The organism is Pseudomonas pisciculturae, assembly GCF_015461805.1.
Classification (GTDB): Bacteria; Pseudomonadota; Gammaproteobacteria; order Pseudomonadales; family Pseudomonadaceae; genus Aquipseudomonas; species Aquipseudomonas pisciculturae.
In genome coordinates this window covers 57,017-112,862 of record NZ_JACVZE010000001.1, presented here as the reverse complement: position 1 = coordinate 112,862, position 55,846 = coordinate 57,017, and the positions used below count along the sequence as shown (strand labels likewise).

Annotated in this window: 55 protein-coding genes and 5 tRNA genes (1 of these 60 only partly in view); 30 read left to right on the top strand and 30 right to left on the bottom strand. The window is 60.0% G+C overall.

Annotation, left to right across the window (positions count from 1 at the left end; genetic code table 11):
• Window positions 1-299, top strand: the 3' portion of a protein-coding gene (locus tag ICY20_RS00580; RefSeq protein WP_159958978.1) for an NAD(P)/FAD-dependent oxidoreductase. The gene continues 1,000 nt to the left of window position 1, outside the view; the window shows 299 of its 1,299 coding nt (coding positions 1,001-1,299); its start codon lies beyond the left edge, outside the window; it ends in the stop codon at window positions 297-299.
• A 207-nt stretch (window positions 300-506) separates the two neighbouring features.
• Here ICY20_RS00580 and ICY20_RS00575 read toward each other — a convergent pair.
• The 7 genes from ICY20_RS00575 to rluD all read right to left on the bottom strand — a co-directional run bounded on the left by ICY20_RS00575 (window position 507) and on the right by rluD (window position 5,602).
• Window positions 507-583 (bottom strand) — tRNA-Pro (locus tag ICY20_RS00575).
• Window positions 584-677: 94 nt separating this feature from the next.
• Window positions 678-753: transfer RNA gene (locus tag ICY20_RS00570), tRNA-Lys, on the bottom strand.
• Between the two features lie 5 nt (window positions 754-758).
• Window positions 759-835, bottom strand: a tRNA-Pro gene (locus tag ICY20_RS00565).
• Between the two features lie 9 nt (window positions 836-844).
• Window positions 845-920 (bottom strand) — tRNA-Asn (locus tag ICY20_RS00560).
• A 302-nt stretch (window positions 921-1,222) separates the two neighbouring features.
• Complete coding sequence (gene clpB, locus ICY20_RS00555) at window positions 1,223-3,787, bottom strand: ATP-dependent chaperone ClpB (protein ID WP_194936729.1); 2,565 nt, start codon at window positions 3,785-3,787, stop codon at window positions 1,223-1,225.
• Between the two features lie 130 nt (window positions 3,788-3,917).
• Window positions 3,918-4,643 carry a peptidoglycan editing factor PgeF gene (gene pgeF / locus ICY20_RS00550; RefSeq protein ID WP_159958974.1) on the bottom strand — a complete coding sequence of 242 codons (726 nt, stop codon included), beginning with the start codon at window positions 4,641-4,643 and terminating at the stop codon, window positions 3,918-3,920.
• Window positions 4,640-5,602: a 23S rRNA pseudouridine(1911/1915/1917) synthase RluD gene (gene rluD, locus ICY20_RS00545; RefSeq protein ID WP_017737920.1), complete on the bottom strand. Its 963-nt coding sequence runs from the start codon at window positions 5,600-5,602 to the stop codon at window positions 4,640-4,642. Before rluD ends, pgeF begins: the two co-directional genes overlap by 4 nt.
• Window positions 5,603-5,751: 149 nt before the next feature.
• On the opposite strand from rluD, the gene ICY20_RS00540 reads away from it, so the two are divergent.
• Window positions 5,752-6,777 (top strand): outer membrane protein assembly factor BamD, encoded by a 1,026-nt coding sequence (locus ICY20_RS00540; protein ID WP_194936728.1) that lies wholly within the window; start codon window positions 5,752-5,754, stop codon window positions 6,775-6,777.
• Between the two features lie 128 nt (window positions 6,778-6,905).
• Window positions 6,906-7,139: a PP0621 family protein gene (locus ICY20_RS00535; RefSeq protein ID WP_159958970.1), complete on the top strand. Its 234-nt coding sequence runs from the start codon at window positions 6,906-6,908 to the stop codon at window positions 7,137-7,139.
• Here the strand turns inward: ICY20_RS00535 and thiO are convergent.
• From thiO to pilV, 5 genes are all read right to left on the bottom strand, one after another.
• The gene (thiO, locus tag ICY20_RS00530; protein WP_159958968.1) at window positions 7,126-8,235 is read right to left on the bottom strand and encodes a glycine oxidase ThiO; all 1,110 of its coding nucleotides are present in this window, start codon (window positions 8,233-8,235) and stop codon (window positions 7,126-7,128) included. The genes ICY20_RS00535 and thiO overlap by 14 nt on opposite strands.
• 62 nt (window positions 8,236-8,297) lie before the next feature.
• Window positions 8,298-8,699, bottom strand: coding sequence for a type IV pilin protein (locus tag ICY20_RS00525; protein ID WP_194936727.1), 402 nt, complete (start codon window positions 8,697-8,699; stop codon window positions 8,298-8,300).
• Window positions 8,700-8,710: 11 nt separating this feature from the next.
• Window positions 8,711-9,241: a pilus assembly PilX family protein gene (locus tag ICY20_RS00520; RefSeq protein WP_228758248.1), complete on the bottom strand. Its 531-nt coding sequence runs from the start codon at window positions 9,239-9,241 to the stop codon at window positions 8,711-8,713.
• Window positions 9,242-9,248: 7 nt separating this feature from the next.
• Window positions 9,249-9,953, bottom strand: coding sequence for a PilW family protein (locus ICY20_RS00515; RefSeq protein ID WP_159958964.1), 705 nt, complete (start codon window positions 9,951-9,953; stop codon window positions 9,249-9,251).
• Window positions 9,950-10,423 (bottom strand): type IV pilus modification protein PilV, encoded by a 474-nt coding sequence (pilV, locus tag ICY20_RS00510; RefSeq protein WP_194936726.1) that lies wholly within the window; start codon window positions 10,421-10,423, stop codon window positions 9,950-9,952. Before pilV ends, ICY20_RS00515 begins: the two co-directional genes overlap by 4 nt.
• A gap of 195 nt (window positions 10,424-10,618) precedes the next feature.
• Here pilV and ICY20_RS00505 point away from each other — a divergent pair, with 195 nt between their 5' ends.
• The gene (locus ICY20_RS00505) at window positions 10,619-11,200 is read left to right on the top strand and encodes a GspH/FimT family pseudopilin (protein ID WP_194936725.1); all 582 of its coding nucleotides are present in this window, start codon (window positions 10,619-10,621) and stop codon (window positions 11,198-11,200) included.
• On the opposite strand, the gene ispH is transcribed toward ICY20_RS00505, so the two are convergent.
• The 6 genes from ispH to murJ form a co-directional block, all read right to left on the bottom strand.
• On the bottom strand, window positions 11,154-12,101 hold the full coding sequence (gene ispH / locus ICY20_RS00500; RefSeq protein ID WP_159958958.1) for a 4-hydroxy-3-methylbut-2-enyl diphosphate reductase: 948 nt from the start codon (window positions 12,099-12,101) through the stop codon (window positions 11,154-11,156). The genes ICY20_RS00505 and ispH overlap by 47 nt on opposite strands.
• Before the next feature lie 179 nt (window positions 12,102-12,280).
• Window positions 12,281-12,718 (bottom strand): FKBP-type peptidyl-prolyl cis-trans isomerase, encoded by a 438-nt coding sequence (locus tag ICY20_RS00495; protein WP_194937087.1) that lies wholly within the window; start codon window positions 12,716-12,718, stop codon window positions 12,281-12,283.
• A gap of 7 nt (window positions 12,719-12,725) precedes the next feature.
• The gene (gene lspA / locus ICY20_RS00490; RefSeq protein WP_159958954.1) at window positions 12,726-13,235 is read right to left on the bottom strand and encodes a signal peptidase II; all 510 of its coding nucleotides are present in this window, start codon (window positions 13,233-13,235) and stop codon (window positions 12,726-12,728) included.
• Complete coding sequence (gene ileS, locus ICY20_RS00485; RefSeq protein WP_194936724.1) at window positions 13,228-16,059, bottom strand: isoleucine--tRNA ligase; 2,832 nt, start codon at window positions 16,057-16,059, stop codon at window positions 13,228-13,230. The genes lspA and ileS overlap by 8 nt, the downstream gene beginning before the upstream one ends.
• A gap of 14 nt (window positions 16,060-16,073) precedes the next feature.
• Entirely contained in the window at window positions 16,074-17,012 is a 939-nt protein-coding gene (gene ribF / locus ICY20_RS00480) for a bifunctional riboflavin kinase/FAD synthetase (protein ID WP_194936723.1), read from the bottom strand.
• A gap of 119 nt (window positions 17,013-17,131) precedes the next feature.
• A complete protein-coding gene (murJ, locus tag ICY20_RS00475; RefSeq protein WP_159958948.1) occupies window positions 17,132-18,670 on the bottom strand; it encodes a murein biosynthesis integral membrane protein MurJ in 1,539 nt (512 codons plus the stop codon).
• 253 nt (window positions 18,671-18,923) lie between these two features.
• Here murJ and rpsT point away from each other — a divergent pair, with 253 nt between their 5' ends.
• On the top strand, window positions 18,924-19,202 hold the full coding sequence (gene rpsT / locus ICY20_RS00470) for a 30S ribosomal protein S20 (protein ID WP_016976313.1): 279 nt from the start codon (window positions 18,924-18,926) through the stop codon (window positions 19,200-19,202).
• Between the two features lie 312 nt (window positions 19,203-19,514).
• On the opposite strand, the gene ICY20_RS00465 is transcribed toward rpsT, so the two are convergent.
• Window positions 19,515-20,000: an FKBP-type peptidyl-prolyl cis-trans isomerase gene (locus tag ICY20_RS00465; protein WP_032886172.1), complete on the bottom strand. Its 486-nt coding sequence runs from the start codon at window positions 19,998-20,000 to the stop codon at window positions 19,515-19,517.
• On the opposite strand from ICY20_RS00465, the gene ICY20_RS00460 reads away from it, so the two are divergent.
• The 3 genes from ICY20_RS00460 (at window position 19,969) to ICY20_RS00450 (ending at window position 23,368) form a co-directional block, all read left to right on the top strand.
• Window positions 19,969-20,289 carry a DUF3565 domain-containing protein gene (locus tag ICY20_RS00460; protein ID WP_407692609.1) on the top strand — a complete coding sequence of 107 codons (321 nt, stop codon included), beginning with the start codon at window positions 19,969-19,971 and terminating at the stop codon, window positions 20,287-20,289. The genes ICY20_RS00465 and ICY20_RS00460 overlap by 32 nt on opposite strands.
• A gap of 79 nt (window positions 20,290-20,368) precedes the next feature.
• Complete coding sequence (gene pta, locus ICY20_RS00455) at window positions 20,369-22,468, top strand: phosphate acetyltransferase (protein ID WP_159958946.1); 2,100 nt, start codon at window positions 20,369-20,371, stop codon at window positions 22,466-22,468.
• Window positions 22,469-23,368, top strand: coding sequence for an acyltransferase (locus ICY20_RS00450; protein WP_194936722.1), 900 nt, complete (start codon window positions 22,469-22,471; stop codon window positions 23,366-23,368). It begins immediately after the preceding gene.
• 173 nt (window positions 23,369-23,541) lie between these two features.
• On the opposite strand, the gene cysN is transcribed toward ICY20_RS00450, so the two are convergent.
• From cysN to ICY20_RS00435, 3 genes are all read right to left on the bottom strand, one after another.
• A complete protein-coding gene (cysN, locus tag ICY20_RS00445; RefSeq protein ID WP_159958942.1) occupies window positions 23,542-25,440 on the bottom strand; it encodes a sulfate adenylyltransferase subunit CysN in 1,899 nt (632 codons plus the stop codon).
• 9 nt (window positions 25,441-25,449) lie between these two features.
• Window positions 25,450-26,367, bottom strand: coding sequence for a sulfate adenylyltransferase subunit CysD (cysD, locus tag ICY20_RS00440; protein ID WP_012722132.1), 918 nt, complete (start codon window positions 26,365-26,367; stop codon window positions 25,450-25,452).
• 244 nt (window positions 26,368-26,611) lie between these two features.
• Window positions 26,612-27,370, bottom strand: a complete 759-nt coding sequence (locus ICY20_RS00435; protein ID WP_159958940.1) for a Nif3-like dinuclear metal center hexameric protein — start codon at window positions 27,368-27,370, stop codon at window positions 26,612-26,614.
• Window positions 27,371-27,471: 101 nt separating this feature from the next.
• Between ICY20_RS00435 and algW the strand changes: the two genes are divergently transcribed.
• Both algW and ICY20_RS00425 read left to right on the top strand, forming a co-directional pair.
• A complete protein-coding gene (algW, locus tag ICY20_RS00430; protein WP_194936721.1) occupies window positions 27,472-28,626 on the top strand; it encodes a Do family serine endopeptidase AlgW in 1,155 nt (384 codons plus the stop codon).
• A 111-nt stretch (window positions 28,627-28,737) separates the two neighbouring features.
• The gene (locus ICY20_RS00425) at window positions 28,738-30,828 is read left to right on the top strand and encodes a TonB-dependent siderophore receptor (RefSeq protein ID WP_324187943.1); all 2,091 of its coding nucleotides are present in this window, start codon (window positions 28,738-28,740) and stop codon (window positions 30,826-30,828) included.
• A 123-nt stretch (window positions 30,829-30,951) separates the two neighbouring features.
• On the opposite strand, the gene hemH is transcribed toward ICY20_RS00425, so the two are convergent.
• Together hemH and ICY20_RS00415 are read right to left on the bottom strand one after the other, a co-directional pair.
• A complete protein-coding gene (hemH, locus tag ICY20_RS00420; protein ID WP_159958925.1) occupies window positions 30,952-31,977 on the bottom strand; it encodes a ferrochelatase in 1,026 nt (341 codons plus the stop codon).
• Window positions 31,978-31,991: 14 nt separating this feature from the next.
• Entirely contained in the window at window positions 31,992-32,891 is a 900-nt protein-coding gene (locus ICY20_RS00415; protein WP_159958923.1) for a TIGR01777 family oxidoreductase, read from the bottom strand.
• 211 nt (window positions 32,892-33,102) lie between these two features.
• Between ICY20_RS00415 and ICY20_RS00410 the strand changes: the two genes are divergently transcribed.
• From ICY20_RS00410 to ICY20_RS00355, 12 genes are all read left to right on the top strand, one after another.
• On the top strand, window positions 33,103-34,089 hold the full coding sequence (locus ICY20_RS00410) for an NAD(P)/FAD-dependent oxidoreductase (RefSeq protein ID WP_194936720.1): 987 nt from the start codon (window positions 33,103-33,105) through the stop codon (window positions 34,087-34,089).
• On the top strand, window positions 34,086-34,301 hold the full coding sequence (locus ICY20_RS00405; protein ID WP_194936719.1) for a TIGR02450 family Trp-rich protein: 216 nt from the start codon (window positions 34,086-34,088) through the stop codon (window positions 34,299-34,301). The genes ICY20_RS00410 and ICY20_RS00405 overlap by 4 nt, the downstream gene beginning before the upstream one ends.
• Window positions 34,302-34,412: 111 nt before the next feature.
• Window positions 34,413-35,372: a YbgA family protein gene (locus tag ICY20_RS00400; RefSeq protein WP_194936718.1), complete on the top strand. Its 960-nt coding sequence runs from the start codon at window positions 34,413-34,415 to the stop codon at window positions 35,370-35,372.
• Between the two features lie 3 nt (window positions 35,373-35,375).
• Window positions 35,376-36,305, top strand: a complete 930-nt coding sequence (locus tag ICY20_RS00395; RefSeq protein WP_159958915.1) for a MerR family transcriptional regulator — start codon at window positions 35,376-35,378, stop codon at window positions 36,303-36,305.
• The gene (gene phrB / locus ICY20_RS00390; protein WP_159958913.1) at window positions 36,306-37,751 is read left to right on the top strand and encodes a deoxyribodipyrimidine photo-lyase; all 1,446 of its coding nucleotides are present in this window, start codon (window positions 36,306-36,308) and stop codon (window positions 37,749-37,751) included.
• Entirely contained in the window at window positions 37,744-38,166 is a 423-nt protein-coding gene (locus ICY20_RS00385; protein WP_159958911.1) for a nuclear transport factor 2 family protein, read from the top strand. The genes phrB and ICY20_RS00385 overlap by 8 nt, the downstream gene beginning before the upstream one ends.
• On the top strand, window positions 38,163-38,945 hold the full coding sequence (locus ICY20_RS00380; protein WP_194936717.1) for an SDR family NAD(P)-dependent oxidoreductase: 783 nt from the start codon (window positions 38,163-38,165) through the stop codon (window positions 38,943-38,945). The genes ICY20_RS00385 and ICY20_RS00380 overlap by 4 nt, the downstream gene beginning before the upstream one ends.
• The gene (locus ICY20_RS00375) at window positions 38,942-40,189 is read left to right on the top strand and encodes an NAD(P)/FAD-dependent oxidoreductase (protein WP_194936716.1); all 1,248 of its coding nucleotides are present in this window, start codon (window positions 38,942-38,944) and stop codon (window positions 40,187-40,189) included. The genes ICY20_RS00380 and ICY20_RS00375 overlap by 4 nt, the downstream gene beginning before the upstream one ends.
• On the top strand, window positions 40,186-40,995 hold the full coding sequence (locus tag ICY20_RS00370; protein WP_194936715.1) for a DUF1365 domain-containing protein: 810 nt from the start codon (window positions 40,186-40,188) through the stop codon (window positions 40,993-40,995). Before ICY20_RS00375 ends, ICY20_RS00370 begins: the two co-directional genes overlap by 4 nt.
• Window positions 40,982-42,253 (top strand): SAM-dependent methyltransferase, encoded by a 1,272-nt coding sequence (locus ICY20_RS00365; protein WP_159958903.1) that lies wholly within the window; start codon window positions 40,982-40,984, stop codon window positions 42,251-42,253. Before ICY20_RS00370 ends, ICY20_RS00365 begins: the two co-directional genes overlap by 14 nt.
• The gene (locus tag ICY20_RS00360) at window positions 42,246-42,737 is read left to right on the top strand and encodes a DUF2878 domain-containing protein (protein ID WP_159958901.1); all 492 of its coding nucleotides are present in this window, start codon (window positions 42,246-42,248) and stop codon (window positions 42,735-42,737) included. Before ICY20_RS00365 ends, ICY20_RS00360 begins: the two co-directional genes overlap by 8 nt.
• A 54-nt stretch (window positions 42,738-42,791) precedes the next feature.
• A complete protein-coding gene (locus tag ICY20_RS00355) occupies window positions 42,792-43,097 on the top strand; it encodes a YkgJ family cysteine cluster protein (protein WP_071491045.1) in 306 nt (101 codons plus the stop codon).
• Window positions 43,098-43,220: 123 nt separating this feature from the next.
• Here the strand turns inward: ICY20_RS00355 and ICY20_RS00350 are convergent, their stop codons facing one another.
• The 6 genes from ICY20_RS00350 to hemA all read right to left on the bottom strand — a co-directional run bounded on the left by ICY20_RS00350 (window position 43,221) and on the right by hemA (window position 48,587).
• The gene (locus tag ICY20_RS00350; RefSeq protein WP_159958899.1) at window positions 43,221-43,739 is read right to left on the bottom strand and encodes an acyloxyacyl hydrolase; all 519 of its coding nucleotides are present in this window, start codon (window positions 43,737-43,739) and stop codon (window positions 43,221-43,223) included.
• Between the two features lie 112 nt (window positions 43,740-43,851).
• Entirely contained in the window at window positions 43,852-44,646 is a 795-nt protein-coding gene (gene murI, locus ICY20_RS00345; RefSeq protein WP_159958897.1) for a glutamate racemase, read from the bottom strand.
• Entirely contained in the window at window positions 44,639-45,394 is a 756-nt protein-coding gene (gene moeB, locus ICY20_RS00340) for a molybdopterin-synthase adenylyltransferase MoeB (RefSeq protein ID WP_159958895.1), read from the bottom strand. The genes murI and moeB overlap by 8 nt, the downstream gene beginning before the upstream one ends.
• On the bottom strand, window positions 45,388-46,218 hold the full coding sequence (gene prmC, locus ICY20_RS00335) for a peptide chain release factor N(5)-glutamine methyltransferase (protein ID WP_159958893.1): 831 nt from the start codon (window positions 46,216-46,218) through the stop codon (window positions 45,388-45,390). Before prmC ends, moeB begins: the two co-directional genes overlap by 7 nt.
• Window positions 46,219-47,301 (bottom strand): peptide chain release factor 1, encoded by a 1,083-nt coding sequence (gene prfA / locus ICY20_RS00330; RefSeq protein ID WP_159958891.1) that lies wholly within the window; start codon window positions 47,299-47,301, stop codon window positions 46,219-46,221.
• A complete protein-coding gene (gene hemA / locus ICY20_RS00325) occupies window positions 47,298-48,587 on the bottom strand; it encodes a glutamyl-tRNA reductase (RefSeq protein WP_159958889.1) in 1,290 nt (429 codons plus the stop codon). The genes prfA and hemA overlap by 4 nt, the downstream gene beginning before the upstream one ends.
• 182 nt (window positions 48,588-48,769) lie before the next feature.
• On the opposite strand from hemA, the gene ICY20_RS00320 reads away from it, so the two are divergent.
• The 8 genes from ICY20_RS00320 to ychF all read left to right on the top strand — a co-directional run bounded on the left by ICY20_RS00320 (window position 48,770) and on the right by ychF (window position 55,680).
• Window positions 48,770-50,494 carry a tetratricopeptide repeat protein gene (locus tag ICY20_RS00320; protein WP_159958887.1) on the top strand — a complete coding sequence of 575 codons (1,725 nt, stop codon included), beginning with the start codon at window positions 48,770-48,772 and terminating at the stop codon, window positions 50,492-50,494.
• Between the two features lie 4 nt (window positions 50,495-50,498).
• On the top strand, window positions 50,499-51,116 hold the full coding sequence (gene lolB, locus ICY20_RS00315) for a lipoprotein insertase outer membrane protein LolB (protein WP_159958885.1): 618 nt from the start codon (window positions 50,499-50,501) through the stop codon (window positions 51,114-51,116).
• A 49-nt stretch (window positions 51,117-51,165) separates the two neighbouring features.
• Window positions 51,166-51,969, top strand: a complete 804-nt coding sequence (gene ispE / locus ICY20_RS00310) for a 4-(cytidine 5'-diphospho)-2-C-methyl-D-erythritol kinase (protein ID WP_200846388.1) — start codon at window positions 51,166-51,168, stop codon at window positions 51,967-51,969.
• Window positions 51,970-52,006: 37 nt separating this feature from the next.
• A tRNA-Gln gene (locus ICY20_RS00305) sits at window positions 52,007-52,081 on the top strand.
• A gap of 45 nt (window positions 52,082-52,126) precedes the next feature.
• Window positions 52,127-53,068 carry a ribose-phosphate pyrophosphokinase gene (locus ICY20_RS00300; protein ID WP_003208392.1) on the top strand — a complete coding sequence of 314 codons (942 nt, stop codon included), beginning with the start codon at window positions 52,127-52,129 and terminating at the stop codon, window positions 53,066-53,068.
• A 138-nt stretch (window positions 53,069-53,206) separates the two neighbouring features.
• The gene (locus tag ICY20_RS00295) at window positions 53,207-53,806 is read left to right on the top strand and encodes a 50S ribosomal protein L25/general stress protein Ctc (protein WP_159958881.1); all 600 of its coding nucleotides are present in this window, start codon (window positions 53,207-53,209) and stop codon (window positions 53,804-53,806) included.
• 167 nt (window positions 53,807-53,973) lie between these two features.
• Complete coding sequence (pth, locus tag ICY20_RS00290; protein WP_159958879.1) at window positions 53,974-54,558, top strand: aminoacyl-tRNA hydrolase; 585 nt, start codon at window positions 53,974-53,976, stop codon at window positions 54,556-54,558.
• A 21-nt stretch (window positions 54,559-54,579) separates the two neighbouring features.
• Window positions 54,580-55,680, top strand: a complete 1,101-nt coding sequence (gene ychF / locus ICY20_RS00285) for a redox-regulated ATPase YchF (protein ID WP_017529916.1) — start codon at window positions 54,580-54,582, stop codon at window positions 55,678-55,680.
• Window positions 55,681-55,846 lie beyond the last annotated feature (166 nt).

Genomic DNA, 55,846 nt, shown 5'->3' with positions numbered 1-55,846 from the left:
ACCAGCAGGCATCGTTGCTGGCCAAGTCGCTGAAATTGCGTATCGAAGGCAAGGACCTACCGAGCTACAAGTACACCGACTATGGCTCGCTGATTTCGCTGTCGCGTTTTTCTGCTGTGGGTAACTTGATGGGTAACCTCACCGGTAGCGTGATGCTGGAGGGTTGGTTGGCGCGGATGTTTTATGTGTCGTTGTACCGGATGCACCAGATGGCGCTGTATGGCTTCTTCCGCACGGCGATGTTGATGCTGGGGAGCAAGATTGGGCGTGGGACTGAGCCGCGTCTCAAGCTGCACTAACAACGGGGCCCAAGTCGGGCTCGGTCAATGTGGGAGGGGCGGTGCGACGATTCGACTTGCCCCCGATTGCGGTAGATCAGTCACTGATTTGTTGACTGACACACTGCCATCGGGGGCAAGCCCCCTCCCACATTTGTCCTGCGGTGCTTTTCAGATTTTCACAGACAAAAAAAATCCCCGTATCTTTCGATACGAGGATTTTTAATATGGTCGGGGTAAGGGGATTCGAACTCCTGACATCCTGCTCCCAAAGCAGGCGCGCTACCGGACTGCGCTATACCCCGGTAAAAAAAAGGCGACCTTTCAGTCGCCTTCTTCGATCAGCGCTTTTGGCCTCTGATCTTAAGATTCGATTCCAGCGTTAACTGGTCTCAAAAATGGTGGGTCGTGTGGGATTCGAACCTACGACCAATTGGTTAAAAGCCAACTGCTCTACCAACTGAGCTAACGACCCAAATATGGTCGGGGTAGGGGGATTCGAACTCCCGACATCCTGCTCCCAAAGCAGGCGCGCTACCGGACTGCGCTATACCCCGGCTTGAAATTGGCTCCGTGACCAGGACTCGAACCTGGGACCCAATGATTAACAGTCATTTGCTCTACCGACTGAGCTATCACGGAACTACATATTTCAAAGTACAACTTCTACTGCGGTGTAACCTTCTCTTCGAGTCTTCCGTATCGCTACGTTGTCATGTCTGAGGCGCGCTATTCTACAATCTTAAAAACCCCTGTCAACCCTTTAAATTGCTTTTAAGACAATGATTTGCGCTTGTTTCTGATTTCTTCTTGGGGAGAAGAAACCCGTGGGCTGACGTTGTTGCGGGGCGCACTTTACTAGCCTTTTCCTTACAGTTCAACGCCCTATCGAAAAAAAAGGCCCCGCGATGCGGGGCCCTCTTTTATTACGCCAGTTGCAGGTCTCAGTGGAAGACGATTTCGTCGTTTTCCACGGTCGCCTCGACGCTGGTGCCTGGCATAAAGCTGCCCGACAGGATCAACTGCGCCAGCGGGTTCTCGATCCAGCGCTGGATCGCACGTTTCAGAGGCCGTGCGCCATACACCGGGTCGTAACCGACCGCGATCAGCTTGTCCAACGCCTCGCCGCTCAACACCAGGTTAAGCTCACGCTCAGCCAGACGGCTACGCAGGCGACCCAACTGGATCTCGGTGATGCCCGCGATCTGATCCCGCGCCAGAGGCTCGAAAATCACCACTTCGTCGACCCGGTTGATAAATTCCGGGCGGAAGTGGCTGGTCAGCGCATCCATGACAGCAGCACGCTGGCCTTCGCGGTCCCCAACCAGTTCCTGGATCTGCGCCGAGCCCAGGTTGGAGGTCATCACGATCACCGTATTGCGAAAGTCCACGGTACGCCCATGACTGTCCGTCAGACGGCCATCTTCCAGCACTTGCAGCAAGATGTTGAACACATCCGGGTGCGCCTTCTCGACCTCATCCAGCAGGATCACCGAGTAAGGCTTACGCCGCACGGCTTCGGTCAGGTAACCGCCTTCTTCGTAGCCTACATAGCCTGGTGGTGCGCCAATCAGACGAGCCACCGAGTGTTTCTCCATGAACTCGGACATATCGATCCGCACCATGGCCTCTTCAGTATCAAAGAGGAACTCGGCCAAGGCCTTGCACAGCTCGGTCTTACCTACGCCGGTCGGGCCGAGGAACATGAACGAGCCGCTTGGGCGATTAGGGTCGGACAACCCGGCCCGCGAACGCCGCACTGCGTTGGACACAGCCACCACGGCCTCTTCCTGGCCGATCACGCGTTGGTGCAACAGGCTTTCCATCTTCAGCAGCTTGTCGCGTTCACCTTCGAGCATTTTCGACACCGGAATGCCGGTCCACTTCGAGACGACTTCGGCAATTTCTTCCTCGGTCACCTTGCTGCGCAGCAACTGGTTTTCGCTTTTACCGTGCTGGTCGACCATTTGCAGGCTGCGCTCCAGGTCGGGGATCACTCCGTACTGCAACTCGGCCATGCGGTTCAGGTCGCCTTTACGGCGCGCGGCTTCCAGCTCCTGGCGCGACTGCTCGATTTTTTGCTGGATCTGCGCAGAGCCCTGCACTTCGGCTTTTTCCGAGGTCCAGATTTCTTCCAGGTCCGAATACTCGCGTTCGAGACGGACGATTTCTTCCTGAAGTTTTTCCAGGCGTTTCTTCGCCGCGTCGTCTTCTTCTTTCTTCAGGGCCTGGGACTCAACTTTCAGTTGAATCAAACGCCGATCCAGACGGTCGAGCACTTCCGGCTTGGAGTCGATCTCCATGCGGATGCGGCTGGCCGCTTCGTCGATCAAGTCGATGGCCTTGTCGGGCAACTGACGATCGGTGATATAGCGATGGCTCAATTTGGCCGCCGCAATGATCGCGCCGTCAGTAATCGCCACCTTATGGTGGACTTCATAACGCTCTTTCAGGCCACGCAGGATCGCGATGGTGTCCTCTTCGCTCGGCTCTTCCACCAGTACTTTCTGGAAACGACGCTCAAGCGCCGCGTCCTTTTCAATGTACTGGCGATATTCGTTGAGCGTAGTGGCACCAACGCAGTGCAACTCACCCCGCGCCAAGGCTGGCTTGAGCATGTTGCCCGCATCCATCGAGCCTTCGCCTTTACCGGCGCCGACCATGGTGTGCAGTTCGTCGATAAACAGAATGATTTGCCCTTCCTGCTTCGACAGCTCATTAAGCAGGGATTTCAGACGCTCTTCGAACTCACCACGGAACTTGGCACCGGCGATCAACGCCCCCATGTCCAGGGACAGCAAACGCTTGCCTTTGAGGCCGTCCGGCACTTCACCATTGATGATGCGCTGAGCCAACCCTTCGGCAATCGCGGTTTTACCCACGCCAGGCTCACCGATCAGCACCGGGTTGTTCTTGGTGCGACGTTGCAACACCTGGATGGTGCGACGAATTTCATCGTCACGGCCGATCACGGGGTCGAGCTTGCCGTCTTCGGCGCGCTTGGTCAGGTCGACGGTGTATTTATCCAGGGCTTGGCGCGACTCCTCATGGTTGGGGTCGTTTACCGCGTCGCCGCCACGCAGGTTGTTGATGGCGTTTTCCAGGGCTTTCTTGCTCACACCCTGGCCCAGCAACAACTTGCCGAGCTTGCTGTTTTCGTCCATGGCGGCGAGCAGCACCAGTTCGCTGGAAATGAACTGGTCGCCTTTCTGCTGGGCCAGGCGGTCTGCTTGGTTAAGCAGGCGCGCCAGGTCCTGGGACATATTCACGTCGCCGGTCGGGTTTTGGATTTTTGGCAGTTGGTCGAGCTCTTTGCTCAACTCCTTGCGCAGGCTGTTGACGTCGAAGCCCACCTGCATCAGCAAGGGCTTGATAGAACCACCTTGCTGTTCCAGAAGCGCCTGCATCAAGTGCGCAGGCTCGATGGCCGGGTGGTCGAGGCCCACCGCCAGGGATTGAGAGTCAGACAATGCCAACTGTAATTTGCTGGTTAAACGATCAATACGCATTAGTCACCTTCCTTTTGAGCAGGCCGGAGCTATAAAACATCCTGAATGAAGAAACCTGCCAGATACCCTTATAGATGGGGTGGATTCTGGAAGTTTCAAGCGTCAGACAGTTGACCCAAGTCAGGAGAGTCTAGCGTTCGAGCCAGATAAGGGAGGCAAACCGACCCGTGCGAGCACTGCGGCGGTAAGAAAAGAAGCGCGGGTCGTTCACGGTGCAGAAACCGCCACCATAAACAGCGGTGACTCCTTGCTCAGCAAGGCGCAGGCGGGCCAGCTTATAGATGTCGGCCATGAACTTGCCGGGGTTGCGGCTGGGCACGAAGGCTTCGGCGGTGATCGGCAGTTGCTGCATGAAGGCTTCACGCACTTCCGGGCCGACTTCAAAGGCTTGCGGGCCGATGGCCGGGCCGAGCCAGACCAGAACATCCGCGGGCTCGGCACCCAGACTATCCAAAGCGGCTTCCAGCACGCCACCTGCCAACCCACGCCAACCGGCGTGAGCGGCCGCTACACGCGTGCCTGCGCGGTTGCAGAACAACGCGGGCAGGCAATCGGCAGTCATTGAGGTGCAGGCAACGCCTGGGGTGCTGGTCCAACTGCCATCCGCTTCGGCGGTGCGACTGGGGTCGGCTTCGACCACAGTTACCCCGTGAACCTGACGCAGCCAGGCCGGCTGAATATTGAAGGCATCGCTAAGACGGCGACGATTTTCAAGCACAGCTTCCAGGCTGTCCTCGACATGATCGCCCAAGTTGAGGCTGTCGAACGGCGCCAGACTGACGCCGCCCGCACGGGTGGTGACGCAGGCTTTCACCTGAGCCGGCGCAGGCCAGTCAGGAATCAGCCAGTCACTCATCCGATGAACGCCTCGCGATCCTGCTTGAGCAGCGACAACAACCAGACCAAATCGTCTGGCAGAGGCGATTCCCAGCTCATGCGCTTACCGCTCGTCGGATGATCCAGTTCCAGGAAGCGTGCATGCAGCGCCTGGCGCGGGAACGACTTCAACGACTCAACCATGGTTTGGCTGGCCGCAGGCGGAATGCGGAAGCGACCACCGTAGGCCGGATCGCCGACCAACGGGAAGTTGATGTGGGCCATATGCACACGAATCTGGTGGGTACGGCCGGTTTCCAGCTTGACCCGCACATGGGTGTGGGAGCGGAAACGCTCCAGCACACGGTAGTGGCTGACGGCTTGCTTGCCGCCTTCCATCACCGCCATACGCTGGCGCTGCTGGCCGTGACGACCGATAGGCGCGTTGATCTTGCCACCCGCCACCACGACGCCGATCACGATGCACTCGTAGATACGGCTGACGCTGCGGCTCTGCAATTGTGTGACCAACTGCGTCTGCGCCTGAATGGTCTTGGCGACCACCATCAAGCCGGTGGTGTCCTTGTCCAGACGGTGCACGATGCCGCAGCGCGGGACATTGACGATGTCCGGCACGTGGTGCAGCAGGGCATTGAGCAAGGTGCCATCAGCGTGCCCGGCAGCCGGGTGAACCACCAGGCCTGCGGGTTTGTTGATCACCAGGATGTCGTCGTCTTCATAGACGATGTCCAGCTCGATGTCTTGGGCGATCCATTCTCCCTGGGCTTCCTGCTCGGCAGTCAGCTCAAGAATCGCACCGCCATGGACTATGTCTCGCGGGCGGATAACCGCTCCATCCACAGTCAGGCGGCCGTCTTTGATCCAGGCGGAAAGGCGCGAGCGCGAGTGCTCAGCGAATAATTGTGCGGCGACTTGATCGAGGCGTTGGCCGCCCAATTCGGACGGCACCTCTGCGCGAAGTTCAATTTTATCGGACATGCTCAGACTAGGCGTGGCACAGCCTTTGGTTTCGGCTGCGCGCTTGTGGTTAAATACGGCGTCTTTTGCCCCGAGGCTTTCAACGGGGCGCTCATCATAACAGGACGGCCCCGCCCAAGACAGCGGCCGTCATAGGGACGCAAGCCGCCATGCAAGTGAAACACCTGCTGCTGATCGCCATCCTCGCCATGACTGCTGCTTGCTCGTCAACAAAGGAAGTCGTCGACGAAAACCTGAGCGAAGTCGAGTTGTACCAACTGGCTCAGAAAGACTTGGACAACAATAGCTACACCAGCGCCACAGCCAAGCTGAAGGCGCTGGAGTCACGCTATCCGTTCGGGCGCTACGCCGACCAGGCCCAACTTGAGTTGATCTACGCCAACTACAAGAACGCCGAGCCGGAAGCCGCCAAGTCTGCCGCAGAGCGCTTCATCCGCCTGCACCCGCAGCACCCGAACGTCGACTACGCCTACTATATGAAGGGCCTGACCTCGTTCGACCAGGACGTTGGCCTGCTGGCGCGCTTCCTGCCGCTGGACATGACCAAGCGTGACCCGGGTGCTGCCCGCGACTCCTACAACGAGTTCGCCCAGCTGACCAGCCGCTACCCCAACAGCCGCTACGCGCCTGATGCCAAGCAGCGCATGATCTACCTGCGCAACCTGCTGGCGTCCTACGAAATCCACGTGGCTCACTACTACCTGACCCGTCAGGCCTATGTAGCCGCCGCCAACCGTGGTCGCTATGTAGTGGAAAACTTCCAGGAAACCCCATCCGTCGGTGATGGCCTGGCTGTGATGACCGAGGCTTATCAGCGTCTGCACCTGGACGACCTGGCTAACACCAGCCTGGAAACCCTCAAACTCAACTACCCGGACCACCCAAGCCTGAAAGACGGCCAGTTCGTGCCGCAGGTTGCCGAAGCCGACAACCGTTCGTGGCTGAGCAAGTACACCTTGGGCCTGATCGAGTCCCGTCCACCGCTGCCGCCGGGCGAAACCCGCGCCAACCAAGACGTGATGAAGCAGTTCCAGGACGCCAAAGAGGCCATCCCTTCGGACCTCAAGCCACACGACGAAAACGGCGACGTCATCGAAGAAGAAGAGCCGCAAGCCCTGGGCAACAACCAGGACCGCTCGTGGTTCAGCTACATGACCTTCGGTGTGTTTGACTGATTCAGTCGACGCAACGCAAAAAAGGGAGCCCTTCGAGGCTCCCTTTTTTATGGGCGAGCATTATTGCGCTGTGCGCCTGTGATGTCCTTGGCTAAACTGGCGCATTACTCGTCGAGAAACTACCCATCATGGTTCGTCTACTGTTCTGGATTGCCGTTATTGCTGCCGCGGTATGGTTCTGGCGCAAATTCAAAAGCCCAGCCGCCAAGCAGCAACGTGCCAGCGAGCCAGGCGCCGCACTGATGGTGCGCTGCGCCCACTGCGGCGTACATCTGCCACAGAATCACGCACTGAGTTCAGGCCAACAGTGGTATTGCACCCAGGCACACCTGGAGCAGGGCCCGAAGTCTATCCAGCGTTGATCCGACCTGCTGGCGCATAAGGTGCGGGGTCGATAATCGGCCTGCGCCCCAGTAACAAATCGGCAAACAACTGGCAGGATGCCGGCGCAAGCACCAGGCCATTGCGGTAATGCCCGCAGTTGAGCCACAACCCGTTGAAGCCTGGCACCGGGCCGATATACGGAATACCTTCTGGCGAACCCGGCCGCAACCCGGCCCAATGCCCTACTACTTGCGCGTCAGCGAGGGCCGGAATCAACTCTACTGCAGACGCCTTGAGGCTTTGCAGTGCCGATTCGGTCGGCGTCTTGTCGTAGCCCTCATGCTCCAGGGTGCTTCCGATCAGGATGTGACCGTCACGCCGAGGGATCGCATAACGCCCTTTGGCCAGGACCATGCTCGACAAAAAGTCCGAAGCGCACTTGTACAGGATCATCTGGCCTTTGACCGGCTCCACCGGCAATGCCAGGCCCAATGTGCCGAGCAAGTCACCACTCCACGCGCCTGCCGCCAATACGACCTGATCGCCGAAAATCGGACCGTCCGCCGTGTTCACTCCGACCACATTGCCGCCATCCAGAGCGAACCCGGTCACTTCGCACTGCTCGTGAATAGTGACGCCCGGCAATGCCAGCAGCGCAGCCTTGAGGGACTTGACCAGGCGCGGGTTGCGCACATTGGCCACGTTGGCCATGTAGATCGCCTGAGAGTACCCACCACCCAGCACCGGAACCGCATCGTGGGCCGCCGACACATCCACTTTGCTCAACGGCCGCCCTTCACGAGCAGCCCAGGCAAGCGCTTCGGCTTCGTCATCCAGGTCTAGCCAATACAGCCCCGTGGTGTGAACTTCCGGGTCGACACCGGTAGCATCAAACAGACGCTCAGCCAGCTGTGGATAAAAATCCTGGGACCAATGGGCCAATGCAGTGACTGCCGGGCTGTAGCGCCACGGATACAACGGCGAAACAATGCCACCGCCAGCCCACGACGACTCCTGCCCCAACCCCGCACGCTCCAGCAGCACAACCGCCTGCCCCTGGGACGCGAGGTTGAACGCCGTCAACAAGCCGATGACTCCGCCACCGACAATCACTACCTGCTGTTGCTTAGCCATCATTTGATCCAGCCGATAAATAGGAACAAGCGCACCCGGCGCCCAGCCATCCAGCACTCTCATCATTGCCCCCAGCACTGCACGCGCGACATTTCAGGGGCCGCGCCCGGATTGGCCCGCACACCGGTGCTGGTCAGGCTGAACTCGCCGCAAGGGTCACCCGCCATTACCGACTCAACGGCAGGCGTAGCGACCAGATAGAAACCCTGAGGGGTCAATGCTGCGGTGATTCTATAGCGATCATTGCCTGCACTGACGTCGCTTGCATCAATAAAAGTGCCGTTCCTCGTATAAAAGCGCTCCAGGTGCTGCGCTTGCTCGATCAGCAGTGCGGCAATTTCCGTGCGATACACCTTTTTCATATGGCCGGTATAACCGGGGTATGCGATCCCGGCCAACAGCGCGATGATCGCCACGGCGACCAGTAACTCGATCAGGGTAAAGCCCCTGCTGTCCATGCGCATTTCACTGCTCCTTATTGAAGTTGTCGCCACGCCACTCGCCGAAATCGCGAGCCGCCCTCCTCCTCTACCCGTGCATACAGACTTTCCAGCACCGTGCGCGACTGACCGCTGAGCCCGACCGCCGTGACTCGATACAGCGCGGCCGGGGTTTGCGCTGGCAAATGCGCCAACCCTAAAGCCGGCCCCAGGAATTGCACCCCATGGAGACCGCCTTTCAGAGCAGCCCACGCAACGCCGGAAACAGGGTTCGTACCCGCGCCCATCACTGAATACGCCTCGTCCGGTGGCGCACAAGCGCTTACGGATTGGCACATCGGCAAGGTCGCAAATGCCCGTCGCACGCTAGCCTCCCCCAACCTCAGGCCACTCTCGGCACTTTGAAACGACTGATTGCGATGCCAGAGACTACCGGCGACTTTTTGTTGAGCGATCGCGCCTTGCATGGATGAAAGGCTGATGAGCGACAACATCAGCAAAAACACCAGCCCCATCAGCAGGACCATGCCGCCCTGGCGCTTGTAACCGCCGTCGAAATGCACCATGGCCGCCCTACCCCAAACGGTTTCGCAGCGCCGCCACGACGCTGTAGGTTTGATCCTGTACGCGCCCGCTCGGGTCTTGCAGCGTCATCAGGATGCGCACGCTACGAATCAAGGACGCGTCGACCGGGTTAGCGTCGTAGCGCACCACTGAGGTCGATGTCGGCTTGGCCGCCATGCCAAAACTGATATCGAACGCCCGCACGTTATCCACCAGCACCGCCTTGGCGGGCGTTGCAGGCGTACTGAGTTTCAGCTGGCCGGCTTCGAAGGTGTAGGTGAGTTGGCGTATCGCAAAACGGATTTGCCCAGGAGCAGGTACAGGCGAGCTGCCGGCGTAAGCCTGGGCAGCCCCCGTGCAATCGGACAACACTGTCCAGTCAGGCTTGCCTGCGCCGCCGACCTCGGCAGCCACCAACGTTAATGCCTTTGAACCGCTTCCAGCGCGCCAACTGATGGGCTGATCAAAGGCCGGCGGGGCATTGTCGATAACAGTCGTGGCCAAGCAGCCAAACATGCCCGCTTGGCGGATATCCTGAATCATCTTCCCGAGGGCAAACCGAGCATCGTCCTGCAACAACATAGCGGCCTGCTGACTGGCCTGGGTAGCCCGCGAGCCGATCGCTACCTGGCTCACGCCAAGTATCAACACAAGCCCCACTGCCAGGGCCAACAGCACTTCCACCAGAGTGAAGCCGCGGGCAAAGCGCTTCATTGCGCGCCCTCCTTACGACTGGTCAAGGTAAAGGTTTCCCACGCGCCAGGTGCGTGAGCTCCCCGACTGTCATCCCAACTGATACTGACGGTCACCTCGTCGCCACTGACCACCACCGAACCTTTGGCACTCGCCCCGGCAAAACCGAGGATATTGGCATCGAAATCACGTAGGTCCAGGTCACGCACACTGGCGGCCGTGGGGCTTGCAGAGGCGCCCGCGGCCCGGCCCCAGCCGTAATCCACGGCAGAGTTGGCGCGAATTCGGTCGAGCATGTCGTAAGCGATGAAACTGGCCTGGCTGGTCATCCTTGAGCTGTCGGTGAACTTGAGCGCACTGAGCTGGATCACCGCCGCGCCCAGTAGCCCGACGGCGAGAATCAGCACCGTCACCAGCACCTCGATCAGCGTCATGCCGGCTTCAGAGCGCGTTGTAGCGCGAGGGAAAAATGTGGCGGGGTATACAAGCATTACCGTCGTCGTCCGTGTCGAAGGCCCAAAAAATATGCAGGAAAACCCTGCTACGCGGCCCAAGACTAGCGTCGGTTTTTTACCTGTGCTGCTCCAGGAACAAAGGGAAATACTTTGGACATAAAGGCCATCACTCGGCATCACGGACCGGGCGCTATACCTATGGCTGTACCCACATCCAAGGAGGAGCGCCCCATGCGGCAACGCGGTTTTACCCTGATCGAACTGCTGCTCGGGCTGATGCTGGGCAGTATCTTGGCTCACCTCGCAGTGCCTGGTTTCAAGGGGCTGCTGGAGTTACAACGCCAGCAAACTGCAGCTCAATCTGTGGCGCAGGGGTTGCGCTATGCACGCACAGAAGCCATCACGCGCAACGGGCCGGTGGTTATCCACGCGCTGGACGAAGAGTGGAGTAACGGCTGGCGGGTGATCCTGGATGTGAGTGGGCGTGGCCACCTGGATGACGACAATCCGGTGCTGCTGGAGCGCCAGGCCAGTGGGCAGGTGTCGGTCGTGGGCAATGGCCCCGTAAAGAGTCAGGTCCGTTTCAGCGGCTTGGGCGAGCCGATATTTTCAGGCGGGGGATTTCGTGCCGGCACCGTGCATGTGTGCGCCACGGATCAGGCTCAAAGCCTGTACCAAGTCGTGCTGGCGCCCAGCGGGCGCATCAGCCTGCGCAGCGACAAAGCCGAGCAGGCGTTGTGCCGGAGTGGCTCCGGCACACTGACGCTCAGAGCAGAGAGCGAACCCGCAGTTCCTTGGGCATCGAGAACGTGATGTTCTCTTCGCGGCCGGCCAGTTCGTCAGCGCCGGTTGCCCCCCAGGCGTGCAGTTGCTGGATCACACCGCGCACCAGCACTTCCGGGGCCGAGGCACCTGCTGTGATGCCGATACGCTCAACGCCATCGAACCAACTGCGCTGCATGTCTTCGGCACCGTCGATCAGGTACGCCGGCGTATCCATGCGCTCAGCCAATTCGCGCAGGCGGTTGGAGTTGGAGCTGTTAGGGCTGCCGACCACCAGGACTACGTCGCACTCATTGGCCAGTTGCTTGACCGCATCCTGGCGGTTTTGGGTGGCGTAGCAGATGTCATCCTTGCGCGGCCCGCCGATGGCGGGGAATCGGCTGCGCAGCGCGTCGATCACGCGGCTGGTGTCGTCCATGGACAACGTGGTCTGGGTCACGAATGCCAGGCGCTCGGGGTTGTGTACTTGCAGGTTGGCGACGTCGTTTTCGTCTTCCACAAGGTAGATCGCACCGCCGTTGCTGGCGTCGTACTGGCCCATGGTGCCTTCGACTTCCGGGTGACCGGCGTGGCCGATCAGGATGCACTCGCGGCCGTCACGGCTATAGCGTGCAACTTCGATATGCACTTTGGTGACCAGCGGGCAGGTGGCATCGAAGACTTTCAGGCCACGGCCTGCCGCTTCGGTACGCACGGCCTGGGATACACCGTGGGCGCTGAAGATTACGATAACGTCGTCAGGCACTTGGTCTAGCTCTTCGACGAAGATAGCGCCGCGTGCGCGCAGGTCTTCGACCACGAATTTGTTGTGGACGACTTCATGGCGCACATAAATCGGTGGCCCGAAGACTTCCAGGGCGCGGTTGACGATTTCGATCGCCCGGTCCACGCCGGCGCAGAAGCCACGGGGGTTGGCGAGTTTGATTTGCATGCTGTGCCTCGTGTCTTGCAGCTATTTGGGTCAGGTATGACGCTAACCCAACTGACAATGAAGATCAAAGGTGGGAGGGGGCTTGCCCCCGATGGCGGTGTATCAGTCAAAGATTTATCTAATGACCCACCGCTATCGGGGGCAAGCCCCCTCCCACATTTTTTAAACCGCGTCGTTAATCAGAGCGCTTTAACGTCGATGATTTCAACGTCAAAGGTCAAGGTTTTACCGGCCAACGGGTGGTTGAAGTCGATAGTCACCTGGGTGTCATCGAAGGTTTTCACCACACCAGGCAGCTCGGTATTCGCCGCATCATTGAAGATCACCAGCAAGCCTTCCGACAGGTCCATGCCTTCGAATTGCGAGCGCGGGATGATCTGCAGGTTTTGCGGGTTGGGCTGGCCGAAGGCGTTTTCCGGCAGGATCTGCAGGTTGCGCTTGTCGCCCGCCTTGAAACCGAACAGGGCCGCTTCGAAGCCTGGCAGCAGGTTGCCGTCGCCGACCTTGAAGGTGGCTGGGGCTTTGTCGAACGTGCTGTCGACCGTGTCGCCGTTCTCCAGGCGCAGTGCAAAATGCAAAGTGACTTCCGTGTTCTGGCCGATGCGTTGCTCAGCCAATACCTGATCAGTCATTGACGGTCTCTCCGGTTTTCTTGCTCTTGAACATGTCCAACGCCAGCATGATTGCACCGACGGTGATGGCGCTGTCGGCAAAGTTGAATGCCGGGAAATACCAGCGGTTCTGCCAATGCACGAGGATGAAATCGATCACATGGCCCAGGGCAATGCGATCGTACAGGTTGCCCAATGCGCCGCCCAACACTAGCGCCAAAGCGATAGCCAGCCAGGTGTCATCGCGGCCCAGGCGTTTGAGCCACACTACCAACACTGCGCTGACCACCACGGCGATCAGGGCAAACAGCCAACGCTGCCAACCGCCACTATCCGCCAGGAAACTGAAAGCGGCGCCCGTGTTGTAGGCCAAGGTCCAGCTGAAGTAATCGGGGATCACCACGATCTGCTGGAACATCTGCAGGGAGCCTTCGAAATGAGCCTTGCTGACCTGGTCAATGACCAGGACCAGCAAACTCAATACGAGCCAGCCCAGACGTCCGAAACGGCCGGCATTAGGCATAGTGGCGAACCTCGCCAGCACCGCTGATGTTGTCGACGCAACGACCGCAGATTTCCGGGTGCTCAGGGTTTACGCCGACATCTTCACGGCAGTGCCAGCAACGGGCGCACTTGGCGAAGGCCGACTTGACCACTTTGAGCTTCAGGCCCGGCACCTCGGTGGCGACCGCGTCTGCCGGAGCCTGGGCGAAAGGCGCCAGGCTCGCGGTGGAGGTGATCAGCACGAAGCGCAGTTCGTTGCTCAGCTTGGCCAGGTCGGCGGTCAGGCCTTCCTCGGCAAACAGGGTGACTTCGGCTTGCAGGTTGCCACCGACGGCCTTGGCCGCACGCTGAACTTCCAGCTCCTTGTTCACCGCAACCTTGACGGCCATTACGCCTTCCCAGTACTCGCGGCCCAGTTCGAAGTCGGCCGGCAGTTCGGTCAGGCCTTCATACCAGGTGTTGAGCATCACGGACTCGTTACGCTCGCCCGGCAGGTATTCCCACAGTTCGTCGGCGGTGAAGGCCAGGATCGGGGCGATCCAGCGCACCAGCGCTTCGGAGATGTGGAACAGCGCGGTCTGGGCCGAACGGCGGGCCTTGCTGTTGGCGCCGGTGGTGTACTGGCGGTCCTTGATGATGTCGAGGTAGAAACCACCCAACTCCTGCACGCAGAAGTTGTGGATCTTCGAGTAGACATTCCAGAAGCGGTATTCACCGTAGTTTTCCTGCAACTCGCGTTGCAGCAACAGAGTACGGTCCACGGCCCAACGGTCCAGGGCGAGCATGTCCTCGGCCGGCAGGATGTCGGTGGCCGGGTTGAAACCGGTCAGGTTCGACAGCAGGAAGCGTGCGGTATTGCGGATACGACGGTAGGCATCGGCGCTACGGGCCAGGATCTGGTCCGATACCGCGATCTCACCCGAATAGTCGGTCGACGCAACCCACAGACGCATGATGTCGGCGCCCAGGGTGTCGTTGATCTTTTTCGGCTCGATCACGTTTTTCAGCGACTTGGACATCTTGCGGCCCGTCTCATCGACGGTAAAACCGTGGGTCAGCAGTTCGCGGTACGGCGCGTGGTTGTCGATGGCGCAACCGGTCAGCAGGGACGAGTGGAACCAGCCACGGTGTTGGTCGGAGCCTTCCAGATACAGGTCAGCGCGCGGACCGGTTTCATGGCCCATCGGGTGGGAGCCACGCAGCACGTGCCAGTGGGTGGTACCCGAATCGAACCATACGTCGAGGGTGTCGCTGATCTTGTCGTACTGCGGCGCTTCATCGCCCAGCAGCTCAGCAGCGTCCAGCTTGAACCAGGCTTCGATGCCTTCCTGTTCGACGCGCAGGGCCACTTCTTCCATCAGCTCAACAGTGCGTGGGTGCAGCTCGCCGCTTTCCTTGTTCAGGAAGAACGGGATCGGCACGCCCCAGTTGCGCTGGCGGGAGATGCACCAGTCCGGGCGGTTGGCGATCATCGAGTGCAGGCGCGCCTGGCCCCAGGCCGGGACGAACTTGGTGTCTTCGATGGCTTTGATCGCGCGGTTACGCAGGGTGTCGCCCTGAGTCGGTTCTTTGTCCATGCCGATGAACCACTGCGCGGTAGCGCGGTAGATCAGCGGAGTCTTGTGGCGCCAGCAGTGCATGTAGCTGTGCTGGATGGCCGCGGTTTGCATCAGCGCACCGACTTCACGCAGCTTCTCGATGATCGGCTGGTCGGCCTTGAAGATGAACTGGCCACCGAAAAATTCCAGCGACGGCACGTAGACGCCGTTGCTTTGCACCGGATTGATGATGTCATCGTTGACCAAGCCGTACTTCTTGCAGATGACAAAGTCATCTACGCCGTAAGCAGGCGAGCAGTGAACGATACCGGTACCCGAGCCCAGTTCCACGTAGTCAGCCAGGTACACCGGCGACAGACGGTCATAGAACGGGTGACGGAAGTTGATCAGTTCCAGCGCGCTACCCGTGGTGGTCGCGATGACCGAACCCTGCAGCTCATAACGGGCCAGGCAGGCCTCAACCATCTCTTCAGCCAGCACCAGCAGGCGGTCGCCGACGTCTACCAGGGCGTAGGTGAACTCCGGGTGCACGTTCAGCGCCTGGTTGGCCGGGATGGTCCACGGGGTGGTGGTCCAGATCACGATGGCGGCAGGCTTGGCCAGCGATGCCAGGCCAAACGCCTCGGCCAGCTTGGCCTCATCGGCAATCGGGAAAGCCACGTCGATGGTCGAGGACTTTTTGTCTTCGTACTCGACTTCCGCTTCAGCCAGGGCCGAACCGCAGTCAAAGCACCAGTTCACGGGCTTGAGGCCCTTGAACACGAAACCGCCCTTGACGATCTCGGCCAAGGCGCGGATTTCACCGGCCTCGTTCTTGAAGTTCATGGTCTTGTAGGGGTTGTCCCACTCGCCCAACACGCCCAGGCGGATGAATTCGGACTTCTGCCCTTCGATCTGCTCGGTGGCGTAGGCACGGCACAGTTCGCGGGTTTTATCGGCGCCCAGGTTTTTGCCGTGGGTTACTTCGACCTTGTGCTCGATCGGCAGGCCGTGGCAGTCCCAACCCGGCACGTACGGCGCGTCGAAGCCCGACAGGGTCTTCGAGCGCAGGATCATGTCCTTGAGAATCTTGTTCAGTGCATGACCGATGTGAATCGTGCCGTTGGCATAAGGAGGGCCGTCGTGCAGGACGAATTTCGGACGATCCTTGCCAATTTCGCGCAACTTTCCGTACAGGCCAATACTGTCCCAGCGCTGCAGGATCTGCGGTTCGCGCTGTGGCAGGCCGGCCTTCATTGGGAAGGCGGTGTCCGGAAGGTTTAGCGTGGCTTTATAGTCGGTCATTTAAGGCTCTTCGGTTAGCGATGGGCGCTAGGTGCGGCTAGTGCACGGGCGGCGGCGACATCCGCATTGATCGCCGTTTTCAACGCCTCAAGCGAGGCGAAACGCTGCTCTTCACGCAGCTTCTGGTGGAAAACCACCGTCAAACGCCGGTCATACAGATCACCGGCAAAATCCAAAAGGTGAACTTCCAGGTGGGCCTTGCCATCACCTGCAACCGTGGGCCTGACGCCTATGTTGGCGACTCCTGGCCACGGCTGGCCGTCGATGTCGACACTCACCAGGTAAACCCCGGTGAGTGGCACACGACGGCGCTTGAGTTGCACGTTGGCGGTTGGCGTGCCCAATTGGCGCGCCAGCTTCTGGCCGTGCAATACCCGCCCGGCAATACGGAACGGGCGACCGAGCAACCGCTCGGCCAAGGCGAAGTCGGCAGCGGCCAGGGCGTTACGCACCTGGGTACTGCTCACGCGCAGCCCGTCCAACTCGACGGTTTGCGCGGCTTCGACGGTAAAACCCTGATTGACGCCGGCGTGTTGCAGGAAATCGAAATCGCCTACGCGGTCGCAACCAAAACGGAAGTCGTCGCCGACCTCCAGGTGCTGCACGCCCAGGCCATCCACCAGGATACGGTCGACGAACTCGGCAGCACTGAGGCTTTGCAAACGCTGGTTGAAGGCCAGGCAGAGGACGCGGTCCACACCTTCTTCGGCCAGCAGTTGCAGCTTGTCCCGCAGGCGGGCCAGGCGAGCCGGGGCCGTTTCGGGGGTAAAGTATTCCCGCGGCTGTGGCTCAAAAATCACCACACAGCTGGGCACGCCCAACTCGACCGCGCGCTCGCGCAGCCGGGCCAGGATAGCCTGGTGGCCACGGTGAACACCGTCAAAGTTGCCAATAGTGGCGACGCAGCCCCGATGCTGGGGGCGCAGGTTGTGGAGACCTCGAACCAGCTGCATAACGCGCTTCTTGCTCATAAAGTGGTCGATTATAACCACACCCGGCCCCGGACGACAGGCAACAGAACAGGCCAAATGGGTCGAATCGATAAAACAACGGTTTTATCGCGGCAAACTCTCTAGCCTATGGACTTGCGATTGAAATCCCGCAGGCGGAAGCCTTGCAGCAGCAACATCCCGAAGTACACCACCACGCCCGCCACTACCAATACACCCAGGCGCATGAAGCGCTCCAGCATATGGCCTTCATCCCAGGCGGGCATAAAGTGCATCAGGCCCAGCAATACCGCCGACATCGCCGCCACTGCCACTAATAATTTGAGGGAAAACAGGCCCCAGCCCGGCTGCGGCTGGAACATCTGCTGCTTGCGCAGTTGGTAAAACAGCAGGCCCGCATTGATGCACGCGCCCGCACTGATCGCCAGCGCCAGGCCGGCGTGGGCCAACGGGCCAATAAACACCAGGTTGAGCAGTTGCGTGACGATCAGCGTGAAGATCGCGATTTTTACCGGAGTACGGATGTTTTGCTGCGCATAGAAGCCCGGCGCCAGCACTTTGATCACGATGATGCCAAGCAAGCCGACGGAATAAGCGACCAGCGCATGCTGAGTCATCAATGCGTCATGCGCATCAAATTGGCCGTACTGGAACAGCGACACGGTCAGCGGCTCGGCCAGAATCCCCAGGGCCAGGGCGCATGGCAATACCAGCACAAAGCACAGGCGCAGGCCCCAATCGAGGATGCGCGAGTATTCCTGGCGGTCCTTGCTGGCGTAGGTACGCGCCAGGGTTGGCAGCAAAATGGTGCCCAGCGCCACGCCTAGCACGCCGGATGGCAATTCCATCAGGCGGTCGGCGTAGTACATCCACGAGACCGAGCCCGAAACCAGCAACGAGGCGAACGCCGTGTTGATAATCAGGGAAATCTGGCTCACCGACACGCCCAGGATCGCGGGCAGCATATTGCGCATCACGCGCCATACGCCGGTGTCTTTGAGGTTCAGGCGGGGCAACACGAGCATGCCGATCTTTTTCAGGTGCGGCAGTTGGTAGAGCAATTGCGCCAGGCCGCCAGCCAGCACGGCCCAACCCAGGGCCATGACGGGAGGATCGAAATACGGTGTAAGAAAAAGCGCGAAGATGATCATGCTGACGTTCAGCAGGGTCGGCACGAACGCAGGCACCGAGAAACGGTTCCACGTGTTGAGGATTGCCCCGGCCAGCGACGACAGGGAAATCAGCAATATATAAGGGAACGTCACCCGCAACAGGTCGGTGGTCAGCGCGAATTTTTCCGGCGTGTTGGCAAAACCGGGGGCCGTGGCCCAGATCACCCAGGGAGCGGCGAGCATGCCGAGGACAGTTACCAGCATCAGCACCAGGGTCAGCAGGCCCGATACGTAGGCAATGAAGGTGCGAGTCGCTTCCTCACCCTGCTGGGTCTTGTATTCGGCCAAAATCGGCACGAATGCCTGGGAAAACGCGCCTTCAGCGAAGATCCGTCGCAGCAGATTTGGCAATTTAAAGGCAATAAAGAACGCATCCGTGGCCATGCTTGCACCAAAAATGCGTGCCAACAGGGTGTCACGCACAAACCCCAAAACCCGGGAAATCATGGTGATAGAGCTGACGGCGGCCAACGATTTGAGCAGATTCATTGAAAGAGATTGCGCCTTTAGATAAACAGCAGGCGAACAAAGCGCCTACTTATGCGATACTGCGCGCCTGCAACAGCACAGAGCCAAAGCTCGCGAGTTTACAGGTCAAGCGCCGGAAATAAATCACCCGCCTCTTCAGATCGACCACTCAGCAGTTCGCATCAGCCGCCCTTGACAACCCATCAAGTCATCGGCATGATTCGCGGCCTATTTTGTTTGCTATTTCCTAAAAAGTCTTTCGAGGAGCTCGACGGTGGCCAACACACCTTCCGCCAAAAAACGTGCAAAACAGGCTGAGAAGCGTCGCAGCCACAACGCCAGCCTGCGTTCCATGGTTCGTACCTACATCAAGAATGTAGTTAAAGCCATCGACACCAAAGACGCTGAAAAAGCTCAAGCAGCTTACGTTCTGGCTGTGCCAGTTATCGACCGTATGGCCGATAAAGGCATCATCCACAAGAACAAGGCCGCTCGCCATAAGAGCCGTCTGAATGGCCACATCAAGGCTCTGAGCGTCGCTGCTGCAGCCTAAGTGGTAACAACTGGATCGCAACCCAGGTTGTGTAACAGTTAAAAAATGCCCCGTACCGAAAGGTCCGGGGCATTTTTGTTTGTGCGTCATAGCCAAGATACACAGATCAAAATGTGGGAGGGGCGGTGCGACGATTCGACTTGCCCCCGATGGCGGCAGATCAGTGAGAAATACTTTCACTGACACACCGCTATCGGGGGCAAGTCGAATCGTCGCACCGCCCCTCCCACATTTTGACCCCAGTGAATTTTCAGGCAAAAAAACGCCCCGAGCCAGTCGGGGCGTTTTGCTAGCAACCGATCAATACATCAATCAGTGCTGGTGACCGCCTTCGCCGTGAACGTGGCCGTGAGCCACTTCTTCTTGGGAAGCGTCGCGGATGGCAACGATCTTCACTTGGAAGTTCAGGCGCTGGCCAGCCAGCGGGTGGTTGCCGTCGACGGTCACGTCGTCGCCGTCCAGATCACGGATGGTCACGATCTGCATTTGGCCGTCCGGCGCGGATGCGTGGAACTGCATGCCCACTTCCAGCTCGTCAACGCCTTCGAACATGCTGCGGCTCAGGGTGCTGACCAGTTCGGCCGAGTACTCGCCGTAGGCATCTTCAGGTTCTACGGCAACGGTCAGTTCATCACCAACTGCCTTGCCTTCCAGAGCCTTTTCCAGGCCTGGGATAATGTTACCTGCGCCTTGCAGGTAGACCAGCGGCGCGCCGCCGGCGGAGCTGTCGATGACCTCACCAGCGTCGTTGGTCAGGGTATAGTCGATGGAGACAGCCTTGTTAGCGGCGATCGTCATGGGGCGAGACCTTTTGCATAAGAATGAAGAACGGACAAGTCTAAACAAGGATTTGCCCGAAAGCGAACAGAACCCGGACGGACGGGGTCGAACAAGCGACTCGACGATCACCGGTTTTCATCTGGACGACGAACAGCACTGGGTTGCCGAGCTCTCCTGCGGCCACACCCAGCATCTGCGCCACCAGCCGCCATGGCAGTCCCGCACCTGGGTGCTCGACCCCGCACAACGCCGTGAAAAAATAGGCCAGCCCTTTGCCTGCGGCTGGTGTGCGCAAGCGCTCGAATAACGCTAACCTTGGCGCCTGATTCCCGGTAGGCACTCAACCATAGAGCGCCACCGAAGCCATGCACCTCCAGAGAATTCGCATGCAGACTTTTTTTATCGCGCCCACCGATTTTGGTGTGGGTCTGACCTCCATCAGCCTCGGGCTGGTGCGCACCCTTGAGCGAGCCGGGCTGAAAGTCGGCTTCTTCAAGCCGATTGCCCAGCCACACCCAGGTGACACCGGCCCCGAACGCTCCACCGAGCTGGTGGCGCGCACCCACGGCCTCAAGCCGCCACAGCCCTTGGGCCTGGCCCACGTAGAGCGCATGCTCGGCGACGGCCAGCTCGACGAGCTGCTGGAAGAAATCATCACCCTGTATCAACAAGCCGCCGTGGGTAAGGACGTGCTGATCGTCGAAGGCATGGTGCCGACCCGCAACGCCAGCTATGCAGCCCGGGTCAACCTGCACCTGGCCAAGAGCCTGGATGCGGAAGTGATTCTGGTCTCAGCCCCGGAAAACGAAGTGCTCACTGAGCTCTCCGGCCGCGTGGAGTTGCAAGCCCAACTGTTCGGCGGCCCGAAAGACCCGAAAGTGCTCGGCGTGATCCTCAACAAAGTGCGCACCGACGAAAGCATGGATGCCTTTTCGGCACGCTTGAAAGAGCATTCGCCGCTGTTGCGCAGCGGTGATTTCCGCCTGCTGGGGTGCATTCCGTACCAACCGGAACTCAACGCCCCGCGCACCCGTGACGTCGCCGACCTGATGGGCGCGCAGATCCTCAATGCCGGCGATTACGAAACCCGGCGCATGACCAAAATCATCATCTGCGCCCGCACCATGCGCAACACCGTGGAACTGCTCAAGCCCGGCGTGCTGGTGGTGACGCCGGGCGATCGCGACGACATCATCCTCGCCGTCAGCCTGGCCGCCATCAACGGCGTGCCCCTGGCCGGCCTGTTGCTGACCAGTGACACCCTGCCCGACCCGCGCATCATGGATCTGTGCCGTGGCGCGTTCCAGGCGGGGCTGCCAGTGCTGTCGGTGAGCACCGGCTCCTACGACACCGCCAACCAGCTCAACAGCCTTAACAAAGAAATCCCCATCGACGACCGCGAGCGCGCCGAAATCATTACCGATTTTGTCGCCAGCCACCTCGACGCACGCTGGCTGCACCAACGCTGCGGCACGCCACGGGAGATGCGCCTGTCGCCGGCGGTGTTCCGCTACCAGTTGATCCAACGCGCCCAAGCGGCCAACAAGCGCATCGTCTTGCCAGAAGGCAGCGAGCCGCTGACCGTACAAGCTGCGGCCATTTGCCAGGCCCGCGGCATTGCCCGCTGCGTGTTGCTGGCAAAGCCTGAGGAAGTGGAAGCGGTCGCCCGCGCCCAGGGCATCGAATTGCCCGAAGGCCTTGAGATTCTCGACCCTGACCTGATTCGCCAACGCTACGTCGAGCCGATGGTGGCCCTGCGCAAAAGCAAAAGCCTCAACGCGCCAATGGCCGAGCAGCAACTGGAAGACACTGTGGTGATCGCCACCATGATGCTTGCGCTGGATGAAGTGGACGGCCTGGTCTCCGGCGTCATCCACTCCACCGCCAACACCATCCGCCCGGCCCTGCAGCTGATTAAAACCGCGCCGGGCTGCACGCTGGTGTCGTCGGTGTTCTTCATGCTGTTCCCCGAGCAAGTGCTGGTATACGGCGACTGCGTGATGAACCCGCACCCGAGCGCGGCGGAACTGGCGGAAATCGCTCTGCAAAGCGCCGACTCGGCCGCAGCATTCGGCATCACGCCACGAGTGGCGATGATCAGCTATTCCAGCGGCGACTCGGCCAGCGGTGAAGAAGTGGAAAAAGTCCGCGAAGCCACCCTGCTCGCCCACGAACAGCAAAGCTCGCTGCTGATCGACGGCCCACTGCAATACGACGCCGCCGCCAACGAGACCGTTGCCCGTCAACTGGCCCCCAACAGCCAGGTCGCCGGCAAGGCTACGGTATTCGTGTTCCCCGACCTCAACACCGGCAACACCACGCATAAGGCCGTGCAACGCAGCGCCGACTGCGTGAGCCTGGGGCCGATGCTCCAAGGCCTGCGCAAACCGGTCAACGACCTGCCGCGTGGCGCCCAGGTGGACGACATCGTGTACACCATCGCACTCACTGCGATCCAAGCCGCCAACCGACCGATGGATATCTAAATGCTGGCTTTTCTACCTGCCGCCGTGCGTGGCGTGATCGCATCGCTGTTGTTGGCGTTGAACACGATCCTGTTGTGTTCATTCCTGTTTATCGTGGCGTTGTTCAAGGCACTGCCGTTCGCCAAGGGTTTCAGCGAATGGCTGATGAACCACACCCATGAGGCTTGGGTAACCAACAACAAGGGCTGGATGAACCTGGTGCGCCGCACCCGTTGGCACCTGACGGGCCTGGAGGGGTTGGACTACCAACACTCGTACCTGGTGACCAGCAACCACCAAAGCTGGGTCGACATCATGGTGCTGCAATACGTGCTCAACCGCCGCATTCGCCCGCTCAAGTTCTTCCTCAAGCAGGAGCTAATCTGGGTGCCGGTGATCGGCCTGGCGTGGTGGGCGCTGGGCTTCCCGTTTATGAAGCGCTATTCCAAGGCGTACCTGGAAAAGCACCCGGAGAAGAAAGGCAAAGACCTGGAAACCACCCGCAAGACCTGTGCGAAGTTTCGCGACAACCCGGTGGGCATTTTCAACTTTGCCGAAGGCACGCGGTTTACCCCTGGCAAACATGCACAGCAGAAGTCGCCGTTCCGCTACCTACTCAAACCCAAGGCGGGTGGCATTGCGTTTGTGTTGGATGCGATGGGTGAGCAGTTGAAGTCATTGGTGAACGTGACCATCCATTATCCCGGCGGGCGCCCTGGCTATTGGGATTTGCTGTGCGGGAATGTGCAGGATGTAGTGGTGCAGTTTGAAGAGGTGCAGATCCCGGCCGAATTCATCGGCAAGAATTATGAGCAGGATGGGGAGTACCGGACGGCGTTCCAAGGTTGGATCAATAAGCTGTGGGAAGACAAGGATGCACTGCTAGACAAGCTGCACACCGAATTTCCAGACAAAAAGTGATCAAACTGTGGGAGCTGGCTTGCCTGCGATAGCGGTGGGTCAGCTACACATGTATCAACTGGCAGGCAGCTATCGCAGGCAAGCCAGCTCCCACATTGACCGAGTCCGGTCTTGAGGAAGTAAAAAAGCCCGCCACCGAGTGATCGGTGGCGGGCTTTTTTTGGCGGCGAGGGTTAGATCGCGCCGCGCTGACGCAACAGCTCCAGCACTTGCTTGACGCTCTCTTCCAGCGACAACGCCTGGGTGTCGATCACCAGATCGGCATTCAGCGGCACGTCGTACGGGAAGGATTCGCCAGGGATGTTATCCCCACCAGCCGCATACAGACCTTGCGGATCACGCTCGGCGCACACCAACGGCGACGCTTGCACGTAAACGGTCAGCAGACGGTCACCGCCGATCAACGCCTTGGCCTGTTCACGGCCTTCGGCATCCGGTGCGACAAACGCTGCCAGGGTCAGCAGGCCCGCTTCGTTGAACTGGCGCGCCACGTGGGCGGCACGACGCCAGTTCTCGGTGCGACCGGCACGGTCTTGCGGCAAGCCCTTGTTCAGGTCGTGACGCAGGTTCTGGCCGTCCAGTACGAACACCGCACGGCCCAGGTCGAACAGCTTGCGCTCAACCGCGTAGGCCAAGGTGCTCTTGCCAGCGCCCGACAGGCCGCTGAACAGCACGGTGGCCGGTTGCTGGCCGAAGCGCTGGGCACGTTCTTCGGTGGCCACATGAGCCAACTTGCCGTGCTGCGCCGAGCTGCCGTGGGTAACCGGCGGCGCGATGATCATGCCCGCAGCCACGGTGCCGTTGGTCAAGCGGTCGATGACGATGAACGCACCGGTGGTGCGGTTGCTGTCGTAACCGTCCAGGGCGATGGCGGCGTCGAGGCTGACCTTGACGCGGCCAATCTCGTTCAATTGCAGCGAACTTGCCGGGCCTTCGGCCAGGGTGTTCACGTCCACACGGTGCACGATGCTGGTGATGGAACCCGGCACGTAGCTGGTGGCGCGCTTGATGTCGTATTTCTTGCCCGGCAGCATCGGCTCTTCGGCCATCCACACCAGCATGGCGTCGAAGGCGTCGGTCACTTGCGGCACGTTGTCGGCATGCACCAACAGGTCGCCACGGGAGATGTCGATCTCGTCTTCCATGGTCAGCGTCACAGCCTGGCCTGGGCCGGCGTGCTCCAGCTCACCTTCGAAGGTGACGATGGATTTGACGCGGCTGCTCTTGCCCGACGGCAACACCACGACTTCGTCGCCCTTGTGCACGATGCCGCTGGCCAGGGTGCCGGCGAAACCACGGAAGTTCAGGTTCGGACGGTTGACGTATTGCACCGGGAAACGCAGATCGGTGTAGTTGCGGTCGTTGGCGATCTCGACGGTTTCGAGGATCTCCATCAGCGACTGGCCGGTGTACCAAGGCGAGCGCTCGCTCTTGTTCACCACGTTGTCGCCCTTGAGCGCCGACATCGGCACGAACGCCATGGTGCTCGGCTTGAACGCGATGCCTTCGGCGAACTTCAGGTAATCGGCCTTGATCGACTCGAATACGCTTTGGTCAAAGCCGTTGATGTCCATCTTGTTGACGGCAATCACGATGTGCTTGATGCCCAGCAACGAGGCGATGTAGCTGTGGCGACGGGTCTGGGTCTGCACGCCGTAGCGGGCGTCGATCAGGATGATCGCCAGGTCACAGGTGGACGCACCGGTGGCCATGTTGCGGGTGTACTGCTCATGGCCTGGGGTATCGGCGATGATGAATTTACGCTTGGCGGTAGAGAAATAGCGATAAGCGACATCGATGGTGATGCCCTGCTCACGTTCGGCCTGCAAGCCGTCGACCAGCAACGCCAGGTCGATATCGTCACCGGTAGTGCCGGATTTTTTCGAATCGCGGGTAATGGCTTCCAGATGATCTTCGTAGATCATCTTGGAGTCGTGCAGCAGGCGCCCGATCAGGGTGCTCTTGCCGTCGTCGACGTTGCCGCAGGTCAGGAAGCGCAACATCTCTTTGCGCTCGTGCTGGCCCAGGTAGGCGAGGATGTCCTCGCTGATCAAATCAGATTGATGCGACATGACAGCCCCTTAGAAATAGCCTTGACGTTTTTTATCTTCCATCGAGCCTGCGCCATCGTGGTCGATGACACGGCCCTGGCGCTCGGAAGTTCGCGTCAGGAGCATTTCCTGAATGATGTCCGTCAGCGTCTCGGCTTCGGACTCCACCGCGCCCGTCAACGGGTAGCAGCCAAGGGTACGGAAACGTACTTTCTTTTTGACGATTCGGGCTTTGTCTTCGTCAGACAAGTGCTCAAGGATGCGGTCGTCGTCGATCATGATCAACGTGCCGTTCTTCTCGATCACGTCGCGCTCGGCGGCGAAGTACAGCGGCACAATCGGGATGCCTTCGAGGTAGATGTACTGCCAGATGTCCAGCTCGGTCCAGTTGGACAGCGGGAACACACGGATGGACTCACCCTTGTTGACGTTGCCGTTGTAGACGTTCCACAGCTCCGGGCGCTGGTTCTTCGGGTCCCAGCGGTGTTTGCTGTCGCGGAACGAGTACACGCGCTCTTTGGCACGGGATTTCTCTTCATCGCGACGGGCACCGCCGAATGCTGCGTCGAAACCATGCTTATCGAGGGCTTGCTTGAGGCCTTCGGTCTTCATGATATCGGTGTGCTTGGCGCTGCCGTGGGTGAACGGGTTGATGCCCTGCGCTACCCCATCAGGGTTGACGTGGGTGATCAGGTCCAGGCCCAGTTCTTCGACCATTTTGTCGCGGAACGTGTACATCTCCTGGAATTTCCAGCGGGTGTCGACGTGCATCACCGGGAACGGCAGTTTGCCCGGAAAGAAGGCCTTGCGTGCCAGATGCAGCATCACGGCGGAGTCTTTACCGATCGAGTAGAGCATCACCGGGTTGTCGAACTCGGCGGCGACCTCGCGGATGATGTGGATGCTTTCCGCCTCCAGCTGTTTCAGATGCGTCAGTTTGTCGACCATGGTTACTCACGGAAAAACGATCTTATGGACGGCCTTCGGGCCGTGTTCGAGCGGGGCATGCTAGCACAGCACCTGCTTCTATTCAGGGAGCGGGCTAGATCGAAACGGTATATGAATATGCCCCCAAGTTTGGGCTTTCTGTGGGAGCTGGCTTGTCTGCGATGCAGGCACCTCGGTCTTTCAGTGATACCGAGGTGATGCTATCGCAGGCAAGCCAGCTCCCACATTTGCTCTGCGGTGTTGGTTAGATCGGGTTGGGGCAGTCGATGAACAGGTGTTCCAATGCAAAGCGCCGCGCCAGGTAATCGCCCAAGGCCTGCACGCCATAGCGCTCAGTGGCATGGTGGCCGGCGGCGATGAAGCTGATGTCGTTTTCCCGCGCACTGTGGAACGTTTGCTCGGAGGCTTCTCCACTGAGGAACAGATCAACCCCGGCCGCAACCCCATCGTCGATATAACCCTGGCCACCGCCGGTGCACCAGCCGACGCGGCGGATCATCCCGCTGCCTTCGATCAACAGCGGCTCACGGCCCATGACTTCCTGCACGCGGCGGGCAAAGTCGCGAGGCGACAGAGGCTCGGCGAGGGAGCCGACCAGGCCGACGACCTTGGGGTTGCTCGGGTCGAGCGGGCCTTCGACGGTGATGTCCAGTTGGCGGGCGAGTTGCACGTTGTTGCCCACATCGGGATGCAGGTCCAGCGGCAGGTGGTAGGCCAGCAAGCTGATGTCGTGCTTGAGCAGGGTTTTGAGGCGACGCTGCTTCATGCCGGTGACGCAGGGGTTTTCCCCCTTCCAGAAATAGCCGTGGTGCACCAGGATCAAATCCGCCTGGGCTTCGACAGCCGCGTCCAGCAGGGCTTGGCTTGCAGTGACGCCGCTGACGATGCGCATCACCTGCGGGCGCCCCTCCACTTGCAGGCCATTGGGGCAGTAATCGGCAATTTTAGCGCTGTTCAAGTAGCGGTCAGCTTCGTCGACTAATGTGCTCAGGGCAACGGCCATAAAAGACTCCTAAATATCCCGTTCGAGGCGCTCGCAGCCTCGTATAATGCGCGACATTATGGGCGCTCTCCCGCCCCCTGCAACCTGTCAGGACTTACTTGATGCTCAAGGCGCTGCGTTTTTTTGGATGGCCATTGTTGGCTGGCGTGCTGATCGCGATGTTGATCATTCAACGTTTCCCCCAGTTGGTGGGCCTACCGAGCCTGGATGTGAACATGCAGCAGGCCCCGCAAACCAACGCGGTGGTGCAAGGGCCGGTGACCTATGCCGATGCCGTGGTGATTGCCGCGCCGGCCGTGGTCAACCTGTACACCACCAAGGTCATCAACAAACCGGCGCACCCGCTGTTTGAAGACCCGCAGTTTCGCCGTTACTTCGGCGACAACGGGCCCAAGCAGCGGCGCATGGAATCCAGCCTGGGTTCGGGCGTGATCATGAGCCCGGAAGGCTACATCCTCACCAACAACCACGTGACCACCGGCGCCGACCAAATTGTGGTGGCCTTGCGTGATGGCCGTGAAACCTTGGCTCGTGTGGTCGGCAGCGACCCGGAAACCGACCTCGCGGTATTGAAGATCGACCTCAAGAGCCTGCCCTCCATCACCCTCGGCCGCTCCGACGGCCTGCGGGTAGGTGACGTGGCGCTGGCCATCGGCAACCCTTTTGGGGTCGGCCAGACGGTGACCATGGGCATCATCAGCGCCACCGGGCGCAACCAGTTGGGGCTCAACAGCTACGAAGACTTCATCCAGACCGACGCAGCGATCAACCCGGGCAACTCTGGTGGGGCGCTGGTGGATGCCAATGGCAACCTGACGGGCATCAACACGGCGATTTTCTCCAAATCCGGCGGCTCCCAAGGCATCGGTTTTGCGATCCCGGTGAAGCTGGCGACGGAAGTGATGAAGTCGATCATCGAACACGGCCAAGTGATTCGCGGCTGGCTGGGGATTGAAGTGCAGCCGCTGACCAAAGACCTGGCCGAGTCGTTTGGCCTGACCGGGCGCCCAGGCATTGTGGTCGCCGGCATCTTCCGTGACGGCCCGGCGCAGAAAGCGGGCCTGCAACTGGGCGACGTGATCCTGAGCATCGACGGTGAACCCGCGGGCGATGGCCGCAAGTCGATGAACCAGGTAGCGCGCATCAAGCCGACCGACAAGGTGACGATCCTGGTGATGCGCAACGGCAAAGAGATCAAGCTCTCAGCAGAAATCGGCCTGCGCCCGCCACCTGCGCCGGTGAAAGAAGAGGAATAAGCGCCCTCGCCCAGGTGTCCGCTCATGGACACCTGTTTATATATATTTCAGAGCGATCCATTCTCATTCGGCATGTTATATTGTTTCAATATCGATTTGGAACAATATAACATGCCGTCTCGAAGAATTGCCCCCATGGCTGGCCTGGCCCTGGGGTTGTTGCTCGACCCCGCCTTCGCCGAAGATAATACCGTAGAGCTGGAGACCATCAGCGTCACCACCGACGCCTATGAGTCCGCCACCAGCCCGGTCACCGGCTACCGCGCCACGCGCTCCGCCAGCGCGACCAAGACTGACACCGCACTGCGTGATATCCCACAGTCCATCAGCGTGATCCCCGCCACCGTCCTCAAGGACCTGGGCAGCACCAACGTGGAACGTGCCCTGGAATTTGCTGGCGGCGTGTCCAAGCAAAACAACTTCGGCGGCCTCACCCTGTATGAATACAGCGTGCGTGGGTTCACAACGTCAGAGTTTTATCAGGACGGTTTCAGCGCCAATCGCGGCTACCCGAGCACGCCGGACGCGGCCAACATTGAACGCATCGAAGTGCTCAAGGGCCCCGCCGCCAGCCTGTATGGCCGTGGTGACCCCGGCGGCACCGTCAACATCGTCACCAAGAAGCCACAACCCGAAGCTTTCACCACCCTGCAAACCAGCGCTGGCAGTTGGGACCGCTATCGCACCGCCCTCGACGTCAACACCCCGCTGGACAGCGACGGCTACGTGCTGTCGCGGGTCAACCTGGCGGTGGAAGACAACCACAGTTTCCGCGATCACGTGCAGAGCAAACGCGTGTTCGTCGCGCCTTCGTTCAGCTGGCAGTTGAACCCGGACACCAGCCTGCTGGTGGAAAGCGAATTCGTGCGCCACAGCTCCACCTTCGACCGTGGCATCGTCGACGCGCCCGGCGTCTCGCGCTCAACCTTCCTCGGCGAGCCCAACGACGGCGATATCGACAACCACAACAATCGCATCCAAGCCACCCTCGAACATCACCTCAACGACGCCTGGAAACTGCGCCTGGCCAGCCACTACAAACAAGGCAGCCTGTGGGGCGACGCCTCGGAAAACCGTGCACTGAACGCCGACGGCCACACCCTCAACCGCCGCTACCGCGAACGCTCCGTGGGTTGGCATGACAGCATCACCCAGTTTGAACTGCGCGGCCTGTTCGACATTGGCAGCTGGCAGCATGAACTGCTGATCGGCACCGAATACGAGGACTACCGCAAGAAAGAACGCGTGACCGCCATCGCCGGCCCCTACGCCATCGACCTCTACAACCCGGTCTACGGCCAACCCAAACCCAACGGCCTGCGCAGCGGCACCGACTTTTTCGAGCAAACCAAAAGCCACGCGTTGAACCTGCAAGACCAGATCGTCTTCACCGACCGTCTGCGCGGCATGATCGGCGCGCGCTTTGAACATTTCGACCAGAGCATCGAGGACTTCACCGGTGCGCCCAAGAGCCACCAGACTCACGACGCCTTTACCCAACGCGCCGGCCTGCTCTACCAGCTCACCCCAGAAATCGGCGTGTTCGCCAACGCCTCCACTTCGTTCAAACCCAACAGCGGGCAGGACGCCAACCGCAAAACCTTCAAGCCGGAAGAAGGCGTGGGCTATGAAGTGGGTGTCAAGACCGAGCTGTTCGACGAACGCCTAAGCGCCACCATTGCCGCGTTCCATATCGAAAAAGAAAACGTCCTCACCCTCGACCCGGCCACCAACCTCAACCGTGCGGTGGGCAAGGCCCGCAGTCAGGGTGTAGACCTGCAATTGAGCGGGCAAGTGACAGATGCCGTGCGGGTGATTGGTGCCTTTGCCTACATTGACGCCGAAGTGACCAAGGGTGATGAAACCATCCCCGCCGGCAGCCGAATTCTGGGTGTGGCCAAGCGCAGTGGCAGTCTGTTAGGGGTGTATGAGTTTCAGGATGGGATGTTGCGTGGTTCCGACCTGGGGGCGGCGTTCACGTATGTAGGCGATCGTTCGGGTGAGGCGGGCAAAAGCTTTGAGCTACCGGCGTACCACACGGTGGATTTGCTGGCGCATTACAAGGCCACGGAGAATGTCACCGTGGGCCTGAACCTCAATAACCTGTTTGATGAGAAGTACTACGAGCGGTCTTACAGCAATTATTGGGTGAACCCCGGTGAGCCGCGCAACCTCACGGTCAGCCTGACCCTAAACTTGTAACGCGGTTAAAAATGTGGGAGCGGGCTTGCTCGCGAATGCGTCGGGTCAGTCAAAATACCTGTGACTGATACACCGCATTCGCGAGCAAGCCCGCTCCCACATTTTGATCTTCACTTGGCTAGATTACAGCGTCGCTGGCGCCCGTTCGCACAAGGTATTAAGCGCCACCGCCCATTGCGGGTCATCATTCAAACACGGCACCAACACCAACTCCTCGCCCCCCGCTTCGCGGAACTGCTCCAGCCCGCGATCGCCGATCTCTTCGAGCGTCTCAATGCAATCGGCCACAAACGCCGGGCACATCACCAGCAGCTTTTTCACGCCTTGCTGGGCCAGGGCCTCCAGGCGCGCTTCGGTATAGGGTTCGATCCACTTCGCTCGGCCCAGGCGTGACTGGAACGCCACCGACCATTTGCCGTCCGGCAAGCCCAAACGCTCGGCAAAGTCGCGGGCAACGCTGTAGCACTGCGCGCGGTAGCACGTCTTGAGCACTTCGGCCGATGCGTTCTTGCAGCAGTCAGCGTCCTTGAAGCAATGCTGGCCGGTGGGGTCGAGCTTGGTCAGGTGACGCTCGGGCAAGCCGTGGAAACTCAGCAGCAAGTGATCGTAATCCTGCTCCACGTACTGCCGTGCACTGGTTACCAACGCGTCGAGGTACTCGGGCTGATCAAAGAACGGTTGCAGGATCGAGAACTGCACATCGAGCTTTTTATCGCGCACCACGCGCTTGGCTTCTTCGATCACCGTGGTCACGGTGCTGTCGGCGAACTGCGGGTACAGCGGTGCCAGGGTCACTTTGCGAATGCCTTGCGCGGCGAGACGGGTTAGCACGGTTTCGATAGACGGCTCGCCGTAGCGCATCGCCAGCTCCACCGGGCCTTGGGTCCACTGCGTGGTCATCTGCTGTTGCAGGCGACGGCTGAGCACCACCAGCGGCGAGCCCTCATCCCACCAGATGGACGCGTAGGCATGCGCCGACTGCTCGGGGCGCTTGATCAGGATCAGCGACACCAACAAGCGCCGCACCGGCCACGGCAGGTCGATCACATAAGGGTCCATCAGAAACTGATTGAGGTAGCTGCGCACATCGGCCACCGAAGTGGACGCCGGTGAACCCAGGTTGACCAGTAACAACGCGTGATCCGTCATGCAACATCCTATCTCTAGAGGCGGCTGGACAAGTCGTCCAGAGCCGCACGCAACTCAGTGAACTGAAAAGTGAAACCGGCGGCCAGCAAGCGCTCGGGCAATGCCTTCTGCCCGCCCAACAACAGGCCGGACAACTCGCCCAGGCCCACCTTCAACGCGAAGGCCGGCATCGGCATGAACGCCGGACGGTGCAGCACCTGGCCGAGCGTCTTGGCAAACTCGCGGTTACGTACCGGGTGTGGCGCGCAGGCATTATAAGGACCACTGGCGTCAGGCTTGTGCAGAAGAAAATCAATCAGGGCGATTTGATCCTTGATATGCACCCACGGCATCCACTGGCGACCATTGCCGATAGGCCCGCCCAGCGCCAGTTTGAACGGCAACAACAGCCGCGACAAAAAGCCGCCCTCAGCCGCGAGCACAAGGCCGGTACGCACCAATACCACGCGGATGCCCAAGGCTTCGGCGCGTTGGGCGGTTTCTTCCCAGGCAATACAGAGCTGGCTGGGGAAGTCGTCTTGCACCGGGCCGCTGGCCTCGGTCAATTCGCGCTCGCCGCCGTCGCCGTACCACCCCACGGCCGAACCGGAAACCAGCACCGCCGGTTTTTGCTCAAGGCCTTCGAGCCACGCCAGCAAGGTTTCAGTGAGGCCGATGCGGCTGCTCCACAGCAAGGCTTTACGCTTGTGGGTCCAGGGCCGGTCTGCAATGGGCGCGCCGGCCAGGTTAACGACTGCGTCCACCGGGCCGATAACCTGTTGTAAGCGGTCGACTCCCGACACCTGAGCGCCGCATACCTTGGCGACCTGTTCCGGGTGGCGACTCCACACCGTCAGGCGATGGCCCTGCGCGAGCCAGTGTTGGCACAGTTGACGGCCGATCAACCCCGTACCGCCGGTCAGCAAAATATGCATGGGACGCTCCTCATGTAACGTTCGCCGCCGATCACTGGTCTATTTTATAAGCAGGGATCATTGGTACCCGGGCGTAACGTTGGTTTAAGCCTCAGCTTTAACCATAGGCTACGCCGTTAGAACAGGAACGCCAAAAGTTATACCAAAAAACAATATTGTACAGCTATTGGTGTCGGCGTAGTCTGTGCACACAGGTAAAACGAGGCCCCCCATGACTGTTCCCATCGCGATCATTGGCACCGGCATCGCCGGTCTCTCCGCCGCCCGAGCGTTACAAGACGCGGGGCACGTTGTACAACTCTTCGATAAAAGCCGCGGCAGTGGTGGCCGCATGTCCAGCAAGCGCAGCGACGCCGGCGCACTGGACATGGGCGCGCAATACTTCACCGCCCGCGACCGGCGCTTCGTCAACGAAGTGCAGCGTTGGCAAAGCAACGGTTGGGCCGAACAGTGGAAGCCCCAGCTGTACAACTTCAAGTCCGGCCAACTGACCCCCTCCCCCGATGAACAGATCCGCTGGGTCGGCACGCCGCGCATGAGCGCCATCACCCGCGCCCTGCTCGATGATCTGCCGGTGGCGTTCGGTTGCCGTATTACTGAAGTGTTCCAAGGCACCCAACATTGGAACCTGCTGGACGCCGACGGCGAAAGCCATGGCCCGTTCAGCCACGTCGTCATTGCCACTCCCGCGCCACAAGCTACCGCCCTGCTGGCCGCCGCGCCCAAGCTGGCAAGTGCCGCCGCCGGCGTGAAAATGGACCCGACGTGGGCCGTCGCCCTGGCCTTCGACAAACCGCTGGATACGCCCATGGAAGGCTGCTTCGTGCAAGACAGCCCCCTCGACTGGCTGGCGCGCAACCGCAGTAAACCTGGACGCGACGCCCTACAAGACACCTGGGTGCTACACGCCACCAGCGCCTGGAGCAAGGCCCACCTCGACCTGCCCAAGGAAGCCGTGATCGAACATCTGCACGGCGCGTTCGCCGAACTGCTGCACAGCGCCATGCCCGCGCCGTCCTTCAGCCTGGCGCACCGCTGGCTCTACGCACGGCCGTCCAACAGCCACGAATTCGGCGTGCTGGCCGACGCCGACCTGGGCCTGTACGTGTGCGGCGACTGGTGCCTGTCAGGGCGCGTGGAAGGTGCCTGGCTCAGCGGTCAAGAAGCCGCGCGGCGCTTGATCGAGCACCTGCAATGAACCGCATCAACCCCGCCAAATTGCTGCTGTCGAAGTGGACAGCAGCACGCCCTCAAAACAAGGAAAAGCACTTCCTGGTCACCGAGCTGTTTCGTGATGAAGAAGGCACCGTACTGGAAATCGAGCTGCAAGCCGTCATGACCCGGCGCGCCGAACGCCTCGGCTGGCAAACCCTGCAAAACGCCGATAACTGGAAAATCGGCTGGCAATAGCCACTGCAAAATACTTGTACAAATAATTTGACTTGTACAGCATCGAACCTATGATGAGATTTAGTTGTACAAGATCACTATCTTGTACAGGAATCTTGCAGAGGTTCGCCCATGTCCAACACCCGCAAACCGAAGATCGCCATCAGCGCCTGCCTGTTGGGCGAGAACGTGCGCTTCAACGGCGGACATAAACAATCCCTGCTGTGCAGCCAAACCCTCGCCGATTACTTCGACTTTGTGCCACTGTGCCCCGAGGTCGCCATCGGCCTAGGCATTCCTCGTGAACCGATTCGCCTGGTGGGTGACCCCGCCCACCCGCAGGCGGTCGGCACCGTGCACCGCGAACTCAACGTGACCCAACCGTTGGACGACTACGGTCAGCAAATGGCCGCAGAGCACACCGATCTGTGCGGTTACATCTTTATGCAAAAGTCGCCCTCTTGCGGCCTGGAACGGGTCAAGGTCTACCGCGACAACGGTACGCCAGTGGACGGTGGCGGGCGGGGTATCTACGCCCAGGCGTTCTGCTCACGTCACCCCAATTTGCCGGTGGAAGAAGACGGCCGGCTGAATGACCCGGTGCTACGGGAAAACTTCCTCACCCGCGTGTTTGTTTATGCCAGCTGGCAACAACTGCTCGCCGAAGGCCTGACCCGCCACCGCCTGCTGGCCTTTCACTCACGCTACAAATACCTGCTGATGGCCCACAGTCCAGCGCACTACAAAAGCCTCGGGCAGCTGTTGGGCAGCATGAGCAAGGGCACCCAACTCGACGAACTCGCCGCCTGCTATTTCAGCGACTTGATGACTGGCCTGACGCAATGCGCCACCCGTGGCACCCACACCAATGTGCTGCAACACATCAGCGGCTACCTCAAGCAGGTCATCAGCGCCGATGACAAACAGGAAATGCAGACTGTCATCGGCCAATACCGCCACGGTGTCGTACCTCTCGTAGTGCCGCTGACCTTGCTCAAACACCACTTTCGTCAACACCCGGACCGCTACATCGCGCAGCAGGCCTACCTGCAGCCGCACCCGGAAAACCTCAGCCTGCGAAATGCGATCTAGATGATGACCCCTGCCCTGCTGGAAGAACCCGGCGAAGACCTCGCCCAAGCCCTTGAAGAAGGCTGGCTGCCGATTCGCGAAGTGGCGCGCCAGACCGGCGTCAACGCCGTGACGCTGCGCGCCTGGGAGCGCCGCTATGGCCTGATCGTGCCGCAGCGCACGCCCAAGGGCCATCGCCTGTTCAGTGCCGAACACGTGCAACGCATCCACACCATCCTCACCTGGCTCAATCGCGGCGTGCCGGTCAGCCAGGTCAAAGGCCTGATCGACTCCGCCCAACCGATTCCCGATGCCGTCGAAAATGAATGGCACGCCCTGCGCCAGACCCTGGTGAACGCCATCAGCGAACTGGCCGAACGCCGGGTCGACGATGCCTTCAACCAGGCCATGGCGCTGTACCCGCCGCGCACTTTGTGCGAGCAACTCATGCTGCCGCTGCTCAACGACCTCGAACAGCGCTGGCAAGGCCAGTTTGGCGCGCAGATGGAACGGGTGTTTTTCCTGTCATGGCTGCGCAGCAAGTTTGGCGCGCGCATCTACCACAACAATCGCCAACTCCACGGCGCGCCGCTGCTGCTGGTCAACCATTCCGACCTGCCCCTTGAGCCGCACCTGTGGCTCAGCGCCTGGCTGGCCAGCAGTGCCGACTGCCCGGTGGAAGTGTTCGATTGGCCGCTGCCAGCCGGCGAACTGGCCTTGGCAGTGGAACACCTGAAACCGCGTGCCGTGCTGCTGTATTCCAGCAAAGCCCTCCACTTGTCGGCACTCACAAAACTTCTGAGCGGTGTGGGTTGCCCAACGTTAATTGCCGGACCAACGGTGTGCATCCATCAGGACGAGTTCTCGGTATTAACCCGTGACACCCCGCAATTGTTCGTGGCCGAAGACCCGTTGTCGGCCCATCAGCTACTGATCCAGCGTGGAATCGTTTAAATGCATCTGATCTGGCTGCGCACCGACCTGCGCCTACACGACAACACCGCCCTGACCGCCGCGAGCCAGCGGGGTCCGATGGCGGCTGTGTACCTGATCACACCCGAGCAGTGGCGGGCCCACGACGATGCGCCGTGCAAAGTGGACTTCTGGTTGCGCAACCTGCAACACCTGAGCAAGGCGTTGGCTGAACTGAATGTTCCACTGCTGATCCGCACTGCCCCGACCTGGAACAATGCGCCCGCCGTGTTGAGCCAACTGTGCCGCGAACTGTCGGTGGAGTCGGTGCACGTCAACGAAGAATACGGCATCCACGAAAGCCGTCGTGACGCAGCGGTGTCCAAAGCGCTGGAAGCCGACGGCGTGACCTTCCATAGCTACTTGGATCAATTGTTTTTCCAGCCCGGCAGCGTGCTGACCAAAACCGACACCTACTTCAAGGTGTTCAGCCAGTTTCGCAAGGTCTGCTACACCCGCTTGCACAGCAGCCTGCCGCGCTTGGTGGCAGCGCCGAAAGCGCAGGCTGCGATCAAGCTTAAAAGCGATCCCATCCCGCACACCGTTGATGGCTTTGAGCCCCCTAGCGAAACCCTGCGCGCCCTGTGGCCTGCCGGTGAAGACGAAGCGCGGCGTCGCCTCGATACCTTTGCCGATCAGCAGATCAGCTACTACAAGGACGAGCGCGACTTCCCGGCCAAACCCGGCACCAGCCAGCTCTCAGCGTATCTCGCGGCGGGCGTGGTTTCGCCACGCCAGTGCCTGCATGCCGCGCTGCAAACCAACCAGGGCGAGTTCGAAAGTGGCGACATGGGCGCCATCACCTGGATCAACGAGCTGCTGTGGCGAGAGTTCTACAAACACATTCTGGTGGGCTACCCACGGGTGTCGCGCCACCGTGCGTTCCGCCCTGAAACCGAAGCCGTGGCGTGGCGCAACGCCCCCAAGGACCTGGCCGCCTGGCAGGAGGCGCGCACCGGCCTACCGATCATCGACGCCGCCATGCGCCAGTTGCTCGAAACCGGCTGGATGCACAACCGCCTGCGCATGGTGGTGGCGATGTTCCTGACCAAGAACCTGTTGATCGACTGGCGTGAGGGCGAGCGTTTCTTTATGCGCCACCTGATCGACGGCGACCTGGCGGCCAACAACGGCGGCTGGCAGTGGAGCTCGTCCACCGGTACCGATTCGGCGCCGTATTTCCGGATTTTCAGCCCGTTGAGCCAGTCGGAAAAATTCGATGGTGAAGGCGTGTTTATCAAACGCTGGCTGCCAGAGCTGGCCGCACTGAACAAAAAAGAAGTCCACAACCCCGAAGCTGTCGGCGGCCTGTTCGGCGTAGCGGATTACCCGCGCTCGATTGTCGACCTGAAGAAATCCCGCGAGCGTGCCCTGGCAGCCTTCCGCAGCCTGCCGTCACGGGAAGCGGCCGGAGGTGAACATGAGTGACTTCTTGCAGCGCTTCGCCCAGGCCTTTGCCACGCTGGACAAGCACAACTTGCACCTGCTCGACAGCCTCTACAGCAAAGACATCGCGTTTACCGACCCGCTGCATGAGGTGCACGGGCTCACCGCCCTGCACAGTTATTTCGCAGAGCTCTACAGCAATGTCACCCAGCTGCGCTTCGACTTCCACGGGTTTGATCAAGTGGCCGAGGGCGAGGGTTACCTGCGCTGGAAGATGAGCTTTTGCCACCCGCGCCTGGCCGGCGGCAAGGTTATCCGGGTGGAAGGCTGCTCGCACTTGCTATGGCGCGACAAGGTCTACCGCCATCGCGACTATTTCGATGCCGGCGCCATGCTCTATGAACACCTGCCCGTGCTGGGCGGCGTCGTCGGCTGGCTGAAAAGGAGAGTGGGATGAACACAGTGTCTCCCCGTCGTTATTGGTTGACCGGTGCCAGCAGTGGCATTGGTGCCGCACTGGCGATCGAGCTGCTTGAAAGCGGCGCACACGTTGCCGTCAGCTCACGCTCAAGAGCCCCGCTGGACACCCTGGCCGAACACTATCCAGGGCAAGTCCTGGTGGTGGCTGGCGATTTGACCAACAGCCAGACGGTACGTGAAATCGGTGAACAGATCGCGACCGAATGGGGGGCGCTGGACACCGTGATCCTCAACGCGGGCACCTGCGAATATGTGGACGCCAAGCAATTTGACGCCTCCATCATCGAACACGTGGTGCGCACCAACCTGCTGGCCAGCAGTTACTGCATCGAAGCCGCCCTGCCGCTTTTGCGCGCGGGCCACACGCCGCACTTGGTCGGCGTCGCAAGCGCGGTGACCTACCTGCCGATGCCCCGCGCCGAGGCCTACGGCGCATCGAAGGCGGGCCTGCGTTACCTGTTCGAATCCCTGCGCATCAGCCTGTCGACAGAAAATATCGACGTGACGGTGATCAGCCCAGGCTTTGTCGACACGCCACTGACCGAGCGCAACGACTTTCCCATGCCACTGAGCTGGCCGGCAGATAAAGCCGCTAAACATATCTTTGCCAAGCTGCATAAACGCCCACTTGAAATCGCCTTTCCGGCGCTGTTTATCGCCACCCTGTGGCCTCTGTCGAAGCTGCCCGCCCGTGCGCAACTGATCATCGGCAAGCGCATGCTGCGCAGCCCACCGCCGAAAAAGGACGACCTGTGAAGATCGCCATTATCGGCAGCGGCATTGCCGGGCTTACCAGTGCCTATCTGCTCAGTCGCCAGCACGAGATCACCGTGTTTGAAGCGGGCGACCGCATCGGCGGGCATACCCATACGGTCAATGTGACCGTCGAGGGCAAAAGCTATGCGGTGGACACGGGTTTTATCGTGTTCAACGACTGGACCTACCCCAACTTCATCCGCTTGCTGGGGCAGATCGGGGTGACGTTTAAACCCACCGAAATGAGTTTTTCGGTGTGCGATGAAAACTCTGGCCTTGAGTACAACGGCAATAACCTCAACAGCCTGTTTGCCCAGCGGCGCAACATCCTGTCGCCGGGGTTCTGGGGGATGTTGCGTGACATTCTGCGCTTCAACCGCCAGGCGCCGCTGGACCTGCAAGAGCAGCGCATCAGCGCCGACATGACCTTGGGCGACTACCTCGCGGCGGGCGGTTACGGCGAGCGGTTTATCCGGCATTACATCGTGCCGATGGGCGCGGCGATCTGGTCGATGTCCCTGGCCGACATGCTGGGCTTTCCGTTGCAGTTCTTTGTGCGCTTCTTCAAGAACCACGGCCTGCTCTCGGTGAGTAATCGCCCGCAGTGGTGCGTGATCGAGGGCGGCTCCAGCCGCTACATCGAACCGCTGACCCACAGCTTTCGCGAGCAGATTCGCCTCAATTGCCCTGTGGATAAAGTTGAGCGCACCGACGACAGCGTGGTTATCCACAGCGCCATGGGCGCAGAGACCTTCGACCGCGTGGTGTTCGCCTGCCACAGCGACCAGGCCCTGGCCTTGCTCGCCGACCCGACCCAGGCCGAACACGAGATCCTCGGCGCTATGCCCTACGCCGATAACGACGTGGTGCTACACACCGACACCCGCCTGTTGCCCGACCGTAAACTGGCCTGGGCGAGCTGGAATTACCGGCTCAGCGGCAATGCGCAGGCCCAGGCGGCCGTGACCTACGACATGAACATCCTGCAAGGCATCGACAGCGCCACCACGTTTTGCGTCAGCCTTAACCAAACATCAGCAATCAACCCGCTCAAAGTGTTGGCCCGCTACACCTACGCTCACCCGCAATACAGCCTGGCGGCGGTAGCAGCCCAAGGGCGCTGGGAAGAAGTCTCTGGCGTGCGCAACACCTTTTACTGCGGCGCCTACTGGGCCAACGGTTTTCACGAAGACGGCGTGGTCAGCGCTCTGCGCGTCGCCCAAGCCTTTGGGGAAAGCCTGTGAACAGCGCCCTGTACAGCGGCTGGATTGCCCATCGCCGATTTACGCCCAAGGCCCACGCCTTTCGCTACCGCATCGGCCTGCTGTACCTGGATTTAAGCGAAGAACACCTCGTGCTGGGGCTCTCGCCCCTCGCCGGGCGCAGTCGTTTTGCGCCCTTCGGGTTTCGCCAGCAGGATTACCTGCGTGAATTGACGCGCACCGGCATGAGCTTGAGCGATGCCGTGCGCCAGGAAGTCGGCAAGGCCTTGGGGCGTACACCCCAGGGCGTTATCTGCCTGCTGACCCAGGCCCGCAGTTGGGGCCTGGCTTTTAACCCCGTGAGTTTCTTCTACTGCTTCGAGGCCGATGGGCAACTGGCTGCGATCCTGTGTGAAGTGACCAACACCCCATGGCGCGAGCGCTACCACTACGTGCTTCCCGCCCAGGCGCTGGATGCCGATGAACACCAGCATTTCGCCGTGGCCAAGGCGTTTCATGTGTCGCCGTTTTTGCCTCGCGACCTGGAATACCGCATGAGCTTCAGCCCACCCGCCGCCCGTCTCGGCGTGCATATGGCCGACTGGCAGGGTGCGCAAAAAGTCTTCGATGCCACCTTGAGCCTTGAAAAAGAAGCACTGAATCGCGCCAGCCTGCATCGCTACCTGTGGCGCTTTCCGTGGATGACCGCCAAGACCTGCCTCGCGATTTACTGGCAGGCGCTTCGCCTGTTACTCAAACGCACACCGATTTTTTCCCACCAGGCCGCCGATGGCGTCTCCAGCACTGCAGTCGGGTATACCAAGGATCGCCGCCATGAAAACCCCTAGCTTATCGGTCAAGGCCAACCGCCTGAACGTCAACGGCATGACCACTGCACTGCTGCGCAAGGCGGTGCTGCGTCAACTCGGCCAGCTTCGCCACGGTCAACTGGTGGTGATCGAGGACGGCGAGCGCCGGGTGTTTGGCGCACGGGAAGCGCAGTTGCTGGGAGAAATCCAGATTCTCGACCCGGCAGTGTGGGGGATGGTGGCGGCCAATGGTTCCATCGGCGCCGGCGAGGCGTATATTCACGGTTACTGGAGCAGCCCGGACCTGACCACCGTAGTGCGCGTGATGGTCAGTAACCTCGACGTACTCGACGCGATGGAAGGCGGCCTGGCGCGCGTGGCACGCCCCATCACCAGAGGCCTGCACTGGCTGAACCGCAATACGCGCAAAGGCTCGCAGAAAAACATCGCCGCCCACTACGACCTGGGCAATGACCTGTTCGAAGAATTCCTCGACCCCACCATGATGTATTCGGCGGCGCAATTTCTGACCCCCGACGACACGCTGGAACAGGCGCAATTGAACAAACTGGAGCGCATCTGCCAGAAACTCGCGCTCAAGCCCGACGATCACCTGCTGGAAATCGGCACCGGCTGGGGCAGCATGGCGCTGTATGCAGCGCAGCACTATGGGTGCAAGGTCACCACTACAACCCTGTCGAAAGAGCAGTTCGCCTACACCGAAAAACGCATCGAGGCGCTGGGCTTGAAGGGCCAGGTGACGCTGCTATTGCAGGACTACCGCGACCTCACCGGCTACTACGACAAGCTGGTGTCTATCGAGATGATCGAAGCGGTGGGCCATCGCTTCCTGCCCACCTACTTCAAGCAATGCGCGCAGTTGCTCAAGAGCGATGGCCTGATGCTGCTGCAAGCCATCACCATTCGTGACCAGCGCTACGAGCAGGCCAAGCACAACGTCGATTTTATCCAGCGGTATATCTTCCCCGGCGGCGCCCTGCCCTGCATGCAGAAGATGCTGGAGATCGTCAGCCGCGACACCGACATGAACCTGATGCACATGGAGGATTTCGGCCTGCATTACGCACGCACCCTGCGCCTGTGGCATGAGAACTTTCGCCGAGCCCATGGCCGCCTTGGGGAGTTGGGCTACGACGAGTACTTCCTGCGTTTGTGGGAGTTTTACCTGTGCTACTGCGAGGGTGGGTTTATGGAGCGCACCATTGGCACCGCGCAATTACTGCTGGCCAAACCGGCCGCCCTCAACCCGCCGCTGCTCGGGCGCTTCAATGCTTAAACCACTGGCCAACGCCGTGCTGTTCCAGTGCGGCTGGTTTGCCTGTGTGTTGGGGGGCAATAGCCCATGGCTGTTGGTGGGTGTCGCCGTGCTGGCCATCCACCTGCTGTGGGTAAGTGCCTGGTCCAAGGAGGGGCAGGTGATCCTCGCCATCACCTTGTTGGGGACGGTGATCGACACGTCGTTGCGTACGTTTGGTGTGTTTCATTTCAGCATGCCGGGGCCGCTGATTCCGATGTGGCTGATACTGCTGTGGGCGGTGCTGGCGACGACGCTGCGCCATTGCCTGGCCTGGAGCGCCCAGCCCTGGTGGCGCGCCAGCCTGTTGGGCGCCGTAGGCGGGCCGCTGTCGTATTACGCGGGCAGCCAGTTGGCGGGTGTGAGTTTCGGCTATGCCACGACGCCGACCTTGATCGGCCTGAGCGTGCTCTGGGCCCTGCTGTTTCCCCTGCTGCACTGGATCGCCGACCAACTTGGGCACTGACGCCCGTCAGCGCAACCATACGCACATCACCGGCTTGCCTTACACTGCGCGCCTATGACCAACATCCCCCATACCCAAATCGCCGAACCCGCCGTCACCTGCTCGACGTGCGCGGCCTGCTGCTGCCAGCTGGAAGTGATGCTGATCACCGACACCGGCGTGCCAGAGCGTTACATCGACACCGACGATTGGGGCGGCGAAGTCATGCTGCGCCTGGACGACGGCTGGTGCGCGGCGCTGGATCGGGACACGATGATGTGCACGATCTATGAGCGACGCCCGTTGATTTGCCGGGAGTTCGAGATGGGCGCGCCGGAGTGCCTGGAAGAACGGCAGGGGATTGCCACTGCTTACCGCTGATTCCAAGAGAGTAGAGATCCAAATGTGGGAGGGGGCTTGCCCCCGATGGCGGTGTATCAGTACCAGATGGGCTAACTGACACTCAGCTATCGGGGGCAAGCCCCCTCCCACATTGGAGAAGGGCTATAGCGCCAGGGTGTAGTGCAGCGAGTAGCTTTCTACCCCGTCGTTATTGCTGCTGATGCCGGCGTTGGAGTAGTGCATCGCACGAATCCCCACTTCATGCCCACCGGCAAAGCGCAGGCCGACACCCAAGCGGTCTTCGAACTGGAAGGCCTGGCCGATGTTGTTGTCTTCAAGCTTGGTGCGGGAAAATACTGCCACGCCAATCCCTGCCTCGATGTAGGGCTTGACCCTCTCACCGGCAAATTCATACACAAACACAGGCGAGAACGACAGGCTGCTGGCACTGGCGCGCTTGTCACCGTCCCAATAGGTGTAGGCGCCGCTCCAGTAACCGGTCAATCGGCCGGTATCGCTCTGCCACCAGCTTTTGTCCCAATCCGATGTCAGCCCCAGCCGATAGGTCATGGTCGAATCACTGGTGCTCCCCACACCCAATTCCAGGCCGGCGGCCTGGGCCAAAACAGAGTGTCCTACTACGACGGCCGCAATCGCAGCCAAACAGAACAAGCGCTTCATAAGAAACATCCTTGCCGAACGAAGTTATAGGGTTTTGTACAAGCTAACTCGCTATAGAAGCTGGCAAATAGTCAGAAGTTCCAGCTAATAACACCGGTATTTCACGAATTTTTCACGCACCGAAACTTCGCACGACGCCGGGATACTTCCATAGCGTCGGCAGGATATTGCTTAGGTGACACACATCGCCGCTGGTCCAGAACTGGGCGGGTTCAGCCTCGCCGGCGGCCAACAGGTCGCGCTCGCCCAGCAGCCGCTTGAGCTGGCGAGCCACGGCGGCGCCGGTGTCGATGAGGATGATGCTGGGGGGCAGCATCTGCGCCAGGAGCGGCTTGAGAAAGGGGTAATGGGTGCAGCCGAGGATGATGGTGTCGCAACCGGCGCTGAGCAGCGGTTCGATATAGCCCTGCAACATCACGCGTAGGGCCGGGCTGTTCAGATCGCCGGTTTCAATCAGCTCCACCAGCCCTGGGCACGGCTGGGTGATCACCCGCACATCGGTGGCAAAACGGTCGAGCAGGGCTGCGAACTTGGCGCTTTGCAGGGTGCCGGTGGTGGCGAGCACGCCGACTACACCACTGCGGGTGGCAGCGGCGGCGGGTTTAACGGCGGGCTCCATGCCCACCAACGGCCACTCTGGGAAATCCTGGCGTAAATCAGCAACGGCCGCGACGGTCGCCGTGTTGCAGGCGATCACAAACGCCTTGGCGCCCTTTTCGCGGAAAAACCCGGCGACTTGCCGCGAACGCTCAAGGATAAACGCCGGACTTTTCTCGCCATAAGGGATATGCCCGCAATCGGCCACATACAGCAGCGATTCGTGGGGCAGCAATTGCTGGATTTCATCCAGCACCGACAAGCCGCCAACGCCGGAATCGAACACACCGATGGGCGCGTCCTTAACCATGCAAGGGCCCGCACACACTGCAACCGGGGTCGCGCTTGACGCGCAATTCGCGAAAACGTGTGGTCAAGGCATCGATCAGCAACAAACGGCCCACCAACGGCTCACCGAAACCGGCCAGTAGCTTCAAGGCTTCCAAGGCTTGCAAGCTGCCGACAACGCCCACCAGCGGGCCGACCACGCCGGCTTCGCTGCAGGTGAGTTCGGTGTCGCTGCCATGGCCGTATAAACAGTGGTAACACGGGCTCTCGGCGCGACGCGGATCAAATACCGACAGTTGCCCTTCAAGACGAATCGCCGCGCCGCTGATCAACGGTTTGCCAGCAGCCACACAGGCCGCGTTGACGGCTTCGCGGGTGGAGAAGTTGTCGCTGCAATCGAGTACCACGTCCACCGCCGCTACCGCCGCCGCGAGCGAATCGGCATCCAGCGCGGTGCGATGGGCAATCAGTTGGATCTCGGGGTTGATCGCGGTAAGGCGGCGCAGAGCCGAATCGACCTTGGTCTGCCCGACGCTGTCGGTGTCATGGATGATCTGGCGTTGCAGGTTGGTGAGGTCGACGGTGTCGAAATCTGCCAGGTGCAACGCGCCGACGCCTGCCGCCGCCAGATACAACGCCACCGGCGCGCCCAGGCCACCGAGGCCGATGATCAGGGCGCGGCCGTTCTTCAGGCGCAATTGGCCATCGATGTCGACATGCTGCAACAGAATCTGTCGGCTATAGCGCAACAGCTCCTGATCGGTCAGCACGGCCGGCGCCCCAGGGTGATGCGTTCGTGGCCGCCGAGGTCGATGCGGCTGTGAACCTCTTCGAAACCTTCTTTCAGTAAGAGCTCACGCACGGCCGGCGCCTGGTCGTAACCGTGTTCGAGCAGCAGCCAGCCACCGACCTTCAAATGGGCCGGCGCCTCTTTGATGATGTGGCGCAGGTCGTCCAGGCCATCCTGCCCCGCCACCAGCGCGCTGGCCGGTTCGAAGCGTACATCGCCGGCCGCCAGGTGTGGGTCGTTGGCGGCAATGTACGGCGGGTTGCTGATGATCAGGTCGTAGGTACGGCCTTGCAGGGCGCTGAACCAGTGGCTGCTGAGTACCGTGGCGTTGTTCAGGTGCAGGCGCTGGCGATTGCGCTCGGCCAGGGCAACAGCTTCCAGTACTCGGTCGACGGCGGTGACCTTCCAGGCTGGGCGCTCGCTGGCCAGCGCCAAGGCGATAGCACCGCTGCCGGTGCCAAGGTCAAGCACCTGGGTGGGCGTGGCCGGCAATAATTCCAGCGCGGCTTCCACCAGCAATTCGGTGTCTGGGCGCGGAATCAACGTGTGAGGCGCGACCTCCAGGTCGAGCTTCCAGAAGCCCTGCTGGCCAAGGATATACGCCACCGGCTCACCGCCACGGCGGCGTTGCAGGTAGCTGGCAAAGGTCAGCGCGTCTTCGCTGGTAACGATCTTTTCCGGCCAGGTGTGCAGGTAACTGCGGGACTTGCCCAAAGCCGCCGCCAGTAGAAGCTCGGCATCCAGGCGCGCAGTGGGCGAGTCGGGCAGGTCGGCGGCGCGCAGCAGGCTGGCGATGATGGTCATTTATTCACCTATCGCCGCTAACTGATCGGCCTGGTATTCGGCGAGCAACGGCTCGATCACCGCGTCGACGCCACCGGCAAGGATTTCGTCCAGGGAATACAGGGTGAGGTTGACCCGGTGGTCGGTCACCCGGCCCTGGGCAAAGTTATAAGTACGGATGCGTTCGGAGCGGTCGCCCGAGCCCACCAGCAACTTGCGCTCGCTGGCAATCGCGTTGGCGGCGGCGCTGGTCTGCTGGTCGTTGAGCTTGGCCGACAGCCAGGACATGGCCCGCGCACGGTTCTTGTGCTGGGAGCGTTCTTCCTGGCACTCCACCACAATGCCCGACGGCAAGTGGGTGATACGGATAGCGGAGTCGGTCTTGTTAACGTGCTGACCGCCAGCGCCCGACGAACGGTAGGTGTCGACCCGCAAGTCGGCCGGGTTGATCTCGATGGCTTCCTGCTCGTCCGGCTCGGGCAACACGGCCACGGTGCAGGCGGAGGTGTGGATGCGACCCTGGGATTCGGTGGCGGGAACCCGCTGTACGCGATGCGCGCCAGACTCGAACTTCAGCTTGCCGTAGACGTTGTCGCCTTCAACCCGCGCAATGACTTCTTTATAGCCGCCATGCTCGCCTTCGTTCTCAGAGAGGATCTCCACCCGCCAGCCACGACGCTCGGCGTAACGCGAATACATGCGGAACAGGTCGCCAGAGAAGATCGCCGCCTCATCACCGCCGGTGCCTGCGCGGATTTCGAGGAACACGTTGCGCCCGTCGTTCGGGTCTTTGGGCAGCAACATGCGTTGCAGGTCGCCTTCCAGCGCGACGAGTTTATCTTTGGCTTCGCGGACTTCTTCCACGGCCATTTCGCGCATGTCCGGGTCGCTGTCCTTGAGCAGCGCCTGAGCGCCTTCGAGGTCGGCCTGGGTTTTCAGCCATTGGCCATAGGTGGTCACAATCGGCTCAACTTCCGCGTATTCCTTGGAATAAGTGCGGAACTTGGTCTGATCGGAGATGACTTCGCCATCGCCAAGCAAGGCGGTCAGTTCTTCGAAACGGTCCTGGAGCACGTCCAGTTTATTGAGCAGTGACGCTTTCATTGCGGTTTTTTATCCGAAGAGCTTTCTGACGCGCCCTCACCGAGGGCAAAGAGTTCCTGGGCCATGGCCAGCGCATCGAGGCGGCCTTCGGCGGTAAGCTTTTTTAATTGTACGCTGGGTGCGTGCAGCAGTTTGTTGGTGAGGCCGCGGGCCAGTTGCATCAGCACGTCTTCGGCGCTGCTGCCGTTGGCCAATAACCGCTGGGCCTTGATCAACTCTTCGTCGCGCAGGCGTTCGCCCTGCTGACGATACGCCTTGAGCACATCCACCGCCGCCAGCTCACGCAGGCGCACCATGAAATCTTCGGCGCCGGTGCTGACCATTTCCTCGGCGGCCTGGGCAGCGCCCTGGCGGCTCTTGAGGTTTTCGGCCACCACTTCGTGCAGGTCGTCGACGCTATAGAGGTAAACGTCGTCCAACTCGCCGACTTCGGGCTCGATATCCCGGGGAACGGCGATATCCACCATGAAAATCGGCTTGTGCTTGCGCAGTTTCAACGCGCTTTCCACCGCACCTTTGCCGAGGATCGGCAATTGGCTGGCGGTGGAGCTGATGACGATATCGCTGCGCACCAGTTCGGCCGGGATATCCGCCAGCAGCACGGCGTGGGCACCGAACTGTTCGGCGAGGATGCTCGCGCGCTCCAGGGTACGGTTGGCGACGACGATACGCTTGACCCCCAGGTCGTGCAGGTGGCGGGCGACCAGAGTGATGGTCTCGCCGGCGCCGATCAACAAGGCCTGGCTGCGCTGCAAGTCACTGAAAATCTGCTTGGCCAGGCTGACGGCGGCAAACGCCACCGACACCGGGTTTTCACCGATGGCCGTATCGGTGCGCACCTGCTTGGCCGAATTGAACGTGGCCTGGAACAAGCGCCCCAGCAGCGGGCCAACGGTGCCGGCTTCACGCGCAACGGCGTAGGCGGACTTCATCTGACCGAGAATCTGCGGTTCACCCAACACCAGCGAATCGAGACCGGACGCCACACGCATCATGTGACGAACTGCCGCATCCTCTTCGTGCACATAAGCGCACGCACGCAGCTCGTTGAGGCTCAAATGGTGATAATCGGCCAGCCAGCGCAGTACGACATCCGCTGAAAGATGTTCCTGCTCTATATAAAGCTCGCTGCGATTGCAGGTCGAAAGGATCGCAGCTTCGCGGCTGTCGGTGAGCCGGCAGAGCTGCTGCAAGGCCTCAACCAACTGCTCAGGCGTAAACGCCACGCGCTCGCGCACGTCTACAGAGGCAGTCTTGTGGTTAATACCGAGTGCGAGGAAGGCCATTCAATATCGCTGATGATGTCGGGAAGCCGACAATTGTCCTACTTCGAAAGATTCAGAACAACCACCGTAAGCTATTGTCCTAATGCCTTGTGTCTATAAAGGCGCCAACTGAGACTCGGTTATGTTTGGCCGAAGGCTTGTGTCATGATGATCCGACCGCAGGTTAGTCGTCCTCTTCCTATATGAATAGATCCTCCGCGTTGCTCCTTGCTCTTGTTTTCCTCAGCGGCTGCCAGGCTATGGCCCCCGTGTCGCCGGACGGTACGCCGCCGGTGGAAGACAACACTCCCGCCCCTGAAAAGCCCAAGGTTTATTCCTCGTTCAGTGAAGAAACGGTGTTCAGCCTGCTCAGTGCAGAGCTGGCCGGCCAGCGCAATCGTTTCGATATTGCCCTGGATAACTACGTGACCCAGGCCATCAACACCCAGGACCCGGGGATTTCCGAGCGGGCGTTTCGCATCGCCGAGTACCTGGGGGCCGACCAGGCCGCGCTGGACACGTCGCTGATTTGGGCGAAAAACGCGCCGGACGACCTCGAAGCGCAGCGTGCGGCGGCCATTCAACTGGCCCGTGCCGGGCGCTATGACGACTCCATGGTCTATATGGAGAAGGTTTTGCAGGGCAAGGGCGACACCCATTTCGACTTCCTCGCGCTGTCGGCCGCCGACACCGATCAGGACACCCGCAATGGCCTGATGAAGAGTTTTGATCGCCTGCTGCAAAAGCACCCCAAGAACAGCCAGCTGATTTTCGGCAAGGCGCTGCTGCTGCAACAGGACGATGAAGCGGATGCCGCGCTCAAGTTGCTGGAGCAGAACCCGCCGGAAGAAGGCGAAATCGCGCCGATCCTGCTGCGCGCCCGCCTGCTGCAAAACCTCAATCGCGGCAAGGAAGCGATCCCGCTGCTGGAAAAAAGCATCAAGAAGTACCCGGAAGACAAACGCCTGCGCCTCACCTATGCGCGCATGTTGGTAGAGCAGGACCGCATGGAGGACGCCAAAGTGCAGTTCGCCAACCTGGTCCAGCAATACCCGGACGACGACGAACTGCGTTACTCCCTGGCGCTGGTGTGCCTGGAAGCCAAGGCCTGGGACGAGGCCAAGGGTTACCTTGAAGAGCTGATCCAGCGCGAAAGCCATGTGGACTCGGCGCACCTGAACCTGGGCCGCATTGCTGAAGAGAAAAACGACCCGCAGGCCGCCCTGCTCGAATACGCCCAGGTCGGCCCCGGCAATGACTACCTGCCAGCCCAATTGCGCCAGGCCGATATCCTGATGAGCAACGGCCGCACCGATGAGGCAGAAAAGCGCCTGACGGCGGCGCGGGACGCTGAACCGGATTACGCGATCCAGCTTTACCTGATTCAGGCCGAGACCTTGTCGGCCAACAATCAGGGCGAGCGCGCCTGGAAATTGCTGCAACAAGCCTTGTTGCAATTCCCCGACGATTTGAACCTGCTCTACACCCGCGCCATGCAGGCGGAAAAACGCAATGACCTGGCGCAGATGGAAAAAGACCTGCGCCTGATCATCAAGCGCGACCCGGATAACGCCATGGCCCTCAATGCCTTGGGCTACACCTTGTCTGACCGCACCACGCGCTATGACGAAGCCAAGGTATTGATCGAACAAGCCCACAAGCTCAACCCGGAAGACCCCGCTGTACTCGACAGTCTGGGCTGGGTGAATTACCGCCTGGGCAACCTGGACGAAGCCGAGCGCTTGCTGCGCCAGGCACTGGAACGCTTCCCCGACCAGGAAGTCGCCGCCCACCTGGGTGAAGTGCTGTGGGCCAATGGCAAGCAGCGCGAAGCGCGACAAATCTGGGAAAAATTCCTCAAGGAACAACCCGAAAGCCCCATCCTGCGCGGCACCATCAAGCGCCTGACCGGTTCCGAGACCCTTTAAGCTTATGTTCTTGCGCCACGTTGTAGTGTTCAGTCTTATCGCCCTGCTCGCCGGTTGTGCGGGCTTCGGTGCCCGTGAATCCGTTGAAGGCCAGGGCAACCCGGCGCAATGGAAACAGCACAAGGACCAGCTCAGCAGCATCGACGGCTGGCAGATCGAAGGCAAAGTGGGAGTACGCGCGCCGAAAGATTCCGGCAGCGGCACCTTGTTCTGGCTGCAACGCCAGGACTACTACGACATTCGCCTCTCTGGCCCGCTGGGGCGCGGCGCGGCGCGCCTGACCGGTCGACCTGGGCAAGTGAGCCTGGAAGTGGCCAATCAGGGCCGCTACGAGGCGACCTCCCCGGAAGCGCTGCTGGAAGAACAGATCGGCTGGAAACTGCCGGTATCCCACCTTGTGTGGTGGGTGCGCGGCTTGCCAGCGCCCGACAGCAAAAGTCGCCTGGGCCTCAACGGTGACAGCCGCCTGGCCACCCTTGAGCAGGATGGCTGGCAGGTCGAGTATTTGAGCTACGTAGAACAAAGCGGTTATTGGCTGCCCGAGCGCATCAAGCTGCATGGCACCGACCTTGACGTCACGCTGGTGATCAAGGACTGGCAACCTCGCAAGTTGGGGCAATAACGTGACCGTAGAACGCCTGACCCTGCCCTCCCCCGCAAAGCTCAATTTGATGCTGCACATTCTGGGTCGCCGTGAAGACGGCTACCACGAGTTGCAGACGCTGTTTCAATTTCTCGATTACGGCGATGAGCTGACCTTCGCCGTACGTGACGATGGCGTGATCAAGCTGCACACCGAATTCGAAGGCGTGCCCCACGACAGCAACCTGATCGTGAAGGCGGCGAAAAAACTTCAGGAACAATCCGCAAGTTCGCTCGGCATCGACATCTGGATCGATAAAATCCTGCCCATGGGCGGTGGTATCGGTGGCGGCAGCTCAAATGCCGCCACCACACTGCTGGGTCTGAATCACTTGTGGCAGCTGGGTTGGGACCATGATCGCCTCGCAGCGCTGGGCCTTACACTAGGCGCTGATGTGCCGGTTTTCGTACGCGGACACGCCGCTTTTGCTGAGGGTGTCGGCGAAATATTGACCCCTGTAGAGCCCGAAGAGCCGTGGTATGTCGTGCTTGTGCCGCAAGTATCTGTAAGTACAGCAGAAATTTTTTCAGATCCGTTGTTGACACGTAACTCTGATCCCATTAAAGTGCGCCCCGTTCCCAAGGGAAACAGTCGAAATGACTGCTTACCGGTTGTAGCAAGGCGTTATCCAGAGGTACGTAACGCTTTGAATTTGTTAGGTAATTTTACCGAAGCAAAATTAACCGGAACTGGAAGTTGTGTGTTTGGGGGCTTCCCAAGCAAAGCTGAAGCTGATAAAGTCTCGGCCCTTCTTACAGAGACCCTTACAGGGTTTGTAGCAAAGGGAAGCAACGTTTCGATGTTGCATCGCAAGCTGCAAAGTCTGCTCTAAAAGGAACCGAGTGTTAGGCACTCGTTGCAACAGATACAGGGGCGTCGCCAAGCGGTAAGGCAGCAGGTTTTGATCCTGCCATGCGTTGGTTCGAATCCAGCCGCCCCTGCCATTTTCTATACTCATCCAGGTTACCCTCAGCCTCTAGGTACTGCGCGTGTCCAAGATGATGGTCTTTACGGGGAATGCTAACCCCGATCTGGCTCGGCGTGTTGTACGTCAGCTGCATATCCCTCTCGGTGACATCTCTGTCGGTAAATTCTCCGACGGCGAAATTACAGCCGAGATCAATGAAAACGTCCGCGGTAAAGACGTCTTCATTATTCAGCCGACTTGCGCTCCGACCAACGATAACCTGATGGAACTCGTCGTGATGGCTGATGCCTTCCGCCGCTCCTCAGCGACTCGAATCACAGCTGTAATCCCTTACTTTGGTTATGCCCGTCAGGATCGCCGTCCGCGTTCTGCACGTGTGGCTATCAGCGCGAAAGTCGTCGCTGACATGCTGACCGTGGTAGGTATCGATCGTGTTCTCACGGTTGACCTGCACGCTGACCAAATCCAGGGGTTCTTCGATATTCCAGTAGATAACATCTACGGTTCGCCAGTATTGGTGGATGACATCGAAGACCAGCGCTTTGAAAACCTGATGATCGTGTCCCCGGACATTGGTGGCGTCGTGCGTGCACGGGCCGTTGCCAAATCCCTGGGCGTGGACCTCGGGATCATCGACAAACGCCGTGAGAAAGCCAATCACTCTGAAGTGATGCATATCATCGGTGATGTCGAAGGGCGTACCTGTATTCTGGTTGATGACATGGTCGACACTGCCGGCACCCTGTGCCACGCAGCGAAAGCCTTGAAAGAGCACGGTGCAGCAAAAGTCTTCGCCTACTGCACACACCCTGTGCTGTCGGGCCGAGCGATCGAGAACATCGAGAACTCCATGCTGGACGAACTGGTGGTGACTAACACCATCCCGTTGTCCGCAGCAGCTCAAGCCTGTTCGCGTATCCGTCAACTGGATATCGCACCGGTAGTTGCCGAGGCGGTTCGCCGCATCAGCAATGAAGAATCGATCAGCGCGATGTTCCGTTAAGGGTCAAACCTTCGGTACACCTCACTGACGAAAAGCGCCCCGCCCCAGCATTGTGTTGGGGCGGGGCTTTTTTGCCCATATCGCCTTTAGCGCTGGTCGCAAACGCTGGGGCGAATGTGGTTATTTTGGAGATACAACATGAACGATTTTACTCTGAATGCTGAAGCGCGTTCCGACCTGGGGAAAGGTGCGAGCCGCCGCCTGCGTCGTCTCGCAAGCCTGGTTCCAGCTGTAGTTTACGGTGGCGAAAAAGCCCCTGAATCCATCAGCATGCTGGCCAAAGAAATCGCCAAACTGCTCGAAAACGATGCTGCCTACAGCCACGTTATCGAACTGAACGTTGGCGGCAAGAAGCAGAACGTAATCATCAAAGCTCTGCAACGTCACCCGTCCAAGGGTCACGTACTGCACGCTGACTTCGTACGCGTCGTAGCTGGCCAGAAACTGACCGCTATCGTGCCTGTGCACTTTGTTGGTGAAGAAGCTCCGGTTAAGAAAGGCGGCGAGATCTCGCACGTCCTGAACGAAATCGAAGTAACTTGCCTGCCGAAAGATCTGCCTGAGTTCATCGAAGTCGACCTGTCGGCTCTGGAAATCGGCGCAATCGTTCACCTGTCCGACCTCAAAGCGCCTAAAGGCGTTGAGTTCGTTGCACTGGCTCACGGTGATGACAAAGCTGTTGCAAACGTACACGCTCCACGCGTTGCTCCAGAAGCTGAAGAAGGCGCTGCAGAGTAATTCACTCTGTATTGCCGGAGCTTGAGGAAACATCGCGGACCGAAACGTAGCGAGAAAGCGGGCGATAACGCGGCGTTTACTCTTGAGTAAATGATGTAGTGTTGTCCACTTTCGCCGCACTCAAGGTCGGCGATGTTATCCACAACTCCAAAGGAAGGGCCCCTGTCGTGACTGCCATTAAACTGATCGTTGGCCTGGGAAATCCAGGCGCCGAATACGAACAGACCCGGCATAACGCGGGGGCCCTTTTTGTTGAGCGTATCGCCCACGCGCAGAATGTAAACCTTGTGGCCGATCGCAAATATTTTGGCCTGACCGGGCGCTTCTCGCATCAGGGTCAGGATGTTCGTCTGCTGATTCCCACCACCTACATGAACCGCAGCGGCCAGGCTGTCGCGGCGCTTGCGGGTTTCTTCCGGATCAAACCCGAAGAAATCCTGGTGGCCCATGACGAACTGGACCTGCCACCCGGCGTTGCCAAGCTTAAGCTGGGCGGCGGGCATGGCGGGCACAACGGCCTGCGCGACATCATTGCGCAGTTGGGTAATCAGAATAATTTCTACCGTCTGCGGCTCGGCATTGGCCACCCAGGCGTTGCCAGTATGGTTTCAAATTTCGTCCTGGGTCGTGCGCCACGCGCCGAACAGGAAAAACTCGATGCCAGCATCGACTTTGCCCTCGGCGTGCTGCCGGATATCTTCGCCGGTGAATGGAACCGCGCGATGAAAAACCTGCACAGCCAGAAGGCCTGACTCTTACCGAGGGGAAACACCATGGGATTCAATTGCGGCATCGTCGGCCTGCCCAACGTCGGCAAATCCACCCTGTTCAACGCCCTGACCAAGTCCGGTATTGCGGCGGAGAACTTCCCCTTCTGCACCATCGAGCCCAACAGCGGTATCGTGCCGATGCCGGACCCACGTCTGGACGCCCTGGCAGCCATCGTCAATCCAAAGCGCATCCTGCCGACCACCATGGAATTCGTCGACATCGCCGGCCTGGTTGCCGGTGCTTCGAAAGGTGAAGGCCTGGGTAACAAATTTTTGGCCAACATCCGTGAAACCGATGCCATTGCCCACGTGGTCCGCTGCTTTGAAGACGAGAACGTGATTCACGTCTCCAACAGCGTCGACCCGAAACGCGACATCGAGATCATCGACCTGGAACTGATCTTCGCCGACCTCGACAGCTGCGAGAAGCAATTGCAGAAAGTCGCGCGCAACGCCAAAGGCGGCGACAAGGACGCAGTGGTCCAGAAAGGCCTGCTGGAACAGCTGATCGCACACTTCACCGAAGGCAAGCCTGCACGCAGCCTGATGAAGAACATGGGCGTTGACGAGAAGGCCGTGATCAAAGGCTTCCACCTGCTGACCACCAAGCCTGTGATGTACATCGCCAACGTGGCGGAAGATGGCTTCGAGAACAACCCGCTGCTGGACGTGGTCAAGGCTATCGCCGACGAAGAAGGCGCCATCGTGGTGCCGGTGTGCAACAAGATCGAAGCAGAAATTGCCGAGCTCGATGACGGCGAAGAAAAAGACATGTTCCTTGAGGCCTTGGGCCTGGAAGAACCTGGCCTGAACCGCGTGATCCGCGCCGGCTACGAAATGCTCAATCTGCAAACCTACTTCACTGCCGGTGTCGAAGAAGTACGTGCCTGGACCGTCAAGGTCGGCGCCACCGCGCCGCAGGCTGCTGGCGTGATCCACACCGACTTCGAAAAAGGCTTTATCCGCGCTGAAGTGATCGCCTATAACGACTTCATCCAGTTCAAGGGTGAAGCCGGTGCCAAGGAAGCCGGTAAATGGCGCCTGGAAGGCAAGGAATACATCGTTAAAGATGGCGACGTGATGCACTTCCGTTTCAACGTGTAAGCCTTACCGTAACAAAAAAAGCCGATGCCCAGCATCGGCTTTTTTGTGCGCACAGTTTTAATCATCGACACACCCGCATACACTGTTATGCAGCGTGCCAAACACACCTTTACCCCACTAAATAGCGCGCCCACCGAACGAATCAATCAACCTTTAAGAATCCCCT

What these genes read in the sequence shown, in the direction of transcription:
- clpB (WP_194936729.1), bottom strand. Translation starts at nt 3,787, where the DNA reads ATGCGTATTGATCGTTTAACCAGCAAATTACAGTTGGCATTGTCTGAC.
- pgeF (WP_159958974.1), bottom strand. Translation starts at nt 4,643, where the DNA reads ATGAGTGACTGGCTGATTCCTGACTGGCCTGCGCCGGCTCAGGTGAAA.
- rluD (WP_017737920.1), bottom strand. Translation starts at nt 5,602, where the DNA reads ATGTCCGATAAAATTGAACTTCGCGCAGAGGTGCCGTCCGAATTGGGC.
- ICY20_RS00540 (WP_194936728.1), top strand. Translation starts at nt 5,752, where the DNA reads ATGCAAGTGAAACACCTGCTGCTGATCGCCATCCTCGCCATGACTGCT.
- ICY20_RS00535 (WP_159958970.1), top strand. Translation starts at nt 6,906, where the DNA reads ATGGTTCGTCTACTGTTCTGGATTGCCGTTATTGCTGCCGCGGTATGG.
- thiO (WP_159958968.1), bottom strand. Translation starts at nt 8,235, where the DNA reads ATGGCTAAGCAACAGCAGGTAGTGATTGTCGGTGGCGGAGTCATCGGC.
- ICY20_RS00525 (WP_194936727.1), bottom strand. Translation starts at nt 8,699, where the DNA reads ATGCGCATGGACAGCAGGGGCTTTACCCTGATCGAGTTACTGGTCGCC.
- ICY20_RS00520 (WP_228758248.1), bottom strand. Translation starts at nt 9,241, where the DNA reads ATGGTGCATTTCGACGGCGGTTACAAGCGCCAGGGCGGCATGGTCCTG.
- ICY20_RS00515 (WP_159958964.1), bottom strand. Translation starts at nt 9,953, where the DNA reads ATGAAGCGCTTTGCCCGCGGCTTCACTCTGGTGGAAGTGCTGTTGGCC.
- pilV (WP_194936726.1), bottom strand. Translation starts at nt 10,423, where the DNA reads ATGCTTGTATACCCCGCCACATTTTTCCCTCGCGCTACAACGCGCTCT.
- ICY20_RS00505 (WP_194936725.1), top strand. Translation starts at nt 10,619, where the DNA reads ATGCGGCAACGCGGTTTTACCCTGATCGAACTGCTGCTCGGGCTGATG.
- ispH (WP_159958958.1), bottom strand. Translation starts at nt 12,101, where the DNA reads ATGCAAATCAAACTCGCCAACCCCCGTGGCTTCTGCGCCGGCGTGGAC.
- lspA (WP_159958954.1), bottom strand. Translation starts at nt 13,235, where the DNA reads ATGCCTAATGCCGGCCGTTTCGGACGTCTGGGCTGGCTCGTATTGAGT.
- ileS (WP_194936724.1), bottom strand. Translation starts at nt 16,059, where the DNA reads ATGACCGACTATAAAGCCACGCTAAACCTTCCGGACACCGCCTTCCCA.
- ribF (WP_194936723.1), bottom strand. Translation starts at nt 17,012, where the DNA reads ATGCAGCTGGTTCGAGGTCTCCACAACCTGCGCCCCCAGCATCGGGGC.
- murJ (WP_159958948.1), bottom strand. Translation starts at nt 18,670, where the DNA reads ATGAATCTGCTCAAATCGTTGGCCGCCGTCAGCTCTATCACCATGATT.
- ICY20_RS00460 (WP_407692609.1), top strand. Translation starts at nt 19,969, where the DNA reads ATGGAGACAGCCTTGTTAGCGGCGATCGTCATGGGGCGAGACCTTTTG.
- ICY20_RS00465 (WP_032886172.1), bottom strand. Translation starts at nt 20,000, where the DNA reads ATGACGATCGCCGCTAACAAGGCTGTCTCCATCGACTATACCCTGACC.
- pta (WP_159958946.1), top strand. Translation starts at nt 20,369, where the DNA reads ATGCAGACTTTTTTTATCGCGCCCACCGATTTTGGTGTGGGTCTGACC.
- ICY20_RS00450 (WP_194936722.1), top strand. Translation starts at nt 22,469, where the DNA reads ATGCTGGCTTTTCTACCTGCCGCCGTGCGTGGCGTGATCGCATCGCTG.
- cysN (WP_159958942.1), bottom strand. Translation starts at nt 25,440, where the DNA reads ATGTCGCATCAATCTGATTTGATCAGCGAGGACATCCTCGCCTACCTG.
- cysD (WP_012722132.1), bottom strand. Translation starts at nt 26,367, where the DNA reads ATGGTCGACAAACTGACGCATCTGAAACAGCTGGAGGCGGAAAGCATC.
- ICY20_RS00435 (WP_159958940.1), bottom strand. Translation starts at nt 27,370, where the DNA reads ATGGCCGTTGCCCTGAGCACATTAGTCGACGAAGCTGACCGCTACTTG.
- algW (WP_194936721.1), top strand. Translation starts at nt 27,472, where the DNA reads ATGCTCAAGGCGCTGCGTTTTTTTGGATGGCCATTGTTGGCTGGCGTG.
- ICY20_RS00425 (WP_324187943.1), top strand. Translation starts at nt 28,738, where the DNA reads ATGCCGTCTCGAAGAATTGCCCCCATGGCTGGCCTGGCCCTGGGGTTG.
- hemH (WP_159958925.1), bottom strand. Translation starts at nt 31,977, where the DNA reads ATGACGGATCACGCGTTGTTACTGGTCAACCTGGGTTCACCGGCGTCC.
- ICY20_RS00415 (WP_159958923.1), bottom strand. Translation starts at nt 32,891, where the DNA reads ATGCATATTTTGCTGACCGGCGGTACGGGGTTGATCGGCCGTCAACTG.
- ICY20_RS00410 (WP_194936720.1), top strand. Translation starts at nt 33,103, where the DNA reads ATGACTGTTCCCATCGCGATCATTGGCACCGGCATCGCCGGTCTCTCC.
- ICY20_RS00405 (WP_194936719.1), top strand. Translation starts at nt 34,086, where the DNA reads ATGAACCGCATCAACCCCGCCAAATTGCTGCTGTCGAAGTGGACAGCA.
- ICY20_RS00400 (WP_194936718.1), top strand. Translation starts at nt 34,413, where the DNA reads ATGTCCAACACCCGCAAACCGAAGATCGCCATCAGCGCCTGCCTGTTG.
- ICY20_RS00395 (WP_159958915.1), top strand. Translation starts at nt 35,376, where the DNA reads ATGACCCCTGCCCTGCTGGAAGAACCCGGCGAAGACCTCGCCCAAGCC.
- phrB (WP_159958913.1), top strand. Translation starts at nt 36,306, where the DNA reads ATGCATCTGATCTGGCTGCGCACCGACCTGCGCCTACACGACAACACC.
- ICY20_RS00385 (WP_159958911.1), top strand. Translation starts at nt 37,744, where the DNA reads ATGAGTGACTTCTTGCAGCGCTTCGCCCAGGCCTTTGCCACGCTGGAC.
- ICY20_RS00380 (WP_194936717.1), top strand. Translation starts at nt 38,163, where the DNA reads ATGAACACAGTGTCTCCCCGTCGTTATTGGTTGACCGGTGCCAGCAGT.
- ICY20_RS00365 (WP_159958903.1), top strand. Translation starts at nt 40,982, where the DNA reads ATGAAAACCCCTAGCTTATCGGTCAAGGCCAACCGCCTGAACGTCAAC.
- ICY20_RS00360 (WP_159958901.1), top strand. Translation starts at nt 42,246, where the DNA reads ATGCTTAAACCACTGGCCAACGCCGTGCTGTTCCAGTGCGGCTGGTTT.
- ICY20_RS00355 (WP_071491045.1), top strand. Translation starts at nt 42,792, where the DNA reads ATGACCAACATCCCCCATACCCAAATCGCCGAACCCGCCGTCACCTGC.
- ICY20_RS00350 (WP_159958899.1), bottom strand. Translation starts at nt 43,739, where the DNA reads ATGAAGCGCTTGTTCTGTTTGGCTGCGATTGCGGCCGTCGTAGTAGGA.
- murI (WP_159958897.1), bottom strand. Translation starts at nt 44,646, where the DNA reads ATGGTTAAGGACGCGCCCATCGGTGTGTTCGATTCCGGCGTTGGCGGC.
- prmC (WP_159958893.1), bottom strand. Translation starts at nt 46,218, where the DNA reads ATGACCATCATCGCCAGCCTGCTGCGCGCCGCCGACCTGCCCGACTCG.
- prfA (WP_159958891.1), bottom strand. Translation starts at nt 47,301, where the DNA reads ATGAAAGCGTCACTGCTCAATAAACTGGACGTGCTCCAGGACCGTTTC.
- hemA (WP_159958889.1), bottom strand. Translation starts at nt 48,587, where the DNA reads ATGGCCTTCCTCGCACTCGGTATTAACCACAAGACTGCCTCTGTAGAC.
- ICY20_RS00320 (WP_159958887.1), top strand. Translation starts at nt 48,770, where the DNA reads ATGAATAGATCCTCCGCGTTGCTCCTTGCTCTTGTTTTCCTCAGCGGC.
- lolB (WP_159958885.1), top strand. Translation starts at nt 50,499, where the DNA reads ATGTTCTTGCGCCACGTTGTAGTGTTCAGTCTTATCGCCCTGCTCGCC.
- ispE (WP_200846388.1), top strand. Translation starts at nt 51,166, where the DNA reads ATGCTGCACATTCTGGGTCGCCGTGAAGACGGCTACCACGAGTTGCAG.
- ICY20_RS00295 (WP_159958881.1), top strand. Translation starts at nt 53,207, where the DNA reads ATGAACGATTTTACTCTGAATGCTGAAGCGCGTTCCGACCTGGGGAAA.
- ychF (WP_017529916.1), top strand. Translation starts at nt 54,580, where the DNA reads ATGGGATTCAATTGCGGCATCGTCGGCCTGCCCAACGTCGGCAAATCC.